Annotated in this window: 43 protein-coding genes, 1 tRNA gene and 1 pseudogene; 27 read left to right on the top strand and 18 right to left on the bottom strand. The window is 40.9% G+C overall.

Annotated elements, in window-relative coordinates:
- Window positions 1–263: 263 nt before the first annotated feature.
- Window positions 264–857, bottom strand: a complete 594-nt coding sequence (locus RM368_RS29015; protein ID WP_322697265.1) for a DUF1802 family protein — start codon at window positions 855–857, stop codon at window positions 264–266.
- A gap of 77 nt (window positions 858–934) precedes the next feature.
- On the opposite strand from RM368_RS29015, the pseudogene RM368_RS29010 reads away from it, so the two are divergent.
- Together RM368_RS29010 and RM368_RS29005 are read left to right on the top strand one after the other, a co-directional pair.
- Window positions 935–1,449: pseudogene (locus RM368_RS29010) on the top strand (aldo/keto reductase); the annotation flags it as partial.
- Between the two features lie 678 nt (window positions 1,450–2,127).
- On the top strand, window positions 2,128–2,847 hold the full coding sequence (locus tag RM368_RS29005) for a hypothetical protein (RefSeq protein ID WP_322697264.1): 720 nt from the start codon (window positions 2,128–2,130) through the stop codon (window positions 2,845–2,847).
- A 156-nt stretch (window positions 2,848–3,003) separates the two neighbouring features.
- Here RM368_RS29005 and RM368_RS29000 read toward each other — a convergent pair whose 3' ends face one another.
- Window positions 3,004–3,930, bottom strand: a complete 927-nt coding sequence (locus tag RM368_RS29000; RefSeq protein ID WP_322697263.1) for an alpha/beta fold hydrolase — start codon at window positions 3,928–3,930, stop codon at window positions 3,004–3,006.
- A gap of 186 nt (window positions 3,931–4,116) precedes the next feature.
- Here RM368_RS29000 and RM368_RS28995 point away from each other — a divergent pair, with 186 nt between their 5' ends.
- The 7 genes from RM368_RS28995 (at window position 4,117) to namA (ending at window position 9,527) form a co-directional block, all read left to right on the top strand.
- The gene (locus tag RM368_RS28995; protein WP_322697262.1) at window positions 4,117–4,998 is read left to right on the top strand and encodes a shikimate dehydrogenase; all 882 of its coding nucleotides are present in this window, start codon (window positions 4,117–4,119) and stop codon (window positions 4,996–4,998) included.
- 334 nt (window positions 4,999–5,332) lie between these two features.
- Window positions 5,333–5,581, top strand: coding sequence for a helix-turn-helix transcriptional regulator (locus RM368_RS28990; protein WP_322697261.1), 249 nt, complete (start codon window positions 5,333–5,335; stop codon window positions 5,579–5,581).
- A complete protein-coding gene (locus RM368_RS28985; RefSeq protein WP_322697267.1) occupies window positions 5,467–5,736 on the top strand; it encodes a hypothetical protein in 270 nt (89 codons plus the stop codon). Before RM368_RS28990 ends, RM368_RS28985 begins: the two co-directional genes overlap by 115 nt.
- 117 nt (window positions 5,737–5,853) lie before the next feature.
- Window positions 5,854–7,035 carry a hypothetical protein gene (locus RM368_RS28980; RefSeq protein WP_322697260.1) on the top strand — a complete coding sequence of 394 codons (1,182 nt, stop codon included), beginning with the start codon at window positions 5,854–5,856 and terminating at the stop codon, window positions 7,033–7,035.
- Between the two features lie 603 nt (window positions 7,036–7,638).
- Window positions 7,639–7,815 carry a hypothetical protein gene (locus RM368_RS28975; protein WP_322697259.1) on the top strand — a complete coding sequence of 59 codons (177 nt, stop codon included), beginning with the start codon at window positions 7,639–7,641 and terminating at the stop codon, window positions 7,813–7,815.
- A 97-nt stretch (window positions 7,816–7,912) separates the two neighbouring features.
- Window positions 7,913–8,119, top strand: coding sequence for a hypothetical protein (locus tag RM368_RS28970; RefSeq protein ID WP_322697258.1), 207 nt, complete (start codon window positions 7,913–7,915; stop codon window positions 8,117–8,119).
- Window positions 8,120–8,456: 337 nt separating this feature from the next.
- Window positions 8,457–9,527: an NADPH dehydrogenase NamA gene (gene namA / locus RM368_RS28965; protein WP_322697257.1), complete on the top strand. Its 1,071-nt coding sequence runs from the start codon at window positions 8,457–8,459 to the stop codon at window positions 9,525–9,527.
- Between the two features lie 305 nt (window positions 9,528–9,832).
- Here namA and RM368_RS28960 read toward each other — a convergent pair whose 3' ends face one another.
- Window positions 9,833–11,215, bottom strand: coding sequence for a DUF2252 domain-containing protein (locus tag RM368_RS28960; RefSeq protein ID WP_322697256.1), 1,383 nt, complete (start codon window positions 11,213–11,215; stop codon window positions 9,833–9,835).
- Between the two features lie 177 nt (window positions 11,216–11,392).
- On the opposite strand from RM368_RS28960, the gene RM368_RS28955 reads away from it, so the two are divergent.
- Window positions 11,393–12,073 (top strand): RibD family protein, encoded by a 681-nt coding sequence (locus tag RM368_RS28955; RefSeq protein WP_322697255.1) that lies wholly within the window; start codon window positions 11,393–11,395, stop codon window positions 12,071–12,073.
- A 117-nt stretch (window positions 12,074–12,190) separates the two neighbouring features.
- Here RM368_RS28955 and RM368_RS28950 read toward each other — a convergent pair whose 3' ends face one another.
- The 3 genes from RM368_RS28950 to RM368_RS28940 all read right to left on the bottom strand — a co-directional run bounded on the left by RM368_RS28950 (window position 12,191) and on the right by RM368_RS28940 (window position 13,332).
- Entirely contained in the window at window positions 12,191–12,541 is a 351-nt protein-coding gene (locus RM368_RS28950) for a histidine triad nucleotide-binding protein (RefSeq protein ID WP_322697254.1), read from the bottom strand.
- A 301-nt stretch (window positions 12,542–12,842) separates the two neighbouring features.
- A tRNA-Pro gene (locus RM368_RS28945) sits at window positions 12,843–12,916 on the bottom strand.
- A gap of 50 nt (window positions 12,917–12,966) precedes the next feature.
- On the bottom strand, window positions 12,967–13,332 hold the full coding sequence (locus RM368_RS28940; protein ID WP_322674860.1) for a DUF1818 family protein: 366 nt from the start codon (window positions 13,330–13,332) through the stop codon (window positions 12,967–12,969).
- Between the two features lie 698 nt (window positions 13,333–14,030).
- Between RM368_RS28940 and RM368_RS28935 the strand changes: the two genes are divergently transcribed.
- Together RM368_RS28935 and RM368_RS28930 are read left to right on the top strand one after the other, a co-directional pair.
- Window positions 14,031–15,272 (top strand): aminoglycoside phosphotransferase family protein, encoded by a 1,242-nt coding sequence (locus RM368_RS28935; protein WP_322697253.1) that lies wholly within the window; start codon window positions 14,031–14,033, stop codon window positions 15,270–15,272.
- 100 nt (window positions 15,273–15,372) lie between these two features.
- A complete protein-coding gene (locus RM368_RS28930) occupies window positions 15,373–16,461 on the top strand; it encodes a T3SS effector HopA1 family protein (protein ID WP_322697252.1) in 1,089 nt (362 codons plus the stop codon).
- A 159-nt stretch (window positions 16,462–16,620) separates the two neighbouring features.
- Here the strand turns inward: RM368_RS28930 and xth are convergent, their stop codons facing one another.
- Complete coding sequence (gene xth / locus RM368_RS28925) at window positions 16,621–17,403, bottom strand: exodeoxyribonuclease III (protein WP_322697251.1); 783 nt, start codon at window positions 17,401–17,403, stop codon at window positions 16,621–16,623.
- Between the two features lie 456 nt (window positions 17,404–17,859).
- On the opposite strand from xth, the gene RM368_RS28920 reads away from it, so the two are divergent.
- The 6 genes from RM368_RS28920 to RM368_RS28895 all read left to right on the top strand — a co-directional run bounded on the left by RM368_RS28920 (window position 17,860) and on the right by RM368_RS28895 (window position 22,012).
- Window positions 17,860–18,930, top strand: coding sequence for a glycosyltransferase family 4 protein (locus RM368_RS28920; RefSeq protein ID WP_322697250.1), 1,071 nt, complete (start codon window positions 17,860–17,862; stop codon window positions 18,928–18,930).
- Between the two features lie 54 nt (window positions 18,931–18,984).
- Entirely contained in the window at window positions 18,985–19,170 is a 186-nt protein-coding gene (locus RM368_RS28915; RefSeq protein WP_194043989.1) for a hypothetical protein, read from the top strand.
- Between the two features lie 107 nt (window positions 19,171–19,277).
- Window positions 19,278–20,300, top strand: a complete 1,023-nt coding sequence (locus RM368_RS28910; RefSeq protein WP_322697266.1) for a zinc-dependent alcohol dehydrogenase — start codon at window positions 19,278–19,280, stop codon at window positions 20,298–20,300.
- Window positions 20,301–20,368: 68 nt separating this feature from the next.
- Entirely contained in the window at window positions 20,369–20,629 is a 261-nt protein-coding gene (locus RM368_RS28905) for a hypothetical protein (protein ID WP_322697249.1), read from the top strand.
- Window positions 20,619–21,065, top strand: coding sequence for an HNH endonuclease signature motif containing protein (locus RM368_RS28900; RefSeq protein WP_322697248.1), 447 nt, complete (start codon window positions 20,619–20,621; stop codon window positions 21,063–21,065). Before RM368_RS28905 ends, RM368_RS28900 begins: the two co-directional genes overlap by 11 nt.
- 182 nt (window positions 21,066–21,247) lie before the next feature.
- The gene (locus RM368_RS28895) at window positions 21,248–22,012 is read left to right on the top strand and encodes an ABC transporter ATP-binding protein (RefSeq protein ID WP_322697247.1); all 765 of its coding nucleotides are present in this window, start codon (window positions 21,248–21,250) and stop codon (window positions 22,010–22,012) included.
- Window positions 22,013–22,077: 65 nt separating this feature from the next.
- On the opposite strand, the gene RM368_RS28890 is transcribed toward RM368_RS28895, so the two are convergent.
- Window positions 22,078–22,608 (bottom strand): orange carotenoid protein N-terminal domain-containing protein, encoded by a 531-nt coding sequence (locus RM368_RS28890; RefSeq protein WP_322697246.1) that lies wholly within the window; start codon window positions 22,606–22,608, stop codon window positions 22,078–22,080.
- 216 nt (window positions 22,609–22,824) lie between these two features.
- On the opposite strand from RM368_RS28890, the gene RM368_RS28885 reads away from it, so the two are divergent.
- Window positions 22,825–23,202 carry a hypothetical protein gene (locus RM368_RS28885; protein WP_322697245.1) on the top strand — a complete coding sequence of 126 codons (378 nt, stop codon included), beginning with the start codon at window positions 22,825–22,827 and terminating at the stop codon, window positions 23,200–23,202.
- A 140-nt stretch (window positions 23,203–23,342) separates the two neighbouring features.
- On the opposite strand, the gene RM368_RS28880 is transcribed toward RM368_RS28885, so the two are convergent.
- On the bottom strand, window positions 23,343–23,978 hold the full coding sequence (locus tag RM368_RS28880) for an HAD-IA family hydrolase (protein ID WP_322697244.1): 636 nt from the start codon (window positions 23,976–23,978) through the stop codon (window positions 23,343–23,345).
- Window positions 23,953–24,927: a tRNA epoxyqueuosine(34) reductase QueG gene (gene queG, locus RM368_RS28875; protein WP_322697243.1), complete on the bottom strand. Its 975-nt coding sequence runs from the start codon at window positions 24,925–24,927 to the stop codon at window positions 23,953–23,955. Before queG ends, RM368_RS28880 begins: the two co-directional genes overlap by 26 nt.
- Before the next feature lie 399 nt (window positions 24,928–25,326).
- Between queG and RM368_RS28870 the strand changes: the two genes are divergently transcribed.
- The gene (locus RM368_RS28870) at window positions 25,327–25,758 is read left to right on the top strand and encodes a ketosteroid isomerase family protein (protein ID WP_322697242.1); all 432 of its coding nucleotides are present in this window, start codon (window positions 25,327–25,329) and stop codon (window positions 25,756–25,758) included.
- Window positions 25,759–26,132: 374 nt separating this feature from the next.
- Here RM368_RS28870 and RM368_RS28865 read toward each other — a convergent pair whose 3' ends face one another.
- The 3 genes from RM368_RS28865 to RM368_RS28855 form a co-directional block, all read right to left on the bottom strand.
- Entirely contained in the window at window positions 26,133–26,558 is a 426-nt protein-coding gene (locus tag RM368_RS28865; RefSeq protein ID WP_322697241.1) for an anti-sigma regulatory factor, read from the bottom strand.
- Window positions 26,559–26,561: 3 nt separating this feature from the next.
- Window positions 26,562–28,235 carry a SpoIIE family protein phosphatase gene (locus RM368_RS28860; RefSeq protein WP_322697240.1) on the bottom strand — a complete coding sequence of 558 codons (1,674 nt, stop codon included), beginning with the start codon at window positions 28,233–28,235 and terminating at the stop codon, window positions 26,562–26,564.
- A gap of 164 nt (window positions 28,236–28,399) precedes the next feature.
- Window positions 28,400–29,119, bottom strand: a complete 720-nt coding sequence (locus RM368_RS28855; RefSeq protein ID WP_322697239.1) for a response regulator transcription factor — start codon at window positions 29,117–29,119, stop codon at window positions 28,400–28,402.
- A gap of 418 nt (window positions 29,120–29,537) precedes the next feature.
- Between RM368_RS28855 and RM368_RS28850 the strand changes: the two genes are divergently transcribed.
- Together RM368_RS28850 and ftsE are read left to right on the top strand one after the other, a co-directional pair.
- On the top strand, window positions 29,538–30,293 hold the full coding sequence (locus tag RM368_RS28850; protein ID WP_322697238.1) for a WecB/TagA/CpsF family glycosyltransferase: 756 nt from the start codon (window positions 29,538–29,540) through the stop codon (window positions 30,291–30,293).
- Between the two features lie 238 nt (window positions 30,294–30,531).
- A complete protein-coding gene (ftsE, locus tag RM368_RS28845) occupies window positions 30,532–31,278 on the top strand; it encodes a cell division ATP-binding protein FtsE (RefSeq protein ID WP_322697237.1) in 747 nt (248 codons plus the stop codon).
- A gap of 119 nt (window positions 31,279–31,397) precedes the next feature.
- On the opposite strand, the gene RM368_RS28840 is transcribed toward ftsE, so the two are convergent.
- Together RM368_RS28840 and RM368_RS28835 are read right to left on the bottom strand one after the other, a co-directional pair.
- Window positions 31,398–32,171, bottom strand: a complete 774-nt coding sequence (locus RM368_RS28840) for an armadillo-type fold-containing protein (RefSeq protein ID WP_322697236.1) — start codon at window positions 32,169–32,171, stop codon at window positions 31,398–31,400.
- 186 nt (window positions 32,172–32,357) lie between these two features.
- Entirely contained in the window at window positions 32,358–32,942 is a 585-nt protein-coding gene (locus tag RM368_RS28835) for a hypothetical protein (protein WP_322697235.1), read from the bottom strand.
- Window positions 32,943–33,553: 611 nt separating this feature from the next.
- On the opposite strand from RM368_RS28835, the gene RM368_RS28830 reads away from it, so the two are divergent.
- A complete protein-coding gene (locus RM368_RS28830) occupies window positions 33,554–34,450 on the top strand; it encodes an alpha/beta hydrolase (RefSeq protein WP_322697234.1) in 897 nt (298 codons plus the stop codon).
- A 167-nt stretch (window positions 34,451–34,617) separates the two neighbouring features.
- Here RM368_RS28830 and RM368_RS28825 read toward each other — a convergent pair whose 3' ends face one another.
- Window positions 34,618–35,151 (bottom strand): DUF4330 domain-containing protein, encoded by a 534-nt coding sequence (locus RM368_RS28825; RefSeq protein ID WP_322697233.1) that lies wholly within the window; start codon window positions 35,149–35,151, stop codon window positions 34,618–34,620.
- Between the two features lie 486 nt (window positions 35,152–35,637).
- On the opposite strand from RM368_RS28825, the gene RM368_RS28820 reads away from it, so the two are divergent.
- Window positions 35,638–36,501 carry a M48 family metallopeptidase gene (locus RM368_RS28820; protein WP_322697232.1) on the top strand — a complete coding sequence of 288 codons (864 nt, stop codon included), beginning with the start codon at window positions 35,638–35,640 and terminating at the stop codon, window positions 36,499–36,501.
- Window positions 36,502–36,707: 206 nt separating this feature from the next.
- Here the strand turns inward: RM368_RS28820 and RM368_RS28815 are convergent, their stop codons facing one another.
- Window positions 36,708–37,463 carry a metallophosphoesterase family protein gene (locus RM368_RS28815; protein WP_322697231.1) on the bottom strand — a complete coding sequence of 252 codons (756 nt, stop codon included), beginning with the start codon at window positions 37,461–37,463 and terminating at the stop codon, window positions 36,708–36,710.
- A 271-nt stretch (window positions 37,464–37,734) separates the two neighbouring features.
- On the opposite strand from RM368_RS28815, the gene RM368_RS28810 reads away from it, so the two are divergent.
- Complete coding sequence (locus RM368_RS28810; RefSeq protein ID WP_322697230.1) at window positions 37,735–38,019, top strand: DUF2470 domain-containing protein; 285 nt, start codon at window positions 37,735–37,737, stop codon at window positions 38,017–38,019.
- A 318-nt stretch (window positions 38,020–38,337) separates the two neighbouring features.
- On the opposite strand, the gene RM368_RS28805 is transcribed toward RM368_RS28810, so the two are convergent.
- Window positions 38,338–40,779: a hypothetical protein gene (locus RM368_RS28805; RefSeq protein ID WP_322697229.1), complete on the bottom strand. Its 2,442-nt coding sequence runs from the start codon at window positions 40,777–40,779 to the stop codon at window positions 38,338–38,340.
- 172 nt (window positions 40,780–40,951) lie between these two features.
- On the opposite strand from RM368_RS28805, the gene RM368_RS28800 reads away from it, so the two are divergent.
- Together RM368_RS28800 and RM368_RS28795 are read left to right on the top strand one after the other, a co-directional pair.
- Complete coding sequence (locus RM368_RS28800; RefSeq protein ID WP_322697228.1) at window positions 40,952–42,301, top strand: glutamine synthetase family protein; 1,350 nt, start codon at window positions 40,952–40,954, stop codon at window positions 42,299–42,301.
- A 27-nt stretch (window positions 42,302–42,328) separates the two neighbouring features.
- On the top strand, window positions 42,329–42,622 hold the full coding sequence (locus RM368_RS28795; RefSeq protein ID WP_322697227.1) for a hypothetical protein: 294 nt from the start codon (window positions 42,329–42,331) through the stop codon (window positions 42,620–42,622).
- The last annotated feature ends 33 nt before the right edge of the window (window positions 42,623–42,655 follow it).

Here is a 42,655-nt window from a genome sequence, read left to right as displayed (position 1 = left end):
CTCCCAGCACGGCTGTCACTCCTTATAAGACAAGTGTAGTCTCGCGTGGGGATTCTGCTGAGATATATAAGCGCAGATTCTAAAAGTTAGTTATAAAGTTTCGTTGATTAAACACTCTGAGCAAACAATATAAAATCTATTTTGATGTTGGTTGTATACAATCGTCCGTTTGATCGCGAGAAGCAATTTCGTATTTATGTATAAGCTAAATTTAAATCCCCGACTTGTTTAAAAGTCGGGGATTTGGGCAACAAGTTAGTTGATTAGAAAGATGGAGCATACAACTTATCGCCGACAATCTCGCGAATTGTCTCTACTAGTTGGCTGTATGCAAAGTTAGATAAAACTGGTTGTGCTGTTTGTAACTGAATTTCTCGCTCTAAATCAATCCATGACTTGCAGCCAGCGTATTTGGCGTAATAGGGAATTTCTTGCTCTTGCGGTAGTTTATATGTCCGTAGGAGGAGGATATAAAGGGGCTGACGTGCTTTCCATTTGAGGCGATCGCTAATAAAATGCTCGTTCCAAATATGGAAGGGAAGTAAGTTGTTGACAATAGATTCGTCACTACAGGGCAAAATATCTGTAATTTCAGCCCAACTACCAATGCGAACTGTTTCAGGATGCCAGCCTGATGTTACTGGATAGACATTATTGGCATATTCAGCTTTCAGCATGAAAGCTTGTTGATGTTCATAAGTAGGATAAAGCAGAATTTGCTTGTGAGCAACTTGGAAATGTCCATTTCGTTCGTGGATACCGCCTTTGCGGAGCAACATAATTGTTTTGCCACTTTCCAAGGCATTTATGGCAACTGCCCATTCTTTGAGAGCATGAAAAGTTGTAGTCAATTCCATCGGTATCTACTGTAACTCTGATTTAATTTGAAGCTAAGACTGATAAAGTGTGAACCTGTCCAAGGCAATAAATAAGGAAAGCGATCGGTGTTTCCAATTTTTCTAGCGTCCAGTTAGCAGAAACAGCAAGTTATAGACGTATTGAGAGTTTACAACCACCCTATTCTTTATTCTGGAGACAGGTAGAACAAGATGCATTGCTCTATTGTATCGAAAACAATATTTCTATCCTTGCTTATTCGCCTTTAGCACAGGAGTTGTTAACAGGAAGATTTGCTCTCGGTCATAAATTTGACCCAACAGATAACCGTGCTAAAAATAAACTGTTTCAAGGCGAAACTTTGAACTTACCCAACAAGCGCTAGAAAAACTGCGTCCTATAACTCTTCTTAATAATTGTACCCTTATTCAGTTAGCTTTAGCCTGATTAATTGCTCAACCTCAAACAAACGCACAGACGCGTCATAGCGGCTTGTCCCCAAATGCATTAGCCGCCCAAATCAAGCTTTCTACAGCCGAATTGGCAGAAATTGATGCCATTGGTCGTATTGTCACCGATCGTCTGGATAACAATCAGATTGTGTGGAATTGATGACAATGTAGTTTAGTTGCGATGCTTAATCTATCTAAGATCCCTTTAACTTTCTTCAAAAGAGGGTCAGGGATCAAATTTATGGTATAGATTGCAAAATCTAACAAAACGTCAACTTTCGTAAACCAAGGGTTGCAACTCACAAATGTAAGTGATAATTTAGATAGTAGGACACCAAACAAAATAAACCAAACAAAAGGGTCAATGACTTAGTGTCCCCTCGTCAGCAGCCCAAGCAAATTTCAGCATATCAAATGTGATAAAAGTGGCAAAAAGCCTAATGTAGAAGGCAAAGCCAAATCCTAAAGCGGAAAAACGCAAGAATGCTGAGTTTGTTAGTTTTTTAGTCCACCCTAGTTATTAACCTTCAGTTAGTTAATCAGTTTAAAATTTGAAATCTGTAAACTCGATAAAACCTGGTCAACCTCGACCAGGTTTTTGGCATTTTATTGTAATATGATTTTCTCAGTACGGCAGAAATTAGGGGTAGGGCTTTGTTGGGTTGAGCGACAGATAAACCCAACAAAGTCTCGATAATGTTGGGTTAAGGAACGAAACCCAACCGACATCAGTTTAATTTTTAGTCTTAGCTGAACTGTATTGAAGCGTATTGGACTCTAGCTAATTTTCCAGCAGGGAATAAAATAAGACAGCAACATATCCTGCGAGGAAAATTTGATGAAAAATTATCGCTTTTTAAATAAGATTACTACAGCTATAATTGTAGCTGCCCTTTCTTTTTCTTGTAAATCTTCTGTTAGTAAAAATGCAGAACAGGCAAAAGCAACTGAGAAACCGAAGCCACAACAAAATCTTATCTATGGCGATTTAATTATTAAAGAACAATCAGATTATCTGATGATTCCTGTTAGCCTTGCAGAGCAGAATGAAGATAAAGGAGTTGATTTAAACCTTTCACGTTCTTATGAAAAGGAAAGAAATAATCAATTGTATAACATCATCTTTTATCAAAAGCAAGGTAATGAAGCTCATCTTTTATTAAATAAAAAGGCCATTATCGCTTCCTTCGATTTATTGGAAGTAAAAACGGTAAACAAGCCCACTACAAGAGTTTGGTTATATAAAATCATTGACCAAGATACAAATATAGATAAAAAATTTAATAGCGAAGATGCTACTATTGGCTATCTTTCTGATATATCAGGTAAGAACCTCCAGCAAATTACCCCAAATAATACTCGAATCATCAGTTGGGTTCTTGTTCCAGGTCAAAATGCAATTTTTCTCAAAATTCTTAAAGACTCGGATAATGATAAAAAGTTTACAAAAGAAGACAAAACAAATTTTGTGAGGGTTAACCTCGATAAAATCGGTATGGGAACTGAGATTATTAGTGACCAAATAGAGCAAGAAATTAAATCTTACGTTTTTAAATAAGTTTATTCGTAGTAAGCAGGTGAAGCCGCTTACTACAAACTTTAATCCAATACGCTTGGGTTAAGGGTTATTGGTGTAAATAATTGGTTTTTCAAGACGCGATAAATCGCATCTCTACATGAGGGTTTTGTTGCTCATTCTGAACTGTATTAAACTTTACAAAACCCAATCGCGTAAAAGTTGGTTTACTTTATCGGGTACTTCGTCGTGGGGACAATGACCTGCTGTTAAAAAATGCTCTGTCAATTCTGGGTAATATTGACGAAACTTTTGAGAACGTTCTCTAGCATTCATCCACGGATCGGCTTCTCCCCATAACATCAACAGAGAACAAGTTAATTGCTTTAGTAGTACATCAACTTTTTCCCCTTGAGGACTGCTAAAAACTGAAACAAATACATCCAACGCACCCGGATCAAAAGCAGGACGAGAAATTTCTTCTACCAATTGATCTGTAACTGCACTTTTATCAAGATATACCTTTTCTAAGGTTTGGCGAATTACCCAACGTTGTCGTACGTATTGAAATAACACAAACTGAGCTAAAGGTTGTTGAAAAATCCATTTAACTGAGTCACCCAGAAGTTTCTCTAAAGGAGAGGGTTTTTTGGGTGGCTGAATTTCGCTTTGCAAAGCTTCCGGTTCCGATGTCGCTTGGCTTTCGCTAAAAGGCCCAGCACTATTGAGCAACACTAAGGAAGCCGCACTGTCAGGACGTTGGGCTGCAACACATAAGCAAGCATAACCACCAAGAGAATTACCTGCTAATACTGCTTTTTGACCAATCACTTCGCTGATAAAATCATGGAGCTGGTCGCGCCACAAGTCGCCACTATACTGCAATTTTGGTTTTGCCGATCGCCCGAATCCCAAAAGGTCGATCGCAAATACTTCAAAATCCTGACACAATCCTGTGATATTCTTGCGCCAGTGGTCTGTAGAAGCACCAAATCCATGTACCAAAAGCAAAGGCGGACGTTGCGTTTGTTTCTCTCCCACACGCACGTAGTAAATGTTGTGCCCGCGCCACTGCCAATATTTGCCAGGAATTGGAGTTGTAAAAGGGGCTGTAGTTGCCTGCATAATTTAAAGAAATGTTAAGGAGCTTTTAATAATTGTAGGCTAGGTGAGGGGATTGGAGCAGGGGGGCAATCAATTCAAAATTCAAAATTCAAAATTCAAAATTCAAACATTTTAGAACTCCTGCCTTCTGCCTCCTCTTTCCCAATGACAAATGACTAATGACAAATGACTAATGACTAATAGCTAATGACAAAAAAAATTACAGGTAAAACTAAACTACTAGGAGTCATTGGGCATCCGGTAGAGCATTCGCTGTCGCCAGTGATGCATAATGCAGCGATCGCACAATTAGGATTAGATTACGTTTATCTGCCTTTTGCGATTGAACCACAGAATTTAGAGGTGGCGATCGCAGGTTTTGCTGCTGTTGGGGTTGTCGGCTTTAGTGTGACAATACCTCACAAACAGGCAATCATTCCCTTACTCTCAGAAATTACACCTTTGGCTCAAACTATTGGAGCCGTGAATACTGTTAGCCGCCAAAATAACAAATGGGTAGGCACAAATACAGATATAGAAGGATTTATCGCCCCTTTGCAGACAACATATAAACAAGATTGGAGTCAGAAAGTAGCGGTAATTTTAGGCAATGGTGGTGCAGCAAGAGCTGTTGTCGCAGGTTGTACTCAGTTAGGTTTTGCCCAAATTCATGTTGTTGGGCGCAATATGCAGAAATTAGAAGAATTCCGCAATAGTTGGAGCAATTCGCCCCTTGCTGAGAAATTCCAGGTTCATCAATGGGAGAAATTACCAAAATTAATTCCTCAAGCAAATCTGCTGGTAAATACAACTCCAATTGGGATGTATCCCAAAGTCGATGAATCGCCTTTGAATGTAGAAGAAATCGCGAATTTACCAATGGGTGCGATCGCTTACGATTTAATATATATTCCTAAACCAACGCAATTTCTCCAGCAAGCACAAAAACAAGGCACAATTGCGATCGATGGATTAGAAATGCTAGTTCAACAAGGGGTAGCAGCATTAAAAATCTGGTTGCAGCAGGAAACTTTGCCTGTAGAAGTGATGCGCCAAGCATTACAAAATCACCTGGGTTTGGGAAAATGAAACGTTCTATAGAACTCCTACTTGCTTATTTCGGTGCGTAATTGATTCCTTAAAAATCAATACGTTCAGAATGAGCAACAAAATCCAGATGTAGAGACGCGATTTATCGCGTCTTAAAAGACCAATTATCTACACCGACAACCCTTAACCCAAGCGTATTGCCTTAAAAATCTCATTAGGAAATACGTATCTACGGACGTGTAATTACTTGGTTAGCAAACCAAGAAAGTATAAAAACTCTAGTATATTTTCGCCTATCAATTCAGCATTAGCCCCAATAGGATGTAGCGGAATACATATAACTCGCCAGATTAACAGGTGCGTTCTTAGCTAAATGACTATTAAGAAACCTTTGCTAATCAAGCAACCGGAAGTTGAAAAGCTCATCCATGAACTTCGTGGCATAACTGGTCTTACCCAAGAACAGTTTGCAGCATCTTTAGGTATAACTTTTTCGGCGGTAAACCATTGGGAGAAAGAATATACCAAGCCTTCATCTCTAGCTATGCAAAAGATTCAGGGGATGTTAAAGGAGATGGGCGAGCTGGGGCAGAAAGTGTCAGTGAAGTATTTGTCGAATTAGAAAGCAGCCAGAGAGGCTTAATTGAAGTTACTTTCCCCCAATTAACAGGTTATCGCTACGACATAACCACAAACAATTCAATTCTAATTTTAGCGATGTTTGCAGATATGCATATTCTGCGGATTACTCAACCTTTGAGTTTGAGTTTACCGTAGCCGATATTTTTTGCACTTTTGAAAACGAATTTAGCTTAAAAACGCGCAAAAACTCCCAAAATTTTTTTCTTAATTGAATGCCAATACTTTTCAGTCAACCTTATCTAGGACTGTACAATGTTTGATTACTCTACCCCCGCTTTAGCTACATATCTTAATATTTCTTCGCCAAGAGCAGCTTGCACTAACGGCAGCAAAGTTGCGGTTATCAATACTGAAGGTGTATGGGAAGTAGAAAGTAATGGGACGAAAAAACTAATCCCAAACTCTAATTACGATGCTCGTGACATTGTAGCAATTGACGGCAAAACTTATGTCTTAGCTGTTCCAACAGGACTAGTAAAAATAAAAACTGACGGAACTAACCAAAAAATAGTTAGCAACAAAGCTAATTCAAAGACACGGGTAAAATTTTTGCAAAATTGGATTATTTACCAGTCTGCAAATACTCTATCAATTTATGATAAAAACCTCAACTTTAAAGCCAAACAGAGCTATGGCGTAACTGAGGTAATGGATTTTGAGTATAAAAATGGCTATCTCTACACTAGTGGCTACCAGCAACAAAAGAGGTTAGGTATTCCCGTTCAGATAGCTTTTCTTTACCGAATGGTTTTCGACGGAGCAAAAATATTTGCTTTGGCAAATTTAGCAGGAAATAACCAAGGTAAGCTTTGGGGCTACAATTCTGCCGATCTTGCTCACGATATGGCAGACACAAGACTTAACCGATTACATATTTTTGAAGACAAGCTTTATGTCCTTGGTTCAGTTTATGGGGGTAACTCAATCTACAGGTGGAATGGCAAAGACTTATTAACAAAGACTTTGATTACCACAGACAGCTATACCAACGCTGCACAAACCCGTGATGAAACAAAGGTTTATATAGGAACTGTTAATCTAACTAATTTTACTGTCGAGCGTGGACAGCTAAGTATTCCAAGAAAGCCTACAACTGCGGGGATGGGAGACGGCAGTAGCAATTTCCCTAAAACTATTTACTCAGATGGCAGTAAAATTTTTGTGGGTTCCTCTGCTGCTTATGCGATCGCCAATAGAGATAATCAAACCTTCATGGGTAAACCCATCTCGCCTTACCGTGGAGATGCATCTCTTTTAGTTGTCTCCAAAAACCTAATGACTCGCCACGCTTGGGTAACACCGGGAAATGGTGAAGTATTACTATTTACTGATAAGTTTGCAGTAATCAAAACAGATAATAAAATAAATGACTTGGCTACAAATGTAGGAACTGCCCAAACTTTACCAACAAATACTTATTTCGTTAAGTTTTAATTGAGCAACAAGATTGTCTACAATCTCATTACTCAATTCTTTTTTGCAGAAAACTGTCAGTCAATATAGTTCAGATAAACCCAAAACCTAGATGTAGAGAGAGACGCGATAAATAAATCGCGTCTGGAAAGACCTATTATCTACACCAATAACCCTTAAATTAAGCGTATTGAACTATAAGCAAGATTAATTATTAGTTTTGTTCGCGTAGAGTTTACGCCAACAAGTTACAAAAAAGGCAGCAGTTAGGAGGCAGTGCATCGCTACGCGGCAGTTGAGCGTAGTCGAAACTCAACAACCGGACAGGAGGGTAGGAGTATTAATTAAAACTTTCGATGCAGGATATATTATTTTAAGCATTGAGGACAAGTATAGTTCTTGTCCTTTATTTTTTTGAGAAAGTTTTCGCCACAGGCTGCATTTTATTCAAGAGTAATATCAATAAATTTTAATAGCCTCTTGTTTTTTAGCACAATCTATGTAAATCTCATAAATATATAGTACTGTAAATCGATATATTTATAGTATTTTATCAAAAAATTAGGTGGGTTAGCCAATAAACTCAAAATTTAGTGCCAAGTAAACTTTTTAGGAAATGTAATCGTGAGTACATATCAATCTAGCGATCGCGCTCATCCGTTTGCCTTTTTTCAACGGATTATTGCCCTTACAGGACGCGATACCATCGACAACATCCGTAATGAAAAGTTACTTAAATATGCACAAGTTAGAGATTTTCTTAACAAGCAGTATTCAGGGCGAATAGTACCTGTATTTTAAAGATAGCGAAAGAATGGAGAATGACAATTTTGTTACTTCGTCTTTCCTAAATTAGGACTTACTAAACTGAAAATTGAACATTTGTGGAGGTCAAATCATGTTTTCTGGAAAAATCGAAAAAGAATTATTTAGTGAAGAAATTTGGTCAATTTGGCAAACAACTAAATTACCAGACCATCTACAGTTATTAGTGGATCGAGAATTAGGAAAATGTGATATCTGGGAATTGCAGTCTCACAAGTCTGACAATCGGCCTATTTATCCAAATCTCTATGATGACTCTAGTCATTCAACAAATATTTAACAAAAGAGGTAGTTCTTGCGTAAGGCAAGATAGCGTAGCAGTAGCGAATCCGCCTACTTTGTAAGAGTTGCAAGCTAGCAAGAGCGTCGGCTGGAGGAATACTGCCCGACGCAAGAACTACTGCGATACCTACGGCGGTAAATTCGGCTTTGAGAGTAAGGGTTTAAATCTCCCAGCAAATTCAAAATTTGGTAGGAAACTATCAAGTGGTGGGTCTAAATTCCCCACTGATTGCATTCTAAATTTTGACTTCTCTATTTAATTAATGCAAAATCGAATTCATGCTGCAAATCCCTCCCCAATTTATTTTACGTAGCAAGAGAAGGAATCAAGATTAATGGCACATCTATTTGAACCATTCAAGATTCGTGAAGTTGTTTTTCGCAACCGCATCGCCGTTTCACCGATGTGTCAATATTCCAGTACAAATGGATATGCTAATGATTGGCACGTTATCCATCTAGCTTCTCGCGCAGTTGGCGGTGCAGGTATAGTGTTCACAGAGGCGGCAGCTGTAGAGCCGCGTGGACGCATTAGCCCGCAAGATTTGGGAATTTGGTCAGATTCACACATCGAAACTTTAGCCAAGACTGTGGCATTAATTCATAACTTTGGCGCTGTTGCAGGTATTCAACTTGCTCATGCAGGTAGAAAGGCCAGCACTGCCAAACCGAGTAAAGGAGGGAAAGCACTAGATGAATCTCAGGAAGGTTGGCGTCCCATAGTTTCGAGTAGTGCGATCGCTTTTAGCAAAGATAGCCCAGTTCCAGAAGCTCTCACTCTTGAGGGAATTCAAGAAATTATTGACGCCTTTGTTCAAGCAACCAAACGTTCTCTCCAAGCTGGTTTCAAGGTAGTGGAAATCCATGCTGCCCACGGTTATCTACTGCACCAATTTCTTTCACCTCTTTCTAACCACCGTCAAGATGATTATGGTGGCAGCTTTGAAAACCGGACTCGTCTGCTCAGAGAGGTAGTTCAAGCAGTCCGAGAGGTTTGGCCTCAAACACATCCACTCTGGGTACGCATCTCCGCCACTGATTGGGTAGATAATGATGGCTGGGACATTGAGCAAAGTATTGCTTTAAGCGACAAACTCAAGTCTTTAGGAGTCGATCTCATCGATACTTCATCAGGCGGTACTATACCGGGCGTTCATATCCCAATTAAACCTGGTTATCAGACTCAGTTTGCCGAACGCATCCGCCGCGAAGCTAATATTCATACAGGAGCCGTGGGTTTAATTACATCCCCTGAACAAGCTGACGAGATTATTCGTACAGAAGTAGCTGATATAGTGCTATTAGGACGCGAACTACTCCGCAATCCTTACTGGCCACACCTAGCAGCCAAACAACTGGGACACGATAAACTCTGGCCTGTTCAATACGATCGCGCTTGGCTGTAAGCTTTCCTCGTTCCCATGCTCTGTAGATTAGTGACAACTTAAAGTAATAGACCTCTTGGCATTTGTCGGGAAAAGGGTAAGGGGAAAAGGGGAAAGGAACAATAAAAAACATGAGTCCCTTTTCCCGCTTCTTGCAAAAGTCATTTTTACAAGAGACTCCATGAGCGGAACTCACAAGGAACAATAAAAATATCTCTTCCCCAGTCCCCTGTCCCCAGTCCCCAGTCCCCAGTCCCCAGTCCCTATTTTTAAGGCAGGTCTGATGTACATATCAGGTGAATTGATCGGAGCAATTATTTGATGTTTTAGTAGAGTTTTACCCCTTGTTTATAAGCATCTATAAAACTTCTGTAGTCATATTCAACTTGAGTTGCATAGTCCACAGCAAAGTTAAAAATTTCGTCTTTGAATACAGCTTTATTACCACTCACAATATCAGTTACTTCTTTGTCAACGCTGACAGGAATAATCGCAGCATCATAGTCTCGATCGGAGATTGCATGGTTTTTGGCAACCACCTTCCCTGCGTACCCCATCGCATCCATGAATTTTGACTTACTGGTTAACAACTTATAGTCAAAGTCCACTTGGTAGGGTGATTTTTCACGCATCATAAAGGAAATACTACTGACAGTAGTATAGCCAATCAAGGGATCGAGATTGGATAACATCGCTTTCGTAGTGATTGTCACCCTTGCCCCTTCTTGGTTTCCATAGACTGAACTCGGCAGCAGACCTGGAACTGCGATCGCAACTGCGCTACTGCCTTCCTGTTTCATCTCTAAAATGCGATCGTCGTCGGTTGCTGAACTTGGGCCCTCAATCAACAAGTAATATCGGTACTTCCCAAGACTACCAACACCTGAACCTAATTTAAGCCGAATGTCCTTGAGGGTATAGTAACTGTTGTTGTAGCGCTTACTGATAGGAATTGAGGTGATATAGCTGCTCATAGCCCCAGCAATATCAGAATAGGTGCTGCTGGATACAGACTGGAGTTCTGAGGCTGTCTTGAAGAGGCGATTGTTACTGTTATTTAGCACTGTGTACTTTTTTAAAAGCTTAGAACGGCTCTTATCTGATGCCTTTTGAATCAAATCTTTGACTACACCGCTCGTATTGCTAGATTCTAAACGGTATGACAGTTCATCATTGCTTCCCTTAAAATCGTTCATCTTATTAAAGTAAGCATCCAAGAAGTTTCGCACAACATCCTCAGCATCCGTTGAATTAAAACCATTCTCATTAGCTACCAACAAAATAGAGACTGCCATCCGTCGCAAGTCCCAAACGTAAGGGCCAAGATAGCCTTCATCAAAGTCGGTGGTGTCAAAAACGTTGTTGTCTTTGCTATCTCTTATCGCTCCAAGATTTTGCAGATGCATATCTCCTTCTAACCAGATGGCTGAGGTTGAAGAGTTTACAAATCGTGAACTTGGCAAGGTCTGCATATCACGATAAAAAATGTGAGCCGTCCCCCGATAAAAAGTGAAAAAGCTATCTTTAGCTGTCATCTTTTGCATTTTCGTTGCCAGTTCTTGAGGCAATTGAGAAGCAAAGGGATGATTATATTGGTAAATTTCATTCACCACCCAAGTCGAACGGGGAGTTGCAGCTTGAACTGGAGATGCAAACCCCAAAATTAAAATTAAGACAAATACGACGATTGCAGATATGTGGTTAGGCATGATAGTTTCTGAGGCGTAAAAAAACTCTTGTGTAGAGAGAATCATTCAACAACAGTTTTTTAGCACCTTGAGCCATACTTAACAAAGTGATTTAAAGCACAATGCAACAACTATTCACTCTCAAGTATGGAGGGGATTCAAAAAGGTAAAATTATAAAGAATCGTTACAACATAATCATGTCAACCATCCAAACAACTGTGGTTCTGGCAATGACGGCCGATGGAAAAATTAGTGCCGTAGATCCGAAAGCGCCTCGTGAACCCAATGTAGTCGATCAAGCACACTTGGAGTATCAAGTCTCCCTTGCCGATTTAGTGCTGGTAGGAGCAGGGACAATTCGGGCTGAGGGGGGAACCTTTGCAATTAGCGATCGCGAACTGTTGGCAGCACGTGAAGTTCGCGGCCAGCCTCCTCAGCCGATAACTTGCGTTGTTTCACCTTCCCTTAACTTATCGCCGGATTTGCCTTTTTTGAGTCAGGACATTGAGCGATGGATATTTACCACACGGACTGCTATAGAGCGCAGTTCTGATACAACAACTTTGCAAAAACTGGCTGAATTAATTGATTTGGGAGATACAGACCTAGACTGGGATCGGGCCTACACCTTGATGGCAGAGCGAGGTATTCACAAAGTCGTTGCTTTGGGAGGTGGCTCTTTAACAGCTGCTCTAGTTCAGGCAGGGCGAATTGACGATTGGTGGCTGACCATTTGGCCGCTCATTTTTGGGGGAAAACACGCCCCTAGCCCAGTGGAGGGAGAGGGTTTTCTTCCCGATGCTGCTCCTCATCTAGAACTCATAGAAACTCGTCAGGTTGGAAGCAATCTGTTTTTACACTACCGCACAATCAAGTGAAAACGCGCTGCCAGAATTTGGCACTACGATTGTTGATACTAAAAAGCAGGGGAAGAGAAGTGCTTTTGCCCACAATTTGACTCAGTTTGTACCTTTTACCCTACCCCCTGCCTCTAATCAACCAGGAGGCCAATTTAACTGGCGTCCTCCCAAAATATGCAAATGTAAGTGATCGACTGTTTGACCGCCGTCATCACCAGCATTGATGACAACTCGATAACCATTTTTTAGTCCAGCTTCTTCTGCAACAAGTTTAGCAGTTAACAAAAGATGCCCCAACACAGCATGATCCTCAGATTCAGCCTCAGCTAGTGTCGCAATGGGTTTTTTGGGAATGATGAGGATGTGAACGGGCGCTTGGGGATGGATGTCTTTGAATGCTAGGGCTAAATTATCCTCATAAACAATATCAGCGGGAATTTCCCGACGAATGATTTTGCTGAAAATCGTTTCTGTAGTTTCACTCATGCCAATCTACCTACTAATCTGCTAGAGATTTTATATTAAGTCCGCCTAATTACTTATCATTGACAAAATTTGATTGTGCGGGTCATACCATTTTGGATTTTAGACTTCGGCTACGCTCAGTCGAACGATTTTGGATAGTGAAACATCCATCGGATAAGTGTTTCAGTTTTCCATCTGTCGCAATCATTTTTCAAATTGGTATAACATCCCTATTTACTGTTCGGTTAGGTTTTTTCAGGAAAAAGCTATGAAAAAACCTGCTAATCTTTTAAAAAGACTAGCAGGCATGGCTTATCATCAATCGGAGCGGCGGGATTCGAACCCACGACCTCCACTACCCCAAAGTGGCGCGCTACCAAGCTGCGCTACGCCCCGGTCAGAATTCCTACTATATAGCAAAACTGTAGGATAATCAAGAGGCAATTTTAAAAAACCTTAAGCATCCCACTAGCTTGCAGTAAATCTGGAACAGCAGAAGCATTCCATTTACCTTCTACACATCGCCCTGTATTTAAGATGAAGCGCAGACTATAATCATCTGGATAGCCTTCCACTTCCATCCATAATAAATCGCTTTCGGCTTCACAAGTAATTTTTTCCTCTTCCATCAATTCAGTTGCGAGTTGCTTCATGGTGTCTGCTAGCTGTGCTAGTAGACGACAAAAATCATTTAACTCGGCTTCGGTTAACTCAATCGCCCAATCATCTGTACCAACTAAACCTTTAAACTCAGGTGTATCGGGGTTCCAGCCAATACGCCAACCCAATCCGGTTTTAACAACGCGTTCCATTCAAAGTAGGCTTGTGCATTCTCAGGTTAAAGTTTTAAAAGTTATCCGTCAACTAGTAATCACAAATCATACTTGAAAAATGCCGTGTTTCAAGCTTGACAAAAGTACACTTACATAAGATACGCTCATGTAGGCTTTGTTTGCGATCGCCCCTAGTCATCTACAATTTGTAGGTGACGAAAATAACGTAAAAATAAGCTTTCCAGACATCAATTCTAAAAATTAAATCAAAAAATAATTACTAATTGCTAAAAAACTCCGGTTTTTTTGGCTTTGTGATGATAAATAAAAGTAATACTATTGAATCACGTGCTTCGTACCGCGAAGGATTACTGAAATTCTTCGCTGCTGTCTAGATGACTACTAAACATCAAACAACATCTGCTACCAATCAGTTTTTTGCTGGGGATGCTTCTTTGCCACAAAAAAAGGCTTTACCACAAAACTTACTCTAGATGTATCTAAGTAACTATGCCGATCAAGTGTAAAGATGTCACGGTATCTGGCAGCCAATTTTAAAGGAATTGGTGCCAATTTGGCAAGTTTTTCTCCAAAATATGAGATATTAGTAGATTGTAGAAATCTTTATTCTTATTCACATCTCTCTTCTTGCATTAGTTCCTATCTACTAAAACTCTTAAGACCAAGCAAATTTGACACGATAAGTTTAAGTAATTTAATGAAGTAGGAAATAATACATGGTATTATCACTGTCTTCTCATAACGTTATCCAGTATCTGCAAGACGCGGGTCTGTGTAGCTCAGAAGATGGCCCATCAGACAAATCTGAGTTGCCAGGAAGTAGTCAGAAAAATTTCAATTTACTAGTGACTTTAGCAGATAATCGCCAGCTGCTCATTAAACACGAACGTAACGTTAATAACAATGACGGGGCGCCTCATGAATTGTTTCAGGAGTGGCTGTTTCACCAGTTGTTACAACAGTTTCCAGTTCTAGGTAATACTTCAGCGATTGCGCCATTGGTAGTGCATTTTGACGAAGAAAATTCGATTCTCGTCCGTAGCTACTTGAATGAATATCTAGAGCTTGCGACATTGTACCACAACAATGAGATTTTTCCACAAGAAATTGCCTCTGCCATCGGCACAACTTTGGCGGGACTGCATCGCGCCACCTACAATCGCCGAGAATATCAAGATTTTATGGCAACTGCTCCCCAAGGAGAGTTTCGCTACGGGTTTTACAATCCAGCGCAAGGGGTAGGGTCGATTGGGCCGGAGATTTTTGCGACCGTTCCCACGGATGCACTAAAATTCTATGTTCTCTATCAACAATACGAGAGTTTGTCATCTGCGATCGCAGATTTGGCATATAGCTGGAATCCTTGCTGCTTAACTCATAACGACCTGAAATTGAACAACATTTTGGTTCATTCCAGATGGGAGCAATTAGACAATTGTCTTATACGACTAATTGACTGGGAAGCTTGTTCTTGGGGAGACCCAGCCTTTGATTTAGGAACTTTACTAGCAAGCTATTTAGGAATTTGGCTTAAGAGTCTGGTAGTAGACCCCACCATTGAGTTAGAAGAATCTCTACATTTGGCGTTAACACCGTTAGAGATTTTACAACCTTCAATTATTGCCTTAATTAGAGCTTATATAAATGCTTTCCCAATGATTTTGGAATACCGCAGTGACTTTATTTCGCGGGTTATCCAGTTTGCGGGGCTGGCACTAATTCATCAAATTCAGGAGATGATTACCTGCCGTAAACATTTTAATAATGTTGAACTGTGTATGTTGCAAGTAGCTAAAAGTTTACTTGTAATGCCAGAGCAAGCTGTATTGACCATCTTTGGAATATCAGAGTCAGAAATCCTAAATCCTGTGGCAAAGATTCATAAATTTCCTCAGCCTGTAAAGGAGCAACAGTTACTTCGGATTTATTACGAAAAAACTCGGCTACGTGGTTGTTAGTAATAGATAGCAGAACAAGTCAAAAAAAACACATAATTGTAAATTCTGTATTCTGACTCCTGAATTCTATTTTGTTAAAGTTTGATTTCTGAATGGATTAATGCTAAATTCCTCTATCAATCAATCGCTAAATTCTCTATTTGATATTGCTCAGAATATCCAGATTGAGTCAAATTTTTGTATTTACCATCCTAATTATCAACCCTTCGGTCTGCCGACTAAAATAGCCGATAGATTTCAGCAAAATTCTGTAGATTTACAACAGAAGTATCTCACTCTCCTGCTGCGAAATTTTCTCTACGGAATCTATTACAATGGCTCCCTGCAAAGTACTTTGGCAGTCACTACTGATAATACTAATCGCCCGCAAAAGCATAATTTAGCAGATAATTCTATTTTGGAAATTGACTGGGACTTTTACGAGCAACTACACGCCAGTAATCACGGCATAGGTTATTTTGACCCTCGATGGCAGGTGTTGCGAAAAGAACCTGATGGGACTATGGCGGTGACTAAAGGCGGTTTAACACTTTATGTTGAGCCAGATTGTCATCTAGAATCCAGTAAGAAATCTACCAAAGTGGGTGATATGGTAGCAATCTGGATGCCCAAAAATCGACTGCAAAATGGCTGTTACTTAGCAGTTAGCAATGTTGGACAGGAACGGCAAAGCAACCCAGACGCCGATTTAGGAGCAGGGCGAATCTACTTTAACTTTACGGCATCTGGTGCGATCGCTCTCATGGAAAGCTTGACGCTGCAACTAAATGCAGCCTCGATTCCCTTTAGCTTTCAAGTTCTCCACAACCCCTCTGCATACGGACGCTATGATTCGGGGCTACTTTACTTTGAACTCCCCGACTATCCAGCAATCCGTACAATCCTTCAGACTGTTTATATCGAAAATCAATTTCATTTCCAGCCCGAAATTCCTTTGTTTACCAAATTTTTAGCTCCAGGGTTAGGTTTAGCTGAGGAACCAACCCAAAAATTTGCAGCACAAGAAAGTTTTGGAATGAACCGTTGCCAAATCGTCGCTAATGCTTTGTTGGAAGCTTGGCAAAAAGGTAAAAATGCAATGGAGGAGCGGATGAAGGTTATTGACCAACACTTTGCGCGGCATCTAATAGATTTGCAGCGTCCTTATCTGAACCCTAGTTCTGAGGATATATATCAGCCGTTAAATTGATTGATTGGGCATGGGGCATTATTTGTCATTTGTCATTTGTCATTTGTCATTGAGAAAGAGGAGGCAGAAGGCAGGAGTTCTAAAATGTTTGAATTTTGAATTTTGAATTTTGAATTTTGAATTGATTTCTCCCCTGCCCCCTGCTCCTCCAATCTCCATTCAAAATTCCACAATAACTGGCACATGGTCGCTAGGTTGAGTTAATTTTCTGGGTGCGACATCAATAATACAATTTGTAGCACGCTCATACAGGATGGGCGTGAGATAGTGATGGTCAATTCGCCAACCTAAGTTACGACGAAAAGCGGCGGAGCGATAATCCCACCAACTATAATTTCCACCCTCTGTGGTGAATTTGCGAAAAGCATCGGCAAATCCCAGTTTCAGAATATCCCGTAAGGCTTGACGCTCTGTTTCTGTTGCCATAATGTGATTTTCTGTACTCACTTGCTCGTGAATATCCTTGTCTTCCAAGGCGATATTGAAGTCGCCGCACACACAAATTGCGGATTCTGACAACACCAGCAATCGCAAATACTCGTGTAACGCTGTCAACCAACGCAGTTTGTATTCGTATTTCTCCGTTCCTACCGCTGCGCCATTAGGAACATATAAGTTTACAATCCGCACGCCATCAATTACACCTGTAATCACGCGCTTTTGCTCGTCCCATTCGTGATGTAAATCTGGCAAAATTGCCCTAAACCCGCTACTGACATTTAGGAGTGGCTGGCGGCTAATCAGGGCTACACCGTTATAAGATTTTTGTCCTGACATATAAAGGTTATACCCTAACTGCTCAAAAGGCGATCGCGGAAATTCAGCATCCACAACTTTGGTTTCTTGCAAGCAGAGAACATCAACAGGATTTAGGGTTAACCAATCGATAACCTGTTCTAGGCGAGTGCGAATTGAGTTGACGTTCCAAGTAGCGATTTTCATTAGTTAATTATCAGAATTTTTGTAAATTACTAATTACAAATTATGTAATTATTGTACAATTTCTTAATATTTATATTTTCTGTTATCTTTCCCAATTACCTTTAAATGAAGCTTTAATGGCTTGATCCCATTGAATATTTTAGTATTGTCAGCTACTAAATATTCAATTTTGTAAGTTCTACTACAAAACATTCTACCTCTTTATGATCCCCAAGACAGATGCAACAAATAATAGATAGCTATACGGTTAGAAATGTAGCTCAGAGTTGACTTTTGCCGAGAGTCAGTTAGATTTGTTGGCAGAAAATTTGCGGTAGGGTTAACCGTTATTGCGCTTTTGATAGCCTGTAAGGTTAATTTAAATTTCAAAAGAGTAAGTACAAATGCTGTTTACTCATAAAATAATGATCTAGTTCATTATTGAGGACAATTTCATAGACTGAACCAGAAAAACTTATGAAAATCGCTCAAGTTGCCCCCTTATGGGAAAGGGTTCCACCTCCTAGTTATGGAGGAATAGAATTGGTGGTGAGTCGCTTGACTGATGAACTTGTTCGTCGTGGTCATGAAGTAACTTTATTTGCCTCTGGTGATTCTCAAACTTTGGCTAACTTAGAAGCAGTTTATCCACGTGCATTACGCTTAGACCAAAATGTGAAAGAGTATGCAGTGTACGAAATGCTAGAACTAAGCCAAGTTTACCAGCGTGCTGACCAATTCGATATTATCCATTCTCATGTAGGGATTTCGGCATTACCTTTAGCGAGTTTGATAACAGTAACTGCTACAGTCCATACCCTGCACAATAATTTTACAACTGACAATCGTCACGCATTTAGCTACTACCAAAAGCAACCATACATCAGCATTAGTAACTCGCAGCGTCAAATCGACCTTAATTATGTTGGTACGGTTTATAACGGAATTGAGCTAGCAGATTACCCATTTGTAGCCCAACCATTAGAACCTTCATATTTAGCGTTTTTAGGTCGTTTTTCGCCAGATAAAGGACCGCAACATGCGATCGCCATTGCTAAACAGAGTGGTTGGCGCTTGAAGATGGCAGGGAAGGTTGATGCAGTACACTCAGAGTTTTTTGAACAAGAGATTGCTCCCTACATAGATGGTCAGCAAATCGAATATCTCGGTGAAATTAACCATGCCCAAAAAACTGAACTTCTAGGTAATGCTGCCATCACTCTTTTCCCCATTAACTGGCAAGAACCTTTTGGCTTAGTAATGATTGAATCAATGGCAACTGGTACGCCGGTAATTGCCACGAATTTTGGCTCTGTGCCTGAAGTTATTGCCCACGGTAAAACAGGTTTTATCTGCAATAGCTACGCAGAAATGGCGGCAATGATTCCACCAGCTTTGGAACTCAATCGTCAAACCTGTCGAAAATATGTAGAAAACAACTTTAGCGTTAGCCAAATGGTTAACGGATATGAAGCTGTTTACAGACAAATTATTAAAGACCGCATAGAATCGAATGGCCGCATTCATGCAGCTAACATTCAGTTTTAATCAACTGCTTTTTTACTTAGTTTAAAACAACAATTTTTTAAGGAGGACATTGGTATGAGTACGAGAGCTAACACTTGCCCATGCTGCGGTGGTTCCCTCCTGCGTCATGCCCGTCATGGTGAACTCTATTGGTTTTGCCTATCGTGCCGACAAGAAGTACCACTATTAACTGCTACTCGCCTGCCTAATGTGGAAACTCGGAATACCGGTGTGCTTCCCCAGCCAGCTGTGAATAGCTAGTTTTTGAATATATAAAACCTACTAAAAATCAATACTGATTTAGTTTAAACCTATCAATAAGCCTCAACTGGTAAAATCGGATGGAGCTAATTAATAGGTTTAAAGTTTTGTTAGCAGCGTTACTTTATGGTCAAGAAGATTTACGCCTAGAGGAAGTTTCTGACCCCACTCCGGCGGCTGGCGAAGTTGTGATGCAAGTGGGGACAGCAACAACTTGCGGTACAGATTTGAAAGTCTGGCGGCGTGGCGGTCATGCCAGGATGCTGATCCCGCCAACCCTGTTTGGTCACGAAGCGGCTGGGCAGATTATTGCCTTGGGTGCAGGAGTGACAAATTGGCAAGTAGGCGATCGCATCGTCGCTAATAATTCCGCTCCATGCATGAAGTGCTTTTTTTGTCAACGTCAAGAATATTCCTTATGTCCAAATTTGACCTGGAATAATGGGACTTTTGCCCAATACTTGAAAATTCCTGCACCGATAGTAGAACATAATATGTTGCAGATTCCCGATGAGTTGCCGTGGGAATTGGCAGCCATGACGGAACCTTTGGCTTGTGTGTTGCATGGTGTAGCGCGTTCTAATATTAAGCCCAAAGATAAAGTAGTCGTGTTGGGAGATGGGGCAATCGGGCTGATGTTTGTGGCGGCGTTGAGTGAGACAACTGAGGTTTTGCTGTGGGGAGGTAATAACCACAGGCTAGAAATTGGTCAGAAATTGGGTGCAACCCAGACCTTTAATTATCATCAAATTCCAGAGATTCCCAGTGTGGTGAAAGAACTGACCCAAGGGTGGGGCGCAGATGTAGTAATTGAAGCTACTGGTGTCCCAAGTGTTTGGGAAACTGCGATCGCCTGCGCCCGTCCTGGTGCAACAGTCAACTTATTCGGTGGATGTCCACGGGATACCAGCATTACTGTGAATACAGAACAGCTACACTATAGCGAACTTACCATCAAAAGCGTGTTTCATAATACACCAGAGTATGTGCGATCGGCCCTTGCACTCATAGCTAGTCGCAAAATTCCCTTTGAGTTACTTATTAGCGAACAGCGACCATTAAAAGATTTAGAACAGGTGTTTTCTGATATGAAGGCGCGTAAAGTAATTAAGGTGCCAATGATTCCTTAGTCTTTTGGCAGCCAATTCACAGGGCACACTACAATGACTATAGCATCACAGACTTAGGCTAAAGCACTATGACTCCTCAAGTCATTACCCCAGTATTGATGATTGAACCCTCATCATGGCTCCGCTCAGGCATCACCATTGAGAAAGTTGATAATGTTAACCTTGCTAAGTTTACAGATGAGTTACATACTCGTCTAGAAGAATTACTTGAAAAACGAAAATCTGGATTGCTGACTCCTGAAGAAGAAGCAGAATATGCTGGAATTGCTGAACTAGAGCGCATCCTAAGTTTTGTTAACGCTAAATTGATTGCCAGTCGTGGGTGTTAAAGATGGTACTCGGCAATTTGTGCGCGAAAGAGCTAAATATCTGTGTGAATATTGTCACTCTCCAGAACGCTCAAGTTCAGATCGCTTCACAATCGATCATCTCATTCCACAATCATTAGATGGCTCAGATACAGATGACAACTTAGCTCTAGCTTGTCGCCGCTGTAATGAGCGTCGTTACAACTTCACAACTGGCGTTGATCCTGAAACTCAGCAACAAGTAGCCCTATTCAATCCTCGTCAGCAACAGTGGATAGATCACTTCATTTGGACAGGCGATGGATTAAAAATAATTGGCAAAAGTGCTACAGGTCGAGCAACTTGTCATCGACTAGATATCAATGATGAATTTCACAACCAAGGATTTATTCAAGAATCTAGGCAGTTATGGATACAAGGAGGGTGGCACCCACCTGTAGACGATCCTCGTCTTTGATGCCTGAACTAGTGATGTCTATAGCTGCCAACATCGTGCAAGAAGAATAAGACAACGATCTTCAATAAAAAGGTATAGCGCAAAACTATCACAGTAAGAGTTAGGAAGAATTTCTCCGCTTTTTATAGTCTAATTGAGCGATCGCTATAATTGCATCTCTACCAACTAATAACTAAATCCTTATGGCAAACACTATTTCAATTACTGATTCTCTAGTTCCTAATCCCGTGCCTAAATCAACAATTATTCGTTTGGAAAATATCTTTAAAATATATGGCAGTGGTGAAACTGAAGTCAAAGCACTTAACGATGTGAATTTGACTATCCACGAGGGCGAATATTGTTCAATTATGGGGCCATCTGGTTCAGGTAAATCCACAGCGATGAATATTATCGGCTGTCTAGACCGACCCACAGGCGGACATTATTACTTAGATAATATTGATGTGGCGCAAATGGATGATAAATCTCTGGCACATATCCGTAATAAAAAGCTGGGTTTTGTTTTCCAACAATTCCATTTATTACCCCAACTCACAGCATTAGAAAATGTGATGCTACCAATGGTTTATGCTAGTGTGAATCCGAAAGAAAGAAGCGATCGCGCCATTGAAGCCTTGACGCGAGTAGGTTTAGCAAATCGCCTCAACAACAAACCCACTCAACTATCTGGCGGACAACAACAAAGAGTAGCGATCGCGCGGGCGATCGTTAATCGTCCCGTAGTACTGCTCGCCGATGAACCCACAGGCGCACTCGATTCGCGCACAACCCAGGAAGTCTTAGATATTTTTGGCGAACTCAATGCCAGTGGAATCACAGTTGTGATGGTGACACATGAACCAGAAGTCGCGCGTCAAACTCAGCGCATCGTTTGGTTCCGTGATGGTCAAGTAGTACACTCCAACCTCACCCCAGCCGACTTGAGTCAGTTAGCTGTCTCGTAAGTTCTAAAAGTCCGCAGAGGCGGACTTTAGTTTGTGTTGCAGTGACTTCTAATCGCCAAAGCTGATTACAAACTTGACGTTTTCCCAGTTTCTGCTTGCGTTGCGATTGGCTTAACATCGGTGTAACCCACTTCACCAGCTATTGTCCGAAACACTGACATTTGCTCTTCAAAATCTAGTTTTTCAATTTGGGAAAGCAGATCGTTAACTGCCTTACTTGGCTGGTAGCTAGCTGGTATTCCAACCACTTTATCTCCCATAGCTACCGCCCAAGCATACCAAACTAGCAACTGGTTATTTTCTTTTATCGCCCCATAAGCACGAGAATATTCTGTGTCTTTGCGGTTAACAATATCCCGCATAATTTCTAGTTGCTCATCGTCGGATAATTTAAAATAATCTCCTAGTAGAAGTGGTGCTAACTCTGGTTCAGCCGCAGCAGGGGCAGCTGGCGTAATGGAATCACCCATTTTTTTATAAACAAAATAGAACCAGGCTAATTTGGCATCGGTATCTAAGGCGTTAAACGCATCCACTAATTTTTGAGTTTCATTGCTCTGAGCTTGAGAAATATTTTTATCGTAACTTGCAGTCATAAATTTGTTTCCCAGAAAATGTAACAAGCCAAACTAAGTGGTACCAGAGTTTAAAGACCAGATTCTACTACCCATAGAAATAGTTAAATTAATTTGAAATTTTAGCTTTAATCTACCTTTTAATAGAGGTAAAAGTCTCCCCCAGGAAGCAAGAAAGCAGCACATTACTTGGCTACAATCGCTCTAGCAATAAAAAATTTACCTAAGGTTTTAATTATGCCTGATGAAGAAGTGAAGCCCAATTTAAATGAAGCTTCCACCCAGGATGCACAATTAGCTGCCGATAACATAGCTAGTGGTGAAGAAGAAACGCCAACGGTGGATTTTGATAGTGATTATGCAGCTGCACAAAAATTCAGCGTGAGTGAAGTCGATCGCACAGGTAAAGGTGCAGCAGCAGCCGAAGCAGCTACTGCACCTGAACAGAAAACCTCTCAGCCACAAAACACAACAACTCAAACACAGTCTACTGGCAATCCTGATGATTTTATAGAGTCAGCAAAAGAAGTTGGGGATTCTCAGACTGAGGTTGTAACCGATGTTAGTGATGATTTAGTAGAAGAAGCTTTGGAAAAGGGCGAACGGAAAAATTAATTTTCCTAATACTTTGCTATTTTGTCAGATGGGCAATGTCACCAATATGAAAATTGAAGTTCTCAGTATTGGTAGACATTGCCCACTCTAGTGTTTGGATCGATTGATCATCCGCTTTTGACTATTTGACTATTTATTAATTAACGACTGTTCATCACTTCTAGTAGTTCGCTAGGTTGCTGAATTAAATAATCTGGATTTTGCTTGGCTAGTACTTCCGGTGAGTTAAAGCCCCAAGTGACTGCAATCACTTGGATATTTGCTTTTTTTGATGCTTCTATATCTCTGGTTTCATCTCCAACATAAATAACCTCTTGAGGTTTGAGTTGCTTTTGCCTCAAGACATTATTTATAATAGTTGTCTTGCCAAAAATTGTAATTCCTGAGTAAATAAAATCAAATAAGTGATTTAAATCATTGATTGTGAGGAATTGCGTAACATTTTCTTTAGAATTAGAAGTGATAATACCCAGTTTATATCCTTGATTTTGGAGTTCTGTTAATGCTTCCTTAATACCCAGAATGGGCTTTAATTCTGGTATTTTGTTTTTTAATTCCCCTTTAACTTGTTTAACTAGAAAAGGGATCTTAAATAAAGAAACTCCTGAGTACTTAATAATTTCCCTAGATGTTAAGTTTTTGAGAAAGGCTAATTGTTCTGGGCTTATTTGTTTATAACCAAAGTCTATAGCTAAACGATTAGCAATACTTACAAGGGCATCTACTGTATCAGCAATTGTGCCATCAAAATCAAAAATAATTACTTTCTGGGTCATTCTTCTGCTTGGATGCGTCAAGATTAGCTAGGGCGTTGCGTCGTAACATTTCTGGCTTAATCCGCCGCAAGGCAGATGCTGGAAATCGTTTATCCCACTCCCGATCTGAGATTTGGGCTAATTCTAGCAGCTGGGGAGCAATATTCACTGGATTCGGCTGAAACTCTTCAATATCAGTTGTTTGGGCAAAACGTTGATTCCAAGGACAAACATCTTGGCAAATATCGCAACCAGCAACCCAGCCTTGCAAATGAGGTGCGATCGCCTCTGGCAATTCCTTATCGCGATTTTCAATGGTATGATAAGCAATGCAGCGATTAGCATCGACAACAAAAGGCTGAGTAATTGCACCTGTAGGACAAGCCTGAAGACAACGATTACAGGTACCGCAGTGTTCTGTGTGTGGGCGATCGCTTTCTAATTCTAAATTGGTCAACACTTCTCCCAAAAATACCCAAGAGCCATATTCTGGTGTAATCACATTACCATTCTTGGCAATCCAACCAATTCCGGCAAGTTGAGCCAACACTTTATCTTGCACCGGGCCAGTATCTGCATAATAAAGAGCTAATACGCCTGGATCGAGTGATTTTAGCCATAGAGATAGCTGCTTGAGTTTTCTATGCATCACCTTGTGATAATCCCTTCCCCAACCATAACGGGAAATTTTGGCGTATTCCTCACTTTCAGGACGTTGATGTGGTGTGTAGTAATTCAGCGCTACACACACTAGCGATCGCACCTCTGGCATCACTAAGCGGATATCCTGACGCTTTGGATTAGCCATCCATTTCATATCAGCGTGATAACCCAGTTCAATCCATGCTTTCAACCTCTGCGCTTCTGTGGCATTTACCCGATCTACAGCAGTAATTCCAACTTTGTGAAAGCCCAACTCGCTGGCTTTTTCTTTCACCAGACTGCTGCTCGTTACAGAATACTGATTCATTTTTTTATCTGGATTTTGCCCAAATAAAGGCGCTTTAATTATATATTATGTAACCAATACATTTAATTAAGATTTGTTACTTACTCATCAATAGATCTCTTGCAAAAGTGTTTTTTGTAAGAGTTGGGAAAAGGGACTCATTTTTATTGGGGAAGGGGACAATACAAAATCTTTACCCTTTCCCCCTGCCCCTTATCCCCTTCTTGGGACCCCACCTTCCCCTTTCCCGACAAATGCCAAGAAGTCTAATATATAACCTGTCTTAAGTTGCGTAGCAGCTCAAGACTTCCATCGTCAGGAAGATTTATTAATATGTAGCAATCTATCTCAACAGCAGCTTTTTTTTTACTTATTTTTGTATTGAAATTAATATTCAGATAGCATAATACAGGTAATTTTATGACCTCTGCTGAATTTATATCGCCAGCGCAGTTTAAAGAAGAATTCCAGATTGAGGGAATTACAGAATCAAGCGTACTGCGTTATTTTGAAACCTTAAATGCAGGAGAATTTGAGGCAACTGCTGTTTTATTTGCGATAGATGGTGTGATGCGTCCGCCATTTGAATCTGATATTGTCGGGACAGATGCGATCGCAGCCTACTTAAAACAAGAAGGTCAAAACATCAAAGCTTACCCGAACACAGGAATAGCCGAGACTTTAGAAAATGGAGATATCCAAGTCCAGGTAACAGGCAAAGCACAAACTTCGTGGTGTAGTGTCAATGTCTTGTGGTTATTTATTCTCAACCAACAACGGCAAATTTCTTATACTAGAATCAAGCTTTTGGCTTCCCCCCAAGAGTTACTTAATTTACGTCGTGAAAAGTAAATAGCAAATAACTACAAAGGGCAAAGTTTTCAACCAATATTTATCACCCAGTTACACAGGATTCATGGCTTTATTTTGACTCTTGAGTTCCGAATTCTGAATTCTTCCTCATAAATGTATGACTTGAAAAATAGTAATCAGCTAATGCGCCTATATATTGCACAAACTCCGTATAGACCGTCATTAGTCATTAGTCATTTGTGTTCTAAGGACAAAGGACAAATGACAAAGAACAACATCCACTAGTTAATGTGCAATTTTTTTTGCCTAACAGCTTACCAATTTGAAAAAAGAATGCGACAGATACATAGGAACATACCTTTGTTCTGTCTGGCTTTCTTAATGCATGAATTTTGAATTGGTATAACTTTTGTCTATGGGACTAATTCAGGTAAAGTAGCTTCTAACTTCAGACAGTTGGCACCATTAACCTGCAACTTGTAATCTACTTTATCCATGAGACGATTCATAATCAGCCAACCATAACCACCTTCTTGCTTTTCCATCGGGTTTGGAGCGTAGTAGTTAGACATATCAAAGCCTTCGCCGTAGTCCCAAATTTCTAAGGCAAAATCCCGGTCTTTCACTTCTAAACGCAGCAATATGGGTAAATTTGGTTGCTCTTTGTGGGCATGACGGACTGCATTAGAGTAGGCTTCTACTAAAGCCAGTCTCAAACGACTTGATTGCCGCGACCAATCCACAGATTCCCCTAGCTGAATTTTCAAACATCCCAACAACCAGTTTTCAACAATATTAAGAAAATTCAAGTCGCTTGGTACATGAAGCTCACTTTTCATGACTTACAAAATCTCCAGTGAAAGTATAGTTTGATCGTCTTCTTGAACGTGATTATCTGCCTGGATGCGAGCTAGTAAATGGTTTAGAGAAAGTGGTTGTTGCTCTTGTTGTAAGAGTTGCCAAAGACCATCTTGATTCAGCATCGAACGGTTCACTGACTCAACCCCAGCCTCAGTTTTTCCTGTTGAATCATGATTACTTGAGACCATTGCTTCTGTAATTCCATCGCTGGCTAATAACAATGTGTCTCCGGTAGCTAGAATCAAGCGACCAGACTGTGCCTGCCATTTAGGCAAAATCCCCAAAGGAACGCTGCGAACTTTCAGGTAATTGGGATTTTCAGCTAAAGTCGAGCAACGCGACCATAATATTGGATAAATATGACCGGCATTAGTGTAGACCAGTTCCTTAGTGCTAGGGGTATAACAAGCTAACACAAGAGTGACAAAATAATTGTTGCTAATTAAATCTTCACTAAGAGCGTGGTTGAGGTTCTGCATGACCACATTCGGCTCTGCTGGTGTCTCTTGAGATAATTCTCGGCGCAAAACTGAAATAATACTAGCCATAAATAAAGCTGCTGGAACGCCCTTGCCGGAAACATCACCCACTGCCAACCATAAATCTCCTTTGGGATGGACAAAAACTTCAAAAAAATCGCCTCCTACTTCACGCGCCGGATAGCAACAAGCTTGTACCTTCACACCTTTAATGTCAGGTAAACTTTGGCGTAGCAGATTGTATTGAATTTGGCGAGCCACCTCTAACTCAGTGTGAATCTGCTGTTGCTTTTCTTGGAGGCGTTGGTAGAATTTTGCTTGGGAAAGAGCTAAGGCTGCTTGTTCGGCAACACCTGCAATTAGTTGGATGTCTTCGTCTTCCCAAGGGCGATCGCGTCCCCATTGGTGGAGGGTTAGCACAGCCAACAGATGCTGATGGTAGCTAAGTGGCACAACTAGGTGATGACCAGGATTACCGTCATATATATCTTGAGCAAGTTGATAATGACGCGTTTCCAGCACCTTTTCTGTTAAAACACTGGAGTCAAAGGAGGAATCTAATACATCAGATTTCGGATCGCGGTAGAAAAACTCGTCTTGTGTGAGGCGATCGCCTTCTACTGGTTTGAGCAAGCAACTGGTAGCTTTAAATGTTTCTCCAATAGTTGCGACAATTTTTTGCAGCATACTATCGTAGTCTAAAGATTCCCGAATCGCTGTTGTTACCGCATTAAACAAAGATTCTCGCCGTAGGGCCCGACGCAACTCTTGGGTGCGCTTCTTAACTAGGCGATATGTATCACTAGCTTGCTCGACTAAGCTTCTGAGCCGTTCTGGATTCCAGGGTTTGGTAATGTACTTGAATACCTGACCGGAGTTAATCGCATCTACCAAATCTTCGACATCAGTAAAACCAGTTAATAAAATCCGAATCGTGTCTGGAAAGCGCTCTACGGTGCGACTAAAAAATTCAGTCCCATTCATTTCTGGCATTCTTTGGTCAGAAATAATTACCGCCATTTCGCCAAATTGATCCAAGATTTCCAGAGCACCAAAAGCATGATTGGCTTTATATACTTGAAAATCTCGCCTAAAAGTGCGGTAGAGTAAATCTAGGTTATCTGGCTCATCATCTACCACCATGAGCTTAGGTTTGTCCGTACCAATCTCACCCATATTTGACTTTTGCTTTTATATATTTGAATGGCGAGATAACGTGATGTTTATCCCACCTAATAAATAAGAGAAAACCAGAGAAGCCATTCACTTTGAAAATATAACTTTTCAGGCGTTGTGAGTTTCCCTTGATTATCCTCAATCGATCCACACCAAAATTAAATTTATCCAACTAACCCAGAACGCAAGGCGCGGACTGCTGCTTGGGTACGGTCATCGGCACATAGCTTATTCAAAATATTGCGAACGTGAGTTTTAACAGTGCCAACTGTGATGTAAAGTCTTTCCGCAATTACTGCATTACTACAACCTTCGACAATCAACTGTAACACTTCCAATTCCCTTTCTGTCAGGGTGTAAGGTTGAATTTCTTCCAGATTCTCAAAAGAATCTGGGTTAGGAACAATAGTCTTGGAATCGACCAAAGCCGATTCCAACTTTTGAGGATTTTGTTGCGCTTGTTGTAATACAATCCGAGCGATCGCTGGATCGATCCAAGCGTTGCCATTGTAAGTTACTCGTACTGCTTCCAGCAAATTATCAAATTTGATATCTTTCATACAGTAAGAGTCTGCACCAGCGGCAAAAGCTGCCAACACCGCTTCTTTGTTATCCCGCAGCGTCAAAATTAACACTTTTGTAAATAGCTGCTGGTCATTAGTAGTAGATTTTACCTCCCGTGTTAACTCAATGCCATCTTTATCTGGTAAACCAATATCGACAATGGCAATATCTGGTTGTAGCATTTTTAACATTTTTAGACCATCAGCAGCATTAGCAGCTTCACCTACAACTTCAATTTCATCCTTTTGCTGTAGTGCTGTACGAATACCCACACGAGTTAGGTCATGATCTTCAATCAGAGCGATACGAATTTTACTCATAGCCAACTTCAGCCCGTTACACTATAACCATAAAGTCGAGTTTCGTGACATACTCCCACACTAGCTGCAAGCAGTATAGTGTAGGCTTCTATTCCCGGAACCAGAGTTGCGAGTTGAGCGTTTTATACTGAGTGAATATTACACTTTAACAATAAAAGTTGGACTGGTTCAGCCCAAGTACAAGCGCCCAAGATTAATAGACAAAAGAGTGAAATTAATTATGTGTTATCTAAAACCCTTATATATACGTAGCAGGGCTGCGTATATACATTCTTCCTTCACTCTTATGTCTTTTAATTATGCTTACTCTCGTTGCAGGGCAAAGGGGAATCTCTTTTGCCTAAGTTCTAATATAAAAAAATTTGATAAACTTAACATTCATGCAAAATCTGGTGTGAGTATTACTTAAGAATAGGCTATGTCTAACGGCAATCAAGCATTTTCAGTGTTGGGAATACCAGTTCATGTGATGGCTGACTATCCAGGCTGGTTGTTAGAATGCCTGCACACAGGCAGAGGAACTCATGTCGTAACGCTCAATGCAGAAATGACTATGCAGGCAGAGCGAAATCAATTATTAGCTCAGGTGATTAAAAATGCTGAACTGGTGATTCCAGATGGAGCTGGGGTTGTTCTGTATTTACGATGGCTGTTATGGCAAAAAGTGCAGCGGTTTCCAGGAATTGAATTAGCAGAAAAACTTTTGCAAGCACTTGGACAACAAAAGACAGGGACAAAGATATTTTTCTATGGAGGAGCGCCTGGAGTGGCGGCAAATGCGGCAGATTTTTGGCAGCAGCAAATTCCAGATTTGAATATAGTCGGCACTCACTCAGGCTACCATTCTCCAGAAGAAGAAGCACAATTGCGACAAACTCTGGCTCAATTGCAGCCACAAGTGATTTTTGTTGGTTTGGGAGTGCCGCGTCAAGAGTTATGGATTGCCGAAAACCGCCATTTGTGTCCCCAAGCAATTTGGATTGGCGTTGGTGGTAGTTTTGATATTTGGTCGGGAACTAAAACTCGCGCTCCCGCCTGGTTAGGAAATAATAATTTGGAATGGTTGTATCGCCTTTATCAAGAACCTTGGCGCTGGCGGCGGATGTTGGCTTTGCCAGCGTTTGCTGTGAAAGCGTTTGTTTATCGTTTGACAGCAAGAGGTGCAATTAGTTAAGAGTGCTGAGTGCTGAGTGCTGAGTTCTAAATTCTGAGTTCTAAGTTCTGAGTGCTGAGTGCTGAGTTCTGAATTCTGGGCGTTATTACTTAGTTAGTATTAAAGTCTTGAAAAAATTTTTAAATTTTCTTTGTTGAAATTTAAATTCCCAGGCGAAACCTGGGAATCCTTATTTTGGGGAGAATGTTACATCTAAGCAGGCAAACTGTTTAGTTGTGGGTATGAGGAAAGTTTAACAATGCCAGTATTAACAACTCAAGTTAAGAAAGACTTTTCCGTTCGTGGAGAAGACAGTGAAACTCAACAACACGGTAGCAATACTACTACAAAGGTACAATTGCAATCTGTAACCAAGACTTATGCTAACGGTACTCACGCCTTATTGAATGCAAACCTTGAGGTAAAAAAGGGAGAATTTCTGTTTATCACGGGGCCAAGTGGTTCTGGTAAATCAACGCTCTTGAAACTGCTGTATGGCCAGGAATTTCCTACACAGGGAGAAGTAATTGTTGATGAATGTAATGTAGCGGATTTGCGAGGCGATCGCTTGTCATTATTGCGGCGACGAATTGGTATTGTGTTTCAAGACTACAAACTGATTAACCAACGAACGGTAGCAGAAAATGTCACTTTTGTATTGCAAGCCCAAGGGTATACCCGTAAAGAAATTCAACGACGTTTAGAACCAACCTTAAAGCTGGTAGGTTTGCTGAGTAAAGCTGACTGCTTTCCAGATCAACTGTCTGGAGGAGAGCAACAGCGGGTGAGTATTGCCCGTGCGATCGTTGGTACACCACCCCTACTGTTGGCCGATGAACCTACTGGAAATCTCGATCCAGATAATTCCTGGCAAGTAATCCAGATTCTCCAGAAGTTAAATTCCTTTGGGGCTACGGTAATTGTCACCACCCACGATGAACAATTGGTACGGCGGTGCAATCATCCGGTAGTGCAAGTTCGTAATGGAACGTTGTCTCGAAAATAGTCATTGGTCATTAGTCATTGGTCATTAGTCATTGGTCATTAGTCATTGGTCATTGGTCATTGGTCATTAGTCATTGGTCATTTGCAAAGGACAAAGGACAAAGGACAAATGACAAATAACTAATAAACGTGGTGTTTGACTTTTGATGATACGGGTACGAAAGGTACTGCTGTTTTGAGGGGTAGCACTTGTAGGCGATCGCAGGCTTGTAAACTCTTAAAAGCTGCCTCTCGCACTACAACTTCTTCCTCTCGACTGAGTAGGAGTTGCAAGCATTGCACAATATCTTGCTGCACTGAAGAGTCAACTTGCTTACGGCTGATGAATTTACTTAGTTGACCTAGAGCAATCAACCGCTTCAATGGATCTTTTTCTGTTAAATTCATCAACAAGCGATCGAGGTGGTCTTCTTCTCGATTTTCAGAGAAGTTGACAATTTGCCATACCAATAAAATTAAAGTTAACAGGGTTCCCACACCTTGCGCGATCGCACCAACAGCAATCCAGTGACTGTGAGAGTCGACCCATATTGCCGCTGCTATGTAAGTGCTGACAGTAGCAATACCACCACTGATGACTGCTAAAACTAACCGACGATTTGAACTATTTAAGAATTTACGTATTTTAGACCAGCGCAATTGCCAGTCCCATTCCTGCATTGAGTAAACCAATACCATTACTCCAATGCCGATAAAAAGAGCCAGTAGCAGTTTCCAGTTCCATAACAACATGGCAACGATCATTGTCAGGAACCCAAGAAAGCCCCCAGGGCCAGAGAAACGTTTAAATGTTTGCTGCTTTATGGCTTTCTTTGTCTTGAATTTTGGAAGCGACCAGTTCCAGTTGAGGATTTGGTTGATCGATTGCTGCCAAGAAGACGAAGCCTGTCCCACAGTGTTTACCTACTTGATTATGAAATTACCTATTGTATAAGTTTTACTATGGATGAAGAAAGAATGAAGGTTCAAACCATAAAATGCCCGATTTTATAGACAGATAGTAGACTAATACAGCACAGCGCCAATTAACATACCATTTTCAATCGCTCAGAGCAAGGGTATCTTGTACGTAAGTCTTAATTAAAGACAAAAACGAAAGTTATCAAGGGTGAATTGCCCATCAAAAGTACAAAAGGTAACGCTGTAAATGTTATTCACATTTATAGATAATAAGGTATTGGGGGAAATTGCCGAGTCGGAATTGGCAAGATTAGAGCCTGGTAGTGCAGTTTGAGCAAGTAGTTGCCGATCGCGATCGTAGGCGGAAAGCACTAGCCGTTGCGAACTAGTGACAAAGGCGCTAACCGAGTTCACTGGATGCAAGAAAGTAGCTTCTAAAAATCCGCTTTTGGGCGCTCCCATTAAGACTATTAGCCCTGAATAGGTTGGAAATGCTGGATTTGATGGCTGTATTGCTAGACAATTGTGAAAAATAACTCCCCAACGTTCATATTGGCGCTCTACCGCTTCAAAACACTTCAAGTCTTCTAAGTCTAAACAAATACAAGTAGGTGCAGTAAGTCTGGTAGCATCAAGAGCTGGTTCAACCTCACCCCGCCTAGCTGAAGCTTTAATTTCGTTTTGTATATTCAAGTTGTCAAGCGCAAATTTAGCGTCTTCAATCGTTGGTAGTTTATTTGATTGAAGAGTAGCCTGCTTTACCATGACATCCTGCCTTACTATTATTTAGATAAAAATCAGATTAGTTATACATCAAAAGCTGTGGTTTCTACATATATAAGTAGAATTAACAGCTTATTAAAATAAGCGTTTTAACTATTTTTGACGTGTTGACGCTCAAAATTATTTATCAGTTTTCTGATAGACTACCATAAAAACTTATGCTGGATTCACGCTGGAGCGATCCTCGCTACCATGAAAAACCCTTATAAAACAGTAATTTCAACGTTCCGTTACTTTATTTTTATGAAAAAAAGCACCAAATCTTTACAAGTAATCCAGTAATTTTATATCTACTTAATCTGACGCTAGCGAGAAGTCTGAGAGTGATTGGTTCGCTGATAATAACAATGAGTGGGGAGTTTGAACTAGACACATGAAGAATGCTGAGTTAGAAGACTGCCTACAAAGGACGTTGTTCTTACTAAGTACATAAATATTAAGTGCTTTTTAATTTACTCAGCACTGAATGCGGTAAACATCTAGGTGACTAAAGGGGAGGCGGAGAAATTATCGAATCTTCTCTTCGTGTGCCTGCGCTTCAGGTATCGTGTCTTACTTGTGCCAACGAATCACTACAGTCAACAAAAAAACTTATGCTTCAACCACTAGGATTTGAACAACGCTCTATAAATACCTCACTAGGTAGAATGGTATATTATACTGCTGCTGGAGCGCCTTGGGAGGATAATGTGACTGCCAAAGACGATCGCGAAACTTTGGTATTCTTGCACGGCTTTGGTGGTGGATCTTCTGCTTATGAGTGGTCAAAAGTTTATCCGGCTTTTGCGGCTGAATATCGGGTCATTGCGCCAGATTTGCTCGGTTGGGGTAGGTCTGAACATCCAGCACGGAGTTACAAAATTGAGGATTATTTGATTACGATTCGGGAGTTTTTCGAGCAGACTTGTACTGGGCCAGTAACAGCGATCGCTTCTTCTTTGACCGCAGCATTTACAATTCGGGTAGCAGCAAATCATCCAGATTTATTTAAGTCTTTAATTCTTACTACCCCCGCCGGACTTTCTGACTTTGGCGAAGACTACTCTAGGAGTTTTTTTGCCCAGTTAGTTAGCGTTCCCATTGTCGATCGTTTACTTTACAGCACTGGAATTGCTACTAGTGGTGGTATTCGCAGCTTTTTAGAACAACGGCAATTTGCTCAATCGAATCGAGTTTACGAAGAAATTGTAGATGCTTATCTACAATCTGCCCAACAACCTAATGCTGAGTATGCAGCACTGTCCTTTGTACGTGGCGATTTGTGCTTTGATTTATCCCTTTATATTCAACAATTAGTCACTCCCACTGCAATTATTTGGGGACAAAAATCAGAATTTACAGGCCCATCAATTGGTCGCCGCCTTGCTGAAATCAATCCCTTAGCGATCCGATTTTTTCAACAGTTGGAAGATGTCGGATTGACACCACAGTTAGAATTGCCAGCAGTGACAATTGGGTTAATTCGCAAATTTTTGCCTTTGCTTAATTAATTTAAGAAGTCAGAATTCAGGAGCCAGAATTCAGAAGTAAGCTTGGATTATAAAACCAAAATTGCTATCATTGATTGATTTGTTTAGCTGATTCAGCTTGGGATCAAATCATTCTGAATTATGAATTCTGACCGGAGGCGGAGCGTCTCCGGCTCCGCTCCTGAATTCTATTTATCTTTCAATCTGATATCAATGACAGTTGCATTGAAGTTGTAGTTAAAGCCTTCTAACTCAAATGGCATCCCAATTTTCACTTTACTGTTACCCAAAACTGGCCCACTTTCAGTAACTTGGGCTTTGCCATCTAAAGTCAAAAGAAAATCTGCACTATAATTGTTTTTCTTTGGATCTGGCAGTTCTTTAACAGTACCATCCGGTTGGGAAACATTGACTGTTCTAGGTAGCTGTTGAATAGATTTAATTTCAATCTGTCCGTAAGGCTGATTGCGGATAATCACATTGGTTTTCCCACCTTTTTTTAAACCATTGTCGATTAATTTTTCCGGGTCACGTACATTCAAACCACGAACTACTAAGTCTACTTCTATGGGTACTGTTTTCGCGCCAACTTGGGCAACAGAACCAGAAGTGCCAGGAAAAATAAAGATGCCAAAGATAACTAGCAAAATTACCAGTAAAGCACCTAAATCTAGGAGATTGATTTTGCCAAACAAGCGACCTTTTGAATCTAAAATAGCCATAAAAAGTTTTCCGAGGTAATAGCGAAGTAATGGATTGTAGCCAGAAAGTTTTCGATGGAAACAGTAATTTTCCCTATTTGGTAATAACTCAAAGTATTCAAGGGTTGCAGTTATGCGACAGTTTATCACGAGTTCGTAATTTCGGAGGAGCCGGCAGCTAACCCTAAAAATTTTACCTGTTATAGCAGATTTTAAGGAAAGTGAGGTACACAAGCTCGCGTCTATTACCCATATATAAAGCGTGTTTGACTCTTGAATTGTGAATTCTGCTGTAATCCTCACGCGCCTAGAAAGTAAAATCTAGTGTTTAGGGCTATCTCTAGAGAGAATTTCTAGCCTCTCGGAGTTCGGTAGATTTGAGTCAAGATTATCCGTATAACAACTCCTTTGATATTGAGTTAAGAATGCAACTTAGAATACTTTAAATCCGTCTCATAATTTGTCCCCTCATTTTATGTTCTTCCGAAATAATCTTCAAAGCGTATTATGTTCAACTGGAAAGGTTTTGCTGCAAATTACCGTGTATGGCGGCGTCGCTGGTTTTATCCCCTAATTTCAGTGGTAGTCGCCCTGAGTCTGTGCCTGAGTACACCCTTGCCTGGAAGAACTTTAGATTTCTTACCTCTTTTACTCCAAGGAGTTCAGGCATTTCAGCTTTCTAATATATCCCCTAATCAAGAAGTTGATCTTGGTAAGCAGATTAATCAGGAATTGGTCGGCAGTCAAGTCCGACTTTACCGCAATCCCGAAGTGAATCGTTATGTAGAACAAGTTGGTCGGCGTTTAGCAGCGAATAGCGATCGCCCCGATCTACCCTATACTTTCCAGATAGTTCAAGATGACGCTATTAACGCCTTTGCGACCTTGGGCGGCTATGTATATGTCCACACGGGTTTGCTGAAAACCGCAGACAATGAAGCGGAACTAGCAAGTGTACTCGCCCATGAAATTGGTCATATTGGCGGGAAACACGTAGTCAAGCAGATGCAGCAAAAAGCCCTCGAAAGTGGTCTATTAACGGCGGCTGGCTTAGATCGAAGTACCGCAGTGCAAATTGGTGTACAGTTAGCGCGAGACTTACCACGCAGTCGTAAAAACGAATTTGAGGCCGATCAAAGAGGACTACGAACTTTGACACGTACTGGTTATGCCCAGTCAGCAATGGTCTCTTTTATGCAAAAGCTGCTGAAAAAGGGCGGTTCCACTCCAACATTTTTGAGTACACACCCCGGAACCAGCGATCGCATTGAAGCCCTCAGACGTGCAATTAACTCTCAACCTAGTAATGGAAAATCTGGCTTGGATAATGCTAGTTATAAAGCAAATATTCGACCATTAGCGAAGTCTTAAGGAAACTGGGAAAGAGGAGGCAGTGTTTCGACACAACGACCGGTTCAGTGCATCGCTACGCGGCAGTTGAGCGTAGTCGAAACTCAACAACCAAGTAGGGGGCAGAAGTTCTAAAATGTTTGAATTTTGAATACTTCGACTACGCTCAGTACAAGTTTTGAATTTTGAATTTTGAATTGATTTCTCCCCCTGATTTCAAACATTGCTCAATTCCGATTGCGGCGAGCGACTTTAATTTTGGCTGGATCGACTGTATTTACAACCTCTTCTAAAGGCAGGGTACGGATATAGTTTTTAAAGATATTAACTTGATAAACCAACTGATTTGTGACATCTAGTCCAGTCAACCAGCCACTCCGGGGATGATAAGCGCCAGTATCTATATCTAGCCATCCCTTTCCTTGGGCCAGTTTACCAGGAGAAACACCCGGCAGGGTAAAGGTAATGGTGTGACCGATGATAATTTGTTTATCTGGAAAGTAGGGTTTTTCAATACTGTGAAATTCCTCTCGTATCCAGCACAGTTCATCGGCAGTTTGTTCTGTCACTGACTTGGAAGGGTCAACACCAGCATGAGTTAACCAAATATCCCCCAAGTCAAGGTATGTAGGCAAAGCTTTAAACCAATCCAGATGATCATCAGGAATGGGAGCCTCGTGGTAACTGGCCACGGTAGCTTGCCCTCCGCCAAACAGCCATGCCTGCATCGTCGAGGAGGAAGTCCTTTCATTGGTCAGAATGTTTAATAACATCTGCTCATGATTTCCCAACAAACATGGATAGTTATTTTGTTTGACAAAATTAACTACTTGTGCGCTATGAGGGCCGCGATCGATTAAGTCTCCCAGAAAATAGACTCGATCTTCTGACGTGGGGGCGATCGCCTCCAACAGTGTCATTAAACCCTCATAGTGTCCATGCACATCCCCAATTACAATTCGTCTGGGGCTAATTTCGCTCATTGTCTCTTAGCTGCAATAGTTTTGGCTAATACTTCTGCTACAGTTTACGCTGTCTCCTTTCCGCAATGAAAGGTAAAAATACTGGATAATGCTTATTTTAATTTAATTGTTGTACGAGTAATAAACTTAAGTTATCAAATATATACAACAGCAATTGTTTTTCAGATATAACTTATAATAACGATGGCGTAAGACTAGCGTTTTCTGCTAATTTTAAACTACTTAGCCGAGAATTTAGGCTCTTGCCATATTCATCATTTTTAAGTTCACAATGTCTAATGGTTTTTCTGCTGAAATTAGTTCGCGCATCTGCAAGCACATGAATGACGATCATGCTGATGCTGTAGTTATTTATGCTAAAGCTTTTGGTGGCTTAACAGATACGATCGCAGCCGAAATGCTGTTAATTGATGCACAGGGTATGGATTTAACAGCGCAAGTAAATGGGGAAACTGTACCAGTTCGCATTCAATTCGATCGTGTTTTAGTAGATGCAGAAGATGCTCATCAAACTTTGATTGCAATGGTGAAGCAGGCACGGGTTCAGGCTAAATAGGAAATAACAAAACAATTCACACTAAATCTGCGATACATTTAATTGCATATTTTTGTATATATAGCAATACTAGATTGGGGAAAGGTTAAAGGTTAAAGGGGAAAGAAAAATTTCATAGCTTTATACCATTTCACGAAATTTTTGATACAAATCACTTTTCTTGCTTCCCCTGCTTCCCCTGCCTGCCATCTGTATCAATTTTAACGTGAAACGGTATTACCCCTTCCCCTTTTCCCTTTTCCCCAAACCAAATTCCAGTTCAAAATTCTTAACCGAGTAGTATTGAAAGCTGTGTTATGTCGTAATTACCATAAATACTCATCCCGCCAGCCGATACATAATCACTTTTCCTTTCCAATTTTCTTCTACAAATACCAGATGCTCACCATTGGAACGCCGAAAAGCGCGAATACCGTAGGGTATATCAATCCAGCCACTTTCGCCGCCAACTTCTGGGCCTGGTTTTAACTGTTGTACTTGCGCTCCCGTCTTGGCATTATAGACATATACCTCTGCGGTTTTGACTGTCACGGCAAATACATAGTCTTCAGTCACACTGATTGCTGCTGTAGACACTTCACGCTTACCGGTGCTGTCGTAGGGAATTACAATCCGCCATTTAGGAGTACGATTTCCTTTACTCCAATTGTCAAAACGGGCAATCTCAGATCCAGCAACTCCAGCATCGTCACTAAATGCAGGGCGATCTACCGTAAAACCTGACAAATACATACTATCTGTTTCAGGGAAATATTCGATCCGGCGCAAGTCGTTAAATATTTTGGGAGTAGTTTGCTTTTCCATCGAACTATAGCTGTAGATGGGGTTGCCTTTAGAATCTATTCCCTGTAAAGAATAATGTCGAATGCCATCTTCTGTTCGCAAAGCTTTCCAAACATCTCCTTTGCTGTCTACCCACCAACCGCCGAGATAAGGATAATCTTTGCTGCGATCATATTCGTTCTTTTCAAATTTGCCATTACCGTTGCGATCGCGCCAGATCCATTCCCCTTTTTCTGGTTGATGCGGTGGCCAATTTCCGGTGATAAATGGTTTATCTGCGCTATTAGTACCGACAAACATTCCGGCGGGTATGGCGACTTTACCATCTGTAGCGGAATTAAAACGGTATATTTGCAGAAAGCTGTTATACATATCTGTGAGGAACAAAAACGGCTTCCCTTCGATGCGGCGAACAAACGTTCCATCTGGCGATGTATGCAGACGTGGATCTTGAGGATATTTGAAAGCATTTAAGGTGTAAGCTTTGTAAGTCCATTGCTTACCAGCAGCCTTACTGTAATCGATCAGATAGTGTTCTTGTTTGGTGAATAAATCTATACCATCAGTTTTCGGATCGGCATCTGCATTATCGACGAATATCAATCCCAGCGATCGCCACATTAGTTTTCCCGATGGCGAAAATTTCCGCAAATCTGTTCCTGATTTGTTGAAACCATTACTATTTATATAGATATTGCCGGAAGCATCTGTACCAACTCCGGTAAGTCCGTAAAGTTTCAAATCTCGAACTTCACCAGGAACTCCTGCATAGATACCGCCTTTAGAACCAAAACTACTCACCAGCATCGGTTTATCTTTGATGTCATAAGTCAACATTTGCTGACGCGGGCCATTTTCTGCTACTAACAGCTTACCTTGATGATTAATAGCGATCGCAGTTGGTTCGACGATATCTGCAATCTGTTGGGGCAATTGCTTGCCACTTTGGGAATAATGTAAAATTTTTGCAGGCTTACTACCATTTTTGCTTTGAATAATCCACAGATTTTTTTGTGGATCGATAGTTATTGCTCCCGGATTAACAACGGTAAAGCTGCGGAGTTCCTTCATCGTCTCAGTATCATAAACACGAATCCGGTTAGCAGCAAAATCACTCACATACAACTCGCTTCCTACAGTTGCTAATCCAGTAACTTCACTTTTAGTACTGGTAATCAACATACTTTTATCCCAACCACGCCCATTCGGAAACGGCGCAGGTTTTCCTGATAAGTCATAGCGTCTAACGCTATACCAAGTTGTTCCTTCTGGTGGATAATCTTCTTTTGTATCGCCCCTCGAACCTTGAGTCATGGCAATGTATACATATTTACTATTTGCGGTTACAGCTTTGCCACCGCCACGACTCCAGCCGTGAGTATCCCCAAGAGCAGCAATAACCTTACCATCTTTATATATTCCTGCCTCCATTGCCGCCTCATCCCAATGGCTGTTGGTATAAACTGTGCCATCAGGAGCAACATACATGCCCTCAATATTGTTTTGTACCCGCAGATTTCCACTGCCAATAGTATTACCTATCCACGATGTTTTGTAGTTAAGCGCGGGTGTTTCAGTATTGTTTTGTACCCGCAGATTTTTACTGCCAATAGTATTACTTCTTGGCGATATTTCGTGTGTAAACGTTGGTATTTCAGTATTGTTTTGTACCCGCAGATTTTCGCTGCCAATAGTATTATTTGTTGACGATATTTTGTGTGTAAGCGTGGGTATTTCAGTATTGTTTTGTACTCGCAGATTTTCGCTGTCAATAGTATTATTTGTAAGCGTGCGTGTTCCAGTTGTCGCCCAGTCTGTTGTAATTCCAAGGGTAGTAACAATAACTCCAATAGTCAGACTGAGTAAAAAGTTGAAAGTTTTATTTCTTTGTAAATATCTAGTATTAGATAATTTTTTGATGTGCTGGTTGAGACGATGACGAAGTTTTTTCAACTGCGTCAGTAATTCATTTATCATATAATTTTTAGGTTTTAATTATTTATATACAATCATTGTTTATGAAATCAGTAAAAAAATCTAACTATTTGGAATTGGTTAAGATACGGTCTATGTATGGACGCGGCATCTGATATCACTCTGCCATAACTTTCATGAGAAAATAATCGAGTAAAGATAAAAATAACTAACAATGGCTGAAAAAAATAACTTTAAAAAAATACGAAAATATCTTGAAGAAGCTGATGTTAAATTTGTGCGAGTTCTTTGGTGCGATAATGCTAATATTATCCGTGGCAAAGCTGTGCATTTGGGAATGTTAGCTCACTACTTTGAACATGGAGTAGGCATTTCTGTAGGGCAGCAGGGAATTCCCGTAATGTATGATGCAGTTGTGCCAGAAACAAATTTAGGGCCAGTAGGTGAAATTCGCTTAGTCCCTGATTGGTCTAGCCTCAAACCTTTACCTTATAGTTCTGGTCATGCCCGTGTCATGGGCAATATGATATTAGATGGTGCTGCTTGGGGATTATGCCCGCGAAATTTTTTGAAGCGGATGATTGCGGCAGCTAAATCAACTGGTTGGGAAGTACGAGCAGCCTTTGAAAATGAGTTTTATTTATTACGGCAAACACCTGATGGCATCATTCCGGCTGACTCCACAGTTTTTGCTTCAACTCAGGCAATGGATCTCCATCGCGAAGTAATTGATGAAATCGCTGATGCACTTATTGCCCAAGGTATACCTGTCGAACAGTATTATCCTGAATCAGGCCCAGGTCAACAGGAAATTTCTATGCGCTATACCGATGCTTTACAAGCAGCTGATTGGCAAATTGCTTTTCGAGAAACTGTCAGAGCGATCGCCCACCGCCACAATCTCATCGCTTCATTTTTACCCAAAATCTTCCCCGATGCAGCTGGTAGTGGTTGTCATATCCATCTGAGCCTTTGGCATAAGGAGAAAAACCTATTACCCGATCCTCAGAGTATCTATGGTCTTTCTGAGGTGGCATTACAATTCATCGCTGGTATTCTACACCATCTGCCGGCACTGATGGCACTAACTACCCCAAGTACTAATTCTTACCACCGCATTCTTCCTCATAGTTGGAGTGGTGCTTTTTGTTGTTGGGGATTAGATAATCGGGAGGCAGCCGTTAGAGTCCCTAGTGACCCTGGTTTGGGCTGTCCCAGCCACTTGGAATTGAAAACTGTAGATGCTTCAGCTAATCCTTACTTAGCTCTAGGAGCAGCGATCGCAGCCGGAATTGATGGCGTGCAGCGCAGTCTCACACCACCAAACCCAGTAAATCAAGACCCCGGATATTTATCAATTGAAGAACGCAGTGCTAAGGAAATAGACTTATTACCAAATAATTTGGGGCAAGCGATCGCTCACCTCCAGCAAGACGATATCCTATTAACAGCTTTAAATCCCCAGTTAGCCAAAGCGTTCTTAGCAGTGCGTCAAGCAGAGTGGCAAGCAATGAAAGATTGGGAATTAACCGCAGAAGTGAAAACATTATTAGAAAAATATTAGCACCCCACTCTCTACTCCTTACTACAAATGAATCTGGCTGATATTCCCTTAATTGACCAACACGCCCACAACATCTTAAAACCAGAGGTAGCTGCCCAGTTTCCTTATGCGGCTGCCTTTACTGAAGGCTACGATCCAGAAATCATCAACTACCACGCCCGTCATACATTCTTTTATCGGCGTAGCTTGCGCGATATTGCTGCTTTATTGAACTGCGAAGCTGAAGAAACAGCAATTTTGGCACGGCGAGAAAGTCTAGGATTAGAAGAACTAACGCAGATTTATTTTCGGGCTGCTAACCTAGGGCGTGTCATCAATTGAGCCAAATGACAGAAGCAGCCAGATAAATTGCAC

This window comes from Nostoc sp. DedSLP03 (assembly GCF_034530815.1).
Taxonomy (GTDB): domain Bacteria; phylum Cyanobacteriota; class Cyanobacteriia; order Cyanobacteriales; family Nostocaceae; genus Nostoc.
Note: the sequence above shows the minus strand (reverse complement) of the source record. Positions and strands in the feature narration are given on the sequence as shown.

Bases quoted from the DNA above. Each gene is read 5' to 3' on its own strand.
- RM368_RS29015 (WP_322697265.1), bottom strand. From the start codon at position 857: ATGGAATTGACTACAACTTTTCATGCTCTCAAAGAATGGGCAGTTGCC.
- RM368_RS29005 (WP_322697264.1), top strand. From the start codon at position 2,128: ATGAAAAATTATCGCTTTTTAAATAAGATTACTACAGCTATAATTGTA.
- RM368_RS29000 (WP_322697263.1), bottom strand. From the start codon at position 3,930: ATGCAGGCAACTACAGCCCCTTTTACAACTCCAATTCCTGGCAAATAT.
- RM368_RS28995 (WP_322697262.1), top strand. From the start codon at position 4,117: ATGACAAAAAAAATTACAGGTAAAACTAAACTACTAGGAGTCATTGGG.
- RM368_RS28990 (WP_322697261.1), top strand. From the start codon at position 5,333: ATGACTATTAAGAAACCTTTGCTAATCAAGCAACCGGAAGTTGAAAAG.
- RM368_RS28980 (WP_322697260.1), top strand. From the start codon at position 5,854: ATGTTTGATTACTCTACCCCCGCTTTAGCTACATATCTTAATATTTCT.
- RM368_RS28970 (WP_322697258.1), top strand. From the start codon at position 7,913: ATGTTTTCTGGAAAAATCGAAAAAGAATTATTTAGTGAAGAAATTTGG.
- namA (WP_322697257.1), top strand. From the start codon at position 8,457: ATGGCACATCTATTTGAACCATTCAAGATTCGTGAAGTTGTTTTTCGC.
- RM368_RS28960 (WP_322697256.1), bottom strand. From the start codon at position 11,215: ATGCCTAACCACATATCTGCAATCGTCGTATTTGTCTTAATTTTAATT.
- RM368_RS28955 (WP_322697255.1), top strand. From the start codon at position 11,393: ATGTCAACCATCCAAACAACTGTGGTTCTGGCAATGACGGCCGATGGA.
- RM368_RS28950 (WP_322697254.1), bottom strand. From the start codon at position 12,541: ATGAGTGAAACTACAGAAACGATTTTCAGCAAAATCATTCGTCGGGAA.
- RM368_RS28940 (WP_322674860.1), bottom strand. From the start codon at position 13,332: ATGGAACGCGTTGTTAAAACCGGATTGGGTTGGCGTATTGGCTGGAAC.
- RM368_RS28935 (WP_322697253.1), top strand. From the start codon at position 14,031: ATGGTATTATCACTGTCTTCTCATAACGTTATCCAGTATCTGCAAGAC.
- RM368_RS28930 (WP_322697252.1), top strand. From the start codon at position 15,373: ATGCTAAATTCCTCTATCAATCAATCGCTAAATTCTCTATTTGATATT.
- xth (WP_322697251.1), bottom strand. From the start codon at position 17,403: ATGAAAATCGCTACTTGGAACGTCAACTCAATTCGCACTCGCCTAGAA.
- RM368_RS28920 (WP_322697250.1), top strand. From the start codon at position 17,860: ATGAAAATCGCTCAAGTTGCCCCCTTATGGGAAAGGGTTCCACCTCCT.
- RM368_RS28915 (WP_194043989.1), top strand. From the start codon at position 18,985: ATGAGTACGAGAGCTAACACTTGCCCATGCTGCGGTGGTTCCCTCCTG.
- RM368_RS28905 (WP_322697249.1), top strand. From the start codon at position 20,369: ATGACTCCTCAAGTCATTACCCCAGTATTGATGATTGAACCCTCATCA.
- RM368_RS28895 (WP_322697247.1), top strand. From the start codon at position 21,248: ATGGCAAACACTATTTCAATTACTGATTCTCTAGTTCCTAATCCCGTG.
- RM368_RS28890 (WP_322697246.1), bottom strand. From the start codon at position 22,608: ATGACTGCAAGTTACGATAAAAATATTTCTCAAGCTCAGAGCAATGAA.
- RM368_RS28885 (WP_322697245.1), top strand. From the start codon at position 22,825: ATGCCTGATGAAGAAGTGAAGCCCAATTTAAATGAAGCTTCCACCCAG.
- RM368_RS28880 (WP_322697244.1), bottom strand. From the start codon at position 23,978: ATGACCCAGAAAGTAATTATTTTTGATTTTGATGGCACAATTGCTGAT.
- queG (WP_322697243.1), bottom strand. From the start codon at position 24,927: ATGAATCAGTATTCTGTAACGAGCAGCAGTCTGGTGAAAGAAAAAGCC.
- RM368_RS28870 (WP_322697242.1), top strand. From the start codon at position 25,327: ATGACCTCTGCTGAATTTATATCGCCAGCGCAGTTTAAAGAAGAATTC.
- RM368_RS28865 (WP_322697241.1), bottom strand. From the start codon at position 26,558: ATGAAAAGTGAGCTTCATGTACCAAGCGACTTGAATTTTCTTAATATT.
- RM368_RS28860 (WP_322697240.1), bottom strand. From the start codon at position 28,235: ATGGGTGAGATTGGTACGGACAAACCTAAGCTCATGGTGGTAGATGAT.
- RM368_RS28855 (WP_322697239.1), bottom strand. From the start codon at position 29,119: ATGAGTAAAATTCGTATCGCTCTGATTGAAGATCATGACCTAACTCGT.
- RM368_RS28850 (WP_322697238.1), top strand. From the start codon at position 29,538: ATGTCTAACGGCAATCAAGCATTTTCAGTGTTGGGAATACCAGTTCAT.
- ftsE (WP_322697237.1), top strand. From the start codon at position 30,532: ATGCCAGTATTAACAACTCAAGTTAAGAAAGACTTTTCCGTTCGTGGA.
- RM368_RS28835 (WP_322697235.1), bottom strand. From the start codon at position 32,942: ATGGTAAAGCAGGCTACTCTTCAATCAAATAAACTACCAACGATTGAA.
- RM368_RS28830 (WP_322697234.1), top strand. From the start codon at position 33,554: ATGCTTCAACCACTAGGATTTGAACAACGCTCTATAAATACCTCACTA.
- RM368_RS28825 (WP_322697233.1), bottom strand. From the start codon at position 35,151: ATGGCTATTTTAGATTCAAAAGGTCGCTTGTTTGGCAAAATCAATCTC.
- RM368_RS28820 (WP_322697232.1), top strand. From the start codon at position 35,638: ATGTTCAACTGGAAAGGTTTTGCTGCAAATTACCGTGTATGGCGGCGT.
- RM368_RS28815 (WP_322697231.1), bottom strand. From the start codon at position 37,463: ATGAGCGAAATTAGCCCCAGACGAATTGTAATTGGGGATGTGCATGGA.
- RM368_RS28810 (WP_322697230.1), top strand. From the start codon at position 37,735: ATGTCTAATGGTTTTTCTGCTGAAATTAGTTCGCGCATCTGCAAGCAC.
- RM368_RS28805 (WP_322697229.1), bottom strand. From the start codon at position 40,779: ATGATAAATGAATTACTGACGCAGTTGAAAAAACTTCGTCATCGTCTC.
- RM368_RS28800 (WP_322697228.1), top strand. From the start codon at position 40,952: ATGGCTGAAAAAAATAACTTTAAAAAAATACGAAAATATCTTGAAGAA.
- RM368_RS28795 (WP_322697227.1), top strand. From the start codon at position 42,329: ATGAATCTGGCTGATATTCCCTTAATTGACCAACACGCCCACAACATC.